The following is a 57671-nucleotide window of genomic DNA, read 5'->3' as shown; positions in this document are numbered from 1 at the left end:
TCGAAGTAGAGGACGCGCTCGATGTCCTTCAGGGTCATGTCGAGCAGCGTGCCGATGCGCGACGGCAGCGACTTCAGGAACCAGATGTGAGCGACAGGTGCCGCCAGCTCGATGTGGCCCATGCGCTCGCGGCGAACGCGCGACAGCGTGACTTCGACGCCGCACTTTTCGCAGATGACGCCCTTGTACTTCATGCGCTTGTACTTGCCGCACAGGCATTCATAGTCCTTGATCGGGCCAAAAATGCGCGCGCAGAACAGACCGTCACGCTCCGGCTTGAAGGTGCGGTAGTTGATGGTCTCCGGCTTCTTGATCTCGCCGAACGACCAGGACAGAATCTTCTCAGGGCTGGCGAGCGATATCCGGATGGAATCGAACACCTGCGCCGGCGCCTGCGGATTGAAGAGATTCATGACCTCTTGGTTCATGCCGTTCTCCTTTTCGGGGTCCTCGAAAACCCCTTGCATCTAACGCGGGCCAAATGCCCGCTGAGTGGTCGGCCCACTGGCCGTAGAATTTGTTGCATCCGGTCGCGGCGTTCCGCGACCGGATGTCTTGCTTACTCGGCCGCGCCCCTATTCGGCAGCATCTGGCAGCCGGACAGGGTTGTCGTCGAGCTTGGTGTTCTCCAGCTCGACATTGAGGCCGAGAGACCGCATTTCCTTGACGAGCACGTTGAAGCTCTCGGGAATGCCGGCCTCGAACGTGTCGTCGCCGCGCACGATCGCCTCGTAGACCTTGGTGCGGCCGGCGACATCGTCCGACTTCACCGTCAGCATTTCCTGCAGCGTGTAGGCGGCGCCATAGGCTTCCAGCGCCCAGACCTCCATTTCGCCGAAGCGCTGGCCACCGAACTGCGCCTTGCCGCCCAGCGGCTGCTGGGTAACGAGCGAGTACGGACCGATCGAACGCGCGTGGATCTTGTCGTCCACCAGGTGGTGAAGCTTGAGCATATAGATATAGCCCATCGTCACCTTGCGATCGAACGGCTCGCCTGTGCGTCCGTCATAGAGCTGCGACTGACCGCTGGTGTGCAGGCCCGCCTGCTCCAGCATGATGTTGATGTCGACTTCATGCGCGCCGTCGAACACCGGTGTCGCGATAGAGACGCCGCGGCGCATCTGCTCGCTGAGGCGAACGATGCTCTCGTCGTCATATTCGCGGACCGGCTCGTTGCGGTCGTTGGCTGGGATGAAGCTCTCGAGCGTCTTGCGCAACGGCTTGATGTCTCCAGCCGTCTTGTACGCGTCGATCAGCTCGCCGATCTTCTTGCCCATGCCCGCGCATGCCCAGCCCAGATGCGTTTCCAGGATCTGGCCGACATTCATGCGGCTCGGCACACCCAGCGGGTTGAGCACGATATCGGCATGCGTGCCGTCCTCGAGGAAAGGCATGTCCTCGACCGGAACGATCCGCGACACGACACCCTTGTTGCCGTGACGTCCGGCCATCTTGTCGCCCGGCTGCATCTTGCGCTTCACGGCCACGAAGACCTTGACCATCTTCATGACGCCCGGAGGCATTTCGTCGCCGCGCTGGACCTTCTCGACCTTGTCCATGAAGCGCTGCTCGAGCGCCTTCTTGGAATCGTCGTACTGGCCACGCAGGGCTTCCAGTTCGCTCTGGAGCTTTTCGTTCTCCACCGCAAACTGCCACCACTGCGAACGCGGATACTCGTCCAGCGTGTCCTTCGACAGCTTCGAGCCCTTCTTGAAGCCCTTCGGCCCGGCAATGGCTTCCTTGCCGACGAGAACGTCGGAAAGGCGCGAATAGACGTTGCGGTCGAGGATCGCCTGCTCGTCGTCGCGGTCCTTGGCGAGGCGTTCGATCTCCTCGCGTTCGATCGCCATGGCGCGCTCGTCCTTCTCGACGCCGTGGCGGTTGAAGACGCGCACTTCGACGACTGTGCCGAAGGTGCCCGGAGGCATGCGCATCGAGGTGTCGCGAACGTCGGACGCCTTTTCACCGAAGATGGCGCGCAGGAGCTTTTCTTCCGGCGTCATCGGGCTTTCGCCCTTCGGCGTGATCTTGCCGACCAGGATGTCGCCCGGCTGCACTTCCGCGCCGATATAGACGATGCCGGCTTCGTCGAGGTTCTTCAGCGCTTCTTCCGAAACGTTCGGAATGTCGCGCGTGATTTCCTCCGGTCCAAGCTTGGTGTCGCGGGCCATGACCTCGAATTCCTCGATGTGGATCGAGGTGAAGACGTCGTCGGCCACGATGCGCTCGGAGAGCAGGATCGAGTCCTCGTAGTTGTAGCCGTTCCACGGCATGAACGCGACCAGCACGTTGCGGCCGAGCGCCAGATCGCCGAGCTCGGTCGACGGACCGTCGGCGATGATGTCGCCCTTGTTGACGCGGTCGCCCATGCGCACCAGCGGACGCTGGTTGATGCAGGTGTTCTGGTTCGAACGCTGGAACTTCATCAGCCGGTAGATGTCGACGCCCGACTTGCCGGGATCGAGATCTTCCGTGGCGCGGATGACGATACGCGTCGCGTCCACCTGGTCGACGATGCCGCCGCGGCGGGCGCCGATGGCGGCACCCGAGTCACGGGCAACGATCGGCTCCATGCCGGTGCCTACGAACGGCGCTTCGGCGCGCACCAGCGGCACGGCCTGACGCTGCATGTTGGAGCCCATTAGCGCGCGGTTGGCGTCGTCGTTCTCGAGGAACGGGATCAGCGCCGCGGCCACGGACACCATCTGCTTGGGCGACACGTCCATGAGATCGACGTTTTCGCGCGGCGCCATCATCACTTCGCCGGCGCTGCGGCAAATGACGAATTCGTCGACGAAACCACCATTCTTGTCGAGCTCGGCATTGGCCTGCGCAACGTGGTGCTTGGACTCTTCCATAGCGGAGAGATAGACGACCTCATTGGTCAGCTTGCCGTTGACGATCTTGCGGTACGGGCTTTCGATGAAGCCGTACTTGTTGACGCGCGCGAAGGTCGCCAGCGAGTTGATCAGACCGATGTTCGGGCCTTCCGGCGTCTCGATCGGGCAGATGCGGCCGTAATGCGTCGGGTGCACGTCGCGCACTTCGAAGCCGGCGCGCTCGCGGGTCAGACCGCCCGGGCCAAGTGCCGACAGGCGGCGCTTGTGGGTGATCTCCGACAGCGGGTTGGTCTGATCCATGAACTGCGACAGCTGCGAGGAACCGAAGAACTCGCGCACGGCGGCAGCCGCCGGCTTGGCGTTGATCAGGTCCTGCGGCATCACCGTATCGATCTCGATCGAGGACATACGTTCCTTGATCGCGCGCTCCATGCGCAGCAGGCCAACGCGGTATTGGTTCTCCATCAGCTCGCCGACAGAACGCACGCGGCGGTTGCCGAGATTGTCGATGTCGTCGATCTCGCCCTTGCCGTCGCGCAGCTCGACCAGCGTCTTGACCACGGCCAGGATGTCGTCCTTGCGCAGCACGCGCACGGTATCCTCAGCCTTGAGCTCGAGGCGCATGTTCATCTTGACGCGGCCGACGGCCGACAGGTCGTAGCGCTCCGAGTCGAAGAACAGCGAGTTGAACATGGCTTCGGCGGTTTCAAGCGTCGGCGGCTCGCCCGGGCGCATGACACGGTAGATGTCGAACAGTGCGTCCTGGCGGCTCTCGTTCTTGTCGACGTTGAGCGTATTGCGGATGTAGGCGCCGACATTGACGTGGTCGATGTCGAGAACCTTGATCTCGCTTTCGCCCGTGCCGAGCAGCACCTTCAGCGTCTTTTCGTCGATCTCGTCGCCGGCTTCGAGGAAAATCTCCCCGGTGCCGTAGTTGACGATGTCCTCGGCCAGGTAATTGCCGAGCAGATCCTCGTCGGTCGCCTTGATCGCCTTCAGACCCTTTTCGCCAAGCCCTCTTGCCTGGCGGGCGGTGATCTTCTTGCCGGCCTCGACGACAACTTCGCCGGTGTCGGCATCGACGAGGTCGCCAACGGCCTTCAGGCCGCGGAAACGCTCGACGTTGAACGGGATGCGCCAGTGGTCGCCGGCGCGCTTGTAGGTGATCTTGTTGTAGAAGGTCGACAGGATTTCTTCGCCGTCCATGCCGAGCGCCATCAAGAGCGACGTCACCGGAATCTTGCGGCGGCGGTCGATGCGGGCGTGCACGACGTCCTTGGAATCGAACTCGATGTCGAGCCACGAACCGCGATAGGGAATGACGCGCGCCGCAAACAAAAGCTTGCCCGAGGAGTGCGACTTGCCCTTGTCATGGTCGAAGAAGACGCCCGGCGAACGGTGCATCTGCGAGACGATGACGCGCTCCGTGCCATTGACGATGAAGGTGCCGTTGAGCGTCATGAGCGGCATGTCGCCCATATAGACGTCCTGCTCCTTGATGTCCTTGATCGACTTTGCGCCGGTATCCTCGTCGATATCGAACACGATGAGGCGCAGCGTCACCTTGAGTGGCGCGGCATAGGTCAGGTCGCGCTGACGGCATTCGTCAACGTCGAATTTCGGTCCTTCGAACTCGTACTTCACGAACTCCAGCATCGAGGAGCCGGAGAAATCGGAGATCGGGAAAACCGACTTGAAAACGGCCTGCAGTCCCTCGTCCGGACGCCCACCCTTGGGCTCCGCCACCATCAGGAACTGGTCATAGGATGCTTTTTGAACCTCGATCAGGTTCGGCATCTCCGCAACTTCCGGAATCTTTCCGAAGAACTTGCGTACGCGTCTGCGGCCATTGAAAGTCTGGGTCTGGGCCATCGTCGCTCCTTAGCTATAAACTCGGGGCGAGCCTCGCCGCGGCTCACCTTGCATGCGCGGCCACCTCGGCGGCGGCCCCTGATCTGTTTCCCGCCGCCTGGCGGCGACGGCTAAAACGGGTGAAAACCCGTTTCCTGAAGGCCGGTTTCGGCCCTCAGGAAAGAGGTTCTCGTACATCTCGCGCTACGCATCCTCCCCTCTGATGAAGGGAGTGGCGGACGGCGCGAGGCCGCCCGCCGCTTTTACGCTTACTTCAGGTCGACCTTGGCGCCGGCTGCTTCCAGCTGGGCCTTGAACTTCTCAGCGTCAGCCTTGGAAACGGCTTCCTTGACCGGCTTCGGAGCTGCTTCGACCAGATCCTTGGCTTCCTTGAGGCCCAGGCCGGTGATGGCGCGGACTTCCTTGATGACGTTGATCTTCTGAGCGCCTGCCTCGGTGAGGACGACGTCGAATTCCGTCTTTTCCTCAGCCGGAGCAGCAGCAGCGGCAGCGCCGCCGGCAGCGGCAACCGCCACCGGAGCAGCAGCCGAAACGCCCCACTTTTCTTCCAGAAGCTTCGACAACTCGGCCGCCTCGAGGACGGTCAGCTTCGAAAGGTCGTCTACGATCTTTGCCAGATCAGCCATTGTTGTATTCCTTCATCAGGTTCGAACGTGTGTTTGTGATAGCGAGGAACGGCCTCATGCCGCCTCGTCCTTCCGGGCGTAAGCGCCGATGACGCGCGCGACCGAAGCCGCTGGCGCATTGACGATCTGGGCGATCCGGGTTGCCGGCGTGGCGATCATGCCAACCAGCCTGGCGCGCAGCTCATCGAGCGACGGAAGTGTGGCGAGTGCCTTCACACCGTCGGCGTTGAGCGAGGTGGTGCCCATTGCGCCGCCGAGAATGACCAACTTGTCATTTCCCTTGGCGAAATCGGACGCGACCTTCGGCGCCGCAATCGGATCCTCCGAATAAGCGATCAGCGTCTGTCCCTTGAACAGGTCGATGATCGATGCGGAGTCCGTGCCCTGAAGAGCGATTTTGGCGAGACGGTTCTTCGCGACTTTGACGGTGCCACCGGCAGCGCGCATTTTCGACCGAAGGTCGTTCATTTGCGCGACGGTGATACCGGCGTAGTGGGCCACGACGACTGAACCAGCGCCTGCAAAAGCACCATTCAGGCCCGTGACGAGTTCGCGTTTTTCCGCTCTGTCCACTGCCTATCTCCAGTTGACCCCTGCCCCGCTAGTGGGACAGGCGTCGGGTTGCCTTTTTGCCGGCCGGGCCATCCATTACAGATCTCCCGAACGACGCTCGAGGATCCTGCCCCCTTTCGCCACATCGACGGCAAGCCGGAGATGCGCAGACAAAAGGCAAACACGGTTCGAACCTTTCATTGGAGCTTGTCGCTCCGTTGTCCGGTTTTCACCCGTCTCATGCAGGCCCAATTCAATTAAGGCTTCTGGGCCGCCTGCAATCTCGGACAGGATGTCCGGAAGCCTCTCGACTTCCGGTACCGGGCCGCCGACAAGTCAGAGGCCCGGAATTCACTTGCGGATCAGCGCCTTGGCAGCCGATCCAGATGTTCGTATCAAGACGCTGCGAGCGTCGAGACGTCGAGCTTGAGGCCCGGGCCCATCGTCGAGGTGACCGACACCTTCTTGACGTAGTTGCCCTTGGCGCCAGCCGGCTTTGCCTTGGTCACGGCATCGGCGAAGGCGCGGACGTTTTCTTCCAGCGCCTTGACGTCGAACGAGACCTTGCCGACGCCGGCATGAACGATGCCGGCCTTCTCGACGCGGAACTCGACAGCGCCGCCCTTCGATGCCTTGACGGCGGCGGCGACGTCGGTGGTGACGGTGCCGACCTTCGGGTTCGGCATCATGCCGCGCGGGCCCAGCACCTTGCCCAGACGGCCGACCAGCGGCATCATGTCCGGCGTGGCGATGCAGCGATCGAAGTCGATCGTGCCCTTCTGGACGATGTCGACCAGATCCTCGGCACCGACGATGTCGGCGCCGGCGGCGCGAGCCTCATCGGCCTTGCCGCCACGTGCGAACACGGCGACGCGGACAGAGCGGCCGGTGCCGTTCGGCAGGTTGACCACGCCGCGGACCATCTGGTCGGCATGGCGCGGGTCGACGCCGAGGTTCATCGCAACTTCGATGGTCTCGTCGAACTTCACCGTCGAACGGTCCTTGAGCAGCTTCAGCGCCTCACCAAGGGCATAGGCCTTGTTGGGGTCGATGCCGTCACGGGACTTCGATACACGCTTTGCAATCTTTGCCATGATCTCAGCCCACCACTTCCAGACCCATCGAGCGGGCGGAGCCCTCGACCATGCGCATGGCCGCCTCGACGTCGTTTGCGTTCAGATCCTTCATCTTCTGTTCGGCAATGGCGCGCACCTTGTCGCGACCGATCGTGCCGGCCTTGATCTTGCCCGGCTCTTTCGAACCCGAAGTCAAGTTCGCCGCCTTTTTCAGGAAGTAGCTCACCGGCGGCGTCTTCATGACGAAGGTGAAGGACTTGTCCTGGTAATAGGTGATGACGACCGGGATCGGCGATCCCTTTTCCATTTCCTGGGTCTGCGCGTTGAACGCCTTGCAGAATTCCATGATGTTGATGCCGCGCTGACCAAGTGCCGGGCCGATCGGCGGAGACGGCGTAGCCGATCCCGCTTTGACCTGGAGCTTGAGCTGGCCTGCAATTTTCTTAGCCATCTCTTTCCTGCCTTTATCTCATGCCGGCCCCAGTATCGGGAACACCGGCGGTTGCAGTCTGGTGGTGCGGTCCGCGCGGCCGGCTAAAGCCGCATTCGCCTCCCACCCGTTCATGGCCGCGCGCTTTCCGCGCCGCCTCCCCTTGCCGGCGAACCGGCGCAGGGTTTTCGGATCAGCCCTTTTCGACCTGTCCGAATTCCAGATCGACCGGCACGGCGCGCCCGAAGATCGAAACTTCCACCTTGAGCCGCGCCCGCTCCTCGTCCACTTCCTGGACGAAACCGTTGAACGAGGCGAACGGACCATCCGAAACGCGGATCGCCTCGCCGATCTCGAAAGTGACCGAGGGCTTCGGCCGCTCGACGCCTTCCTGAACCTGGTTCAGGATGCGCTGCGCCTCGGCTTCGGTGATCGGCACCGGCTTGGAGTCACCGAGGAAGCCGGTGACCTTCGGCGTGTTCTTGACCAGCGAGAACACCGCATCGGTCAGATTGGCCTTGAGCAGCACATAGCCCGGAAAGAACTTGCGCTCGGCATCGACCTTGCGGCCGCGGCGGATTTCGACGACCTTCTCGGTCGGCACCACGATCTGCTCGATATCGGCGGACAGGCCCTTCTGCTTGGCCTTGTTCTCAATGTCCTCGGCGACCTTCTTTTCGAAGTTCGAATAGGCGTGGACGATGTACCAGCGCGCGGTCATTTCAAGACTTCTCCGTAATCGCCGGACTTAATGGCCGAGGCTCAGTAACCGCTCGATCGCGTAGCCCATGGCCACGTCGGCGGTGAAGAAAAAGATCATCGCGATGACCGCGAATACGAGCACCATCACCGTCGAGATCATCGTCTCCCGGCGCGACGGCCAAGTCACCTTGGCGGTCTCCGCGCGGACCTGCTGGAGAAAGACGAAAGGATTTGTGGTTTTCGAAGCCATATGCCGCTCTGTCTTCAAGACCCGTTGGCCGGGTCTCCTGGATGATCCCGCTGGCCGGGACGTGCCGCCTGGGTTCAACTCGGCGCCGAATCAGCGCCATTTCGCCCATGCAAATCGGACGCGTAAAGCCGGCTTCCCAGCTCCACGCGTCGCGTGTCTGTTGTGTCTACATAAAACCGATTCTTGATCCACGCAAGTGGCAAGTGTCCGCTTTATGACCAAACGCCGCCTCGGAACCATCCAGTCGTCCCGTCCCGGCTATCGGCGCCTTATGCCTCAGTTTGCCCAATATGGCAAGCCACCTGCCGTTTTTCAATGCCGGACCCGAATTCCGGAGGTGCATCCGGAAATCAGGCACGTGACTACAAGTTCGAGGAAATGGCGTTGAGGACGAACCTGCGACCTGCTGTTTTGGAAAGCAAATGAAGCACCCAAGGTTGGAATCCAGCTGCCCCTGGCGAGGCAGCTGGATCAACCCAGGGTTAGTTCAGGCACAGGCGAGTTCGACCCCGGCCACTGCGCCGATTCCGCGTGGTGGGCGTGGGCGCGGCGCGATCACTGCCGGGCACGAGGGCGGGTCGTCGTCATCGTCGGGGCCGAAAGAACGGCCACGACGCCGCCAAGCCTTGAGAGCGCTGCGGCGCGAGGAGGGTCGCCAAGGCAGCACTCGGCCTGAAGTCTCTTTCCCCAGCGTGGGTTTCTCATCGAGAGCCTTCAACGCCCTCAGAATCTGGTCGACAGGGATTACCGTGCCGTTGTCCAGGCGGCGCAAGGCAGGCTGGTTTTCCACCGCGCAGGCATCGGACGCCCACGAGGAAAGCAGTGCCCGCTTTTCTCCACGGCTGAGGCGTGGATGGTTGATGACGTCGTCTGGATTGTCGAGCAGGCACAAAGAAGTTTCAATTTTGCCCGAGCGTGCCGCAGAAAGTGTCGGTGTCTCGTAGAAGTTGTCCATCTCCATTCTCCGCAATCTGGGCCTCCCGGCCGAAGCCGGGAGGCGGACCGCAGGGATAACTGAATCGATACGATCAGGCCGCTTTGCGGGTGCGTTCCGTATCCTGGGCGATCTGCTTGCCGCCCACCTGAGCGTCGCCGGCCCCGATGCTGATGCGGCGCGGCTTCAGCTCTTCGGGAATCTCACGGACGATGTCGATGGTCAGGAGACCCTTCTCAAGGTTTGCTGCCTTGATCTTCATGTGGTCGGCAAGCTTGAACGTCTGCCTGAAACTGCGGTAGGCGATGCCCTGGTGCAGCAGCTGGCGTCCGCTCTGATCATCAGCCTTCTGGCCTACCACGACCAGTTCGGGTCCATGCTGGGTCAGCTCAACCTCATCCTGGCTGAAGCCTGCGATGGCCATCGAGATACGGTAGCCGTTCTCGTCGACCTTCTCGATGTTATAGGGCGGCCAGTCCGGACGCGTGCCGCTGTCGAGCATGTCGAAAANCGTTCTCGTCGACCTTCTCGATGTTATAGGGCGGCCAGTCCGGACGCGTGCCGCTGTCGAGCATGTCGAAAAGCCGGTCGAAACCGACGGTGGTCCGATAGAGAGTATCAAAGGTTCTCATAGCCACATCCTCCTTTGAAGCAACATGGGTACAAGGGCGCCGCCCAGCAGCGCCGTCTTTTGCCAAGCCAATCGGCCTCGGCGCGAAACGAATTAGGAAGGGCCGAAAACGGGTTCAAGAGCCCTGTTCAGAAAATTTCAGAAGCCAGGCCAGCATCCCGCTTCCAATAATTCGCAGCCGCTGAAAAGCAGCCGGCGGCAGCAAAATATGCCTATTCTGAATTGTGAACGCAAATGGCAATTGGCTCGCCAATGGCAGTTGGATCAAGGAAATCGGTTCGTGGAAATACGCCGACTTCGGCATTGCGCATCAGCGCTCTCGCTCTGCGATGCCTTCGGAACGTTGCTCGTCGAGTACGCCGCTTCAGCCCAACCAAACGAGGAGCCAAAACAAGGCGTTTCTAAAATGCCGGATTCCAACGAGGAAAATGGCACGGGCAGCAGGGCTCGAACCTACGACCTGCGGTTTTGGAGACCGCCGCTCTACCAACTGAGCTATGCCCGTACGCGCGTTTCAGCGCAGGCGCTTCCTAAAAGCTTCCGGGCGCGCTGTAAAGAGTTGTCTGACGCGCTTTCAGATCCTTTGCCGGAAATCCGGATAGGTGATGACCAGCCCGTCCCTGCCTATCTCGATTTTCGCCTGCCTGAAGCCGCATGCCGGCGCTCAGCCCCCGGCCGGCGGCTTGTACGGCCCGCCCGGCACGCCCCAGCCCCAGGCCGGCATCGGTTCGGTCTGCGGGTCGCAAGTCTCGCCGAGGGCAGAGTTCATCTTGGCCAGCCGCGATCCCCATTCGACATAGCCGATGAAGGCGGAGCGGAATTCGGGATCGTCCGGCAACCCGACCGCATCGGCGGCATCGGCAAGCAGGCTGATCCAGCGGCGGCGCTGTTCCTCCGTCAAATGCTTGCCGAGATGATGCATGACCATCTCGCGGTGACCGCCAAATTTCTCGCTGTAGGTCTTCGGCCCGCCAAAAACCTCGCCGATAAAGGCCGCGACATGCGCGGGATGATCCGGCGACATGTGTTTGAACATTGGGCCGACCACCGGGTCGCGGGACACCATGTCGTAAAAGGTTTCCGTCAGCCGATTGAGGGCTTCGATGCCGCCGGCCCATTCGTAGAGTGTCGGGATATCCTGGCTCATTCTCGATCCTCCCCCGGGCGACGCCTGCCACGACGATAGCGGAGAAATCGGGCATGGCTCAACCTGCCTCGATGGCCAGTTTCTGCGATGCCTACAGTTTGGCGGGCGACTCGGCCTTGGCTGTCGGCGGAAGCAAACAGTTGTCGGGCTTGGGTGAGGTTTTGCAAATAGCGGGGCCAGTTAGCGCCTCCACCGACTCCGGCCCGGTTGTCAGCCCGACTTTGAGCATCATGTCGGGCTCGAGCTGACGCTCGACCGAGCCTATCGCGGCGAACAGAGCTGGGTCCATCTCCATCTCCTCCAGGTAGGCTTTAACCAACTGCGTCTGTCCCCTCGAGGACATGCTGAGCCTCGCCTTGGGATCGACCAGCCTTTTGGCGCCGGCGGCAAGCATGAGCGCGCAGGCCGAATCGCACTCCACTCCAAAATCGCTAATCAGCCCGACATAGGCACCGTTATCGGCCAAGCAGCCTGCCTCGGGCGGGTCGCAGCCGACGATAGTGGTGCGAGCGACGGCGACGTCGAGCTTCCGTTCATGGATAAGCCTTCCCGCGGCCAGAGCGCTGAACAGGCTGCCCCCCTGTGAGCTGATCACCACCGGCAGCCGCCGGTTGCCAAGGGTGTCGAGCAACTGGCGCAACTTTTGCGGGGTCTGAGGCGTCATCGCGCCTTCCGCCGAGATCCATTCCGGGCTATCGGGATTGCAGAGCGAGTCTCTGCCGCGAACGACAACGAAGCGCATATCTGGCGTCGAATTCCCTGGCGCTGCCTGCAACGGCTTGGGAGCTGGAGCCTTGGCCGCCTGAGAAAGTGGGGGGCCGGTCTTTGCCTTGATCGCAGCCACCACGGCCGGCTTGGCCACGGGCGTTTGTCCGCCGGCTGGCTTGTTTCCCGGTATTTCCCGGCAGTTCGGAGCCGGCGGGTCGAACATGCACAAACTTGCTCTGGTAAACAGCTCAAGAGTGTCCGTGCTGGTCGCCAGTTTCATCGTCAGCATATCGTGGAGGCCGATCTGCCTGATGTCGCTCGCCGGCGTCGCCTTCATCAAGTCCAGCACGCCCTGCCCGATACCCATCTCTCGGAGATAGGCCGAGATCTTTCTCGCGTACCCCTTGCTCATCTCATAGGTCTTGTAGCTTTCACCTTGAGTGACCGTTTGCGTGGTGACCCGATATTTTTTGCCCCGTTTGACGCGATATGTGGTCCGGTAGTGCGTTGTGGAGGGGAACCAGGTGGTGGTGATCTGATGAACACCCAGATAGTTCCAGCCGCCGGCCACGCGGCGGACGCCACCGGCAAACATCAGCGGACAGGCGGAGTTGCAGCTGGCGCCATCAGACGCCCGGCCGAGATAGGCGGAACCTTTGCCGTAACTAAAACCACAACCATCCGTCCCGGGCCAACAGTCGGAAAACTCGGTCTTGCCTACGGCGATATCGAGCTTGTTCTTGCGGATTATCCGGCCAAGTTCGAGCGCTGCATTGACGTTGCCGCCAAAGGAATTGACGATGATGGGCAGTTTGCGGCTGCCAAGCTTCTTCAAGGTACGCTTGAGCAAGGCTGGCGTGCCGGCTGAGATGTCGCCTTCGGCGGAGATCCACTCCGGACAATTGGGCTCGCAGCCAGGTGCGCTGCTGCGCGTGACGACAAACTGCATCTCCGAGTGATCGTCGGTCCATATCGTCGGATCGGTCGGATAGAGCACTCCCTGCAGAGGGGGTACTGTCTGCCATGTCCCGGGGGAGGCATCCTCGGCCTTCGCGGCGAAGGCAGCCATCGCCATCGCGGCCACCGTCGACAGCCGGACCAGCCCGCGCCGCCACCGTCCCACAGTGTCTGAACGTTGTCCCAAAACCACGCCCGGCAAACCCCTCAATGCAATCCATAATAGTTGCGGCGACGGTGCTTGCAATAGCTTTGAAACAATCGTGCAATACTTGTGCCGCGCAACGCCGGAAACAAAAAGGCAGCCCCAAAGACCGCCCTTTTCCTGGTCCATCCGGCTGACACCGGCTCGACTATTTCTCGATGGTGATGACGACGCCGGCACGACGGTGCGGCCGCCTTCACGGAAGGCGAAGCAAGGCTTCTCTTCCATGACGATAGGCGCGATCAGCCATTGGACGACGGCACCACGCGGCAATTCTCAGGTTTCGGCGCCGATCTGCAGATGCTGGACCCCGTCAGCGCATCCACCGACTGGCGCCCGGTCGTCAGGCCGACCTCCAGCATCATGTCGGGTTCGAGCTGACGCTCGACCGAACTGCCCTGGAGCGCCCGGAACAAAGCGGGGCTGATCGCCATCTCGTCGAGGTAGGATTTGACCGCCTGCTTCTGCCCCATCAGATAGAGGCTGAGCCGCGCCTGGGAACCGACAAGCCGCCTGGCGCCACCGGCCAGCATGAGCGCGCAGGCCGAATCGCACTCGCCGTCGCCATCGACGCTCAGCCCGGCATAGGCGCCGTCCTTGGCCAGGCAATTCCACTCTGCCGGGTCGCAGCCGACGAAATCGGTGCGGGCAACGGCAACGTCGAGCTTCTTTTCATGGATGATCCGGCCCGCCGCCAGGGCGCCGGAGAGGTCTCCGCCTCGCGAGCTGATCACCACCGGCAGCCGCCGGTTGCCAAGCGTGGCGAGCAATTGGCTGAGTTTCTGCGGCGTCTGGGGCGTAATCGCGCCTTGCGCTGCAATCCATTCCGGGCAGTCGGGATTGCAGAGCGGGTTGCTGCCGCGAACCACGACAAAGCGCATGCCGTCATCGTGCGGCGCGCTCTCCGGCTTCACCGGCAGCGGCGCAGCCTTTGCCACGTCCGGCAGGCCGCCGGCTGGCTTGTTCTCCGGTATCTCCCGGCAATTCGGAGCCGGAAGGTTCAGCCTGCACAGGCTTGCGCTGGTCAGCAAATCTGCAGCGTCGTCGCTGGTGACCAGCTTCATTGTCAGCATGTCGCTGAGGTCGATCTGCTGGATGTCGCTGGCCGGCGTGCTCTTCATCGTCTCGATGATGCTGAGGTCGACACCCATCTCCTTGAAATAGGCGGACAGCTTGCGCTCCACCCCCTTGCTCATCTCGTAGGTCTTGTAGCTGCCGGTGTTCTTGCGGCTGACGACCTTCTTGCTGATGACCCGCTTCTTGCCTTTCACGATCCGGTAGCGGACCTGATACTGCACGTTCATCTGCACGATCGTGGTCGTGATCTGGTGGACGCCGAGATAGGCCAGCGGCCCGACCAGGCGCCTGGTGCCGCCGGCCAGCATCATTGGACAAGCGGACGCGCAATAGCTGCCGAGCACATAGGGGCTGCCGATATAGTGCGCGCCTCTGGCGTCGTTCTCCTTGCAGTTTTTCATCCCCGGCTCGCAGCCGACGAACCACGTCCTGCCGACCGCGATGTCGAGCTTGTTCTTGCGTATCATCCGGCCCATGGCGATGGCCGCATCGACATCGCCGCCCGGAGAGTTGATGACGATCGGCAATTTGCGGCCGCCGAGCGTTTTCAGGGCAGCCTTGAGCAGCGCCGGCGACTTGGCCGATATCGCACCCTCGGCCGATATCCATTCCGGACAGGTCGGCTCACAGCCCGCCGCGTCGCTACGCACGACGACGAACCGCATCGGCGGATCCGGATCCGGCTCTGAATTTTTTGTCTCGGCCGCCAAGGCGGCAGTGCCCATGGCAAACATCGACACCAGGCAGATCAGCCCCAGTGCCCACCATGACCGACTATGCAAACGGTGCTGTGGAACCATCCGACCAAGCCCTCAATCAATCTATACTGTAGAGGCTCACAGACTTGCAACAGAGATTGGGACCCCAAAACAGGCACATCTGGCCAACGAAAAAGGGCGGCCCGAGGGCCGCCCCTATCCGTTTCGATCCGGCGATGCCGGGCTCGATTACTCTTTGATGGTGACGACGATGCCGGCACCGACGGTGCGGCCGCCTTCACGGATGGCGAAGCGCAGCTTCTCTTCCATGGCGATCGGCACGATCAGCTCGACATCGACGGTGATGTTGTCGCCGGGCATAACCATTTCCGTGCCTTCCGGCAGCGACACGATGCCGGTCACGTCGGTCGTGCGGAAGTAGAACTGCGGACGGTAGTTGGTGAAGAACGGCGTGTGACGGCCACCTTCGTCCTTGGTCAGGATGTAGGCTTCGGCCACGAACTTCTTGTGCGGCTTCACCGTACCGGGCTTGGCCAGAACCTGGCCGCGCTCGACGCCTTCACGATCAACGCCGCGCAGCAGCGCGCCGATGTTGTCGCCGGCCTGGCCCTGATCGAGCAGCTTGCGGAACATCTCGACGCCCGTGCAGGTCGTCTTGGTCGTCGGACGGATGCCGATGATTTCCAGTTCCTCGCCGACCTTGACGATGCCGCGCTCGACGCGGCCGGTCACGACCGTGCCACGGCCCGAGATCGAGAACACGTCTTCGATCGGCATCAGGAACGGCTTGTCCAGCGGACGAACNGCATCGACCGCAGCCATCAACTCGCGGATCGCATCTTCGCCGATGGTCTTGTTGGAATCTTCCAGAGCAGCCAGCGCCGAACCCTTGACGATCGGAATGTCGTCGCCGGGGAACTCGTTCTTCGACAGAAGCTCGCGAACCTCGAGCTCGACCAGTTCGAGCAGCTCGGCATCGTCGACCTGGTCGACCTTGTTCAGGAACACCACGATCGACGGCACGCCGACCTGACGGGCAAGCAGGATGTGCTCGCGGGTCTGCGGCATCGGGCCGTCGGCGGCCGACACCACCAGGATCGCGCCGTCCATCTGCGCAGCGCCCGTGATCATGTTCTTCACATAGTCGGCGTGGCCGGGGCAGTCGACATGGGCGTAGTGGCGCGCTGCCGTCTCGTATTCGACGTGCGCCGTCGAAATCGTGATGCCGCGGGCCTTCTCTTCGGGCGCCGCATCGATCTGGTCGTAGCGCTTGTACTCGCCAAAATACTTCGTGATCGCCGCCGTCAGCGACGTCTTGCCATGATCGACATGGCCAATCGTGCCAATGTTCACATGAGGCTTGTTACGCTCGAATTTACCTTTTGCCATAGTCTCTTTCCTTGGACGGCCTTGACCTTCAGTTCAGTCGAATGCGGGGCGATTAGCGACTACGGCCGAAAAACACAAGTGCCTTGTGGCCGGGTGCGCTGTCCACTCGGTCTCAACCGATGATCCGATTGCGGGATGTGGCGCTGATATAGGAACGCGCGAGCGGAAATGAAATGGGGGCTGCGGGCTCCAGCACCTGTTTGCTATTCCCGCCCATGTCCTGTCCCGCCCATGTCCTGGCCTTTGCCTGCCGGATGTGCAGCCGGCGCCTGGCCCATTGCCGCTACGGCGGCGGTCTGATTTGGTTGCCCCATGCAATTCATACCGACCTCCATACGCGGCCCGCTGTTCATGATCGTTTCGACGGGGTCGTACCTCGTCAACGACACGATGATGAAACTCGCGACCGCGGGCTTGCCGTCCTATGAAGTGCTGTTCCTGCGCGGGGTCGCGGCCACGCTATGGGGCATGCCGCTGCTGTTCCTGCTGGGCTATGGCAGGCAGATTCCATTGATCTTCGACAAACGCGTGCTGCGCCGCAACCTGCTCGAGCTGGCGGCCATCCTTTGCTACGTCGTGGCGCTGGCCAACATGCAGATCGCCGATTCGACCGCGCTCGGGCAGATCACCCCGCTTTTGATGCTGGTCGGCTCCTCCATCCTGTTCGGCGAACGGATCGGCGGCGTGCGCATGGCGCTGATCGGGCTCGGCTTCATCGGTGCGCTTATGGTGGCCCAGCCGACCATGCAGGGCATCTCGGTCTATGCGTTGCTGGCGCTCGGCAACGCGGCATTGGCGGCGGCGCGCGATCTTGCCGGCAGGCGGGTCGCGGCCGAGGTGCCGGGCATGATCGTCGCCATTTCCGCCGTTGTGGTGGTGCTGATCGGCGCGGGCGCCGCGCATCTCGTTTCCGAGCGCTGGGTCATGCCGGAAGCCCGGCACCTGCTGCTCATGGCCGGCGCCGGATTCTTCCTGATCTTCGGCCATTTCTTCATCTTCATGGCCTATCGCGTCGGTCCGACCGGCGTGGTGGCGCCGTTCTACTACTGCTTCACCGTCTGGGCGGTCATCTCAGGCGTTCTGGTGTTCGGCCAGTTCCCGAATGCCCTGGCGGTCTGCGGCATCCTGCTGGTGGTCGCGAGCGGGCTGACCATCGTCTCGCTTGATGAACGCAAGCGCAGGCTGACCGTCGTCGCCTGACCTTCAAGTCAACGCGTCGAAGCAGGTTTGGCCGACCTGCGGTCGGCCAGTCGGCAGACTGGCGCCTAAAGCGTTCGCTTGCCGGAGAACTGGTGATAGGCCCACAGCACGACCACCGCGCCGATGATGGCGACGATCAGGCTCCAGATGTTGAGGCCGGTCACACCCGTGGCGCCAAAGGCGCTGAAGATCAGCCCTCCGACGATGGCGCCGACAATGCCGAGCACGATATCCATGATCAGGCCCTGGCCGGTCTTGTTGACGATCTTGCTGCCGATAAAGCCGGCGATGACGCCGAGGATGATCCAGCTGATAATGCCCATTTTTCCTCTCCATTCCCCGCCCGCCGATCATGGTCACATGATTGTCAAAAGCTCAAGCCAACTTGAAATTCCGCCCGCATGGTCCATTGTAGCCGGCGGGACGGGCTTGGTCGTTATGGAGGATTGACCTATGGGACTTTTTGACAACGCCGTGCCCGGCGGCAACATCACCAAACCGCTGATGATCGCGCTCGGCGCGCTGCTGGTGGGAAAGATGCTGAGCGGCAGAAGCGCCGAACAGACGAGTGCCGAAGAGACGGGCGAGCCCGCCCAGCCTCAAACGCCAGCCCCCACCGGAACCACGGCCTCAGGCGACGGCGGCCTGCTTGGCGGACTGGGCGGACTGCTCGACAAGCTCAAGAATGCCGGCCAAGGCAATGTTGCTGACTCATGGGTCGGCACCGGGCAGAACCAGCCGATCAACGCCAATGATCTGGGCAAGGCGATCGGCCCGCAGGTCATTCGAGAGATCGCGCAAAGGACCGGACTGGACGAGCAGGAGTTGCTCAAGCAATTGTCCACAGCCCTGCCCGGCATTGTCGACAGACTGACGCCGAACGGACAGGTGCCGCAGCAACACCAGGTCGCGTCCGCTTTCAACAGCTAGACTTCTGCGCCTGCATCACGCGCAAACACGCCCGGCACCGCCTTGCGGCTGTCGGGCGTTGCTCCGACCAGCGCGGCGAACCGCCTGGCAGTCGACGCATCGACCGGCGTGTAGACGGAAACCGAGAAATCACTGTCGCGGCCGCCCGGCTGCAGCGTGGCGAAATCGAAGGACATCGCGCCGGCGACAGGGTGCCGGATGGATTTCCGCCAGATCGGTGGCTCGGCGATGTCGCGGCTGTTCCAGCACGTGGCGAACGCTTCGCTTGCCGCTTCCAGTGACGAAACCAGCGCAGCCAGCACCGGATCGCGAGTCATGGCGACAGTGGCAAGCCGGAACTGCGCCGCCGCCGAGCGCGAAACCTCCGGCCAGTCGACAAAGCGCTGCCGCCATTCCAGGTCGAGAAACAGCCGGGCGAGCAGGCTGCCGGACCACTCATCATCCGTCTCGAAATCCCCAAGCAGCACCGCCGCCGGATGGTTACAGGCGACGACCTGCCAGTAGCGATTGACGACATATGCCGGGTGCGGCGCCAGCCCGTCGAGCAGGCTGAGCAACGACGCGCTGGGCAGGCCTTGCGCGCCGAGCCGGTTTCGCCAATCGAGATCGGGCCGCGCCAATTGGAAAAGATAGGCCTGCTCCGACCGGCTCAGTCTCAGCACCCGCGCCAGCGAGCGAAGCACCTGCGGCGACGCGTTCACCTCCCGTCCCTGCTCGAGCCAGGTGTACCAGGTGGTGCTGATCCCCGCCTCGGCGGCGACCTCTTCGCGCCTGAGGCCCGGCGCCCGGCGGCGGCCATTGGCGCCATCGATCCGCGGCAAGCGGTCCCGCCGCTCGCGCAGGAAGCGGGCAAGCTCATCGTGCCGTGGGCCGTCGTATGGCATGCAGTCACCTCCGATACCAGTATAAGCTATAGTCTTGTACTACTTTAAAGGAAAGCTAGGTTGCGGGCGATCGAACATCAGCCCACGGGACTTCGACAATGAATGCGCTCAATGAAATCCGTCAGATCGACTACACCGTCATCTTCGCCCGCGACATGGCCGCCATGCGGCACTTCTACGGGGATGTGATGGAATTTGATCTGCAGCGCGAACTCGGCGACAGGTGGATCGAATATCGGGTCGGCCCGAACACGCTGGCCTTGACCAGCCTCGGCATGATGTTCAACGACACGCCGCAGCAGCGGGATGCGCTGTCGCTTCAGCTGGCATTCCGGGTGGCGCCGGAGATGGTCGCTGCTTGCGCCGAGGCGCTTCAGGCCAAGGGCGTGCAGCCGGTCCTGCCGCTCACCGACCAGGAATGGGGCCACAGGACAGTGTTCTTCCGCGATCCGGACGGCAACGTTGTCGAGATATTCGCTGAGATCTGATGCGGAGTGGGGAGTTTGGAGCGGGTAGCGGGAATCGAACCCGCATATTCAGCTTGGAAGGCTGCTGCTCTACCACTGAGCTATACCCGCATCGTCCTCAAGGTTCGCGGGCTGGCAGTGGTGGAGAGGGTTGGATTCGAACCAACGTAAGCTAAGCTAACGGATTTACAGTCCGTCCCCTTTAACCACTCGGGCACCTCTCCAGCCTGCCGTCGAAGCCTTGCAACGAGGCATTCTCGCCGATCAGGTCGAAACCAGGGTTTTGTCCGAAATCAGCGAAGCGCCTTATGGCGGCAAGGCCAGTGGGTGTCAACCGCACCCCAAGGCAAAATGCGCTGATTTTGACAGCTCACCCGGCAAGCCGGCTTTCTGCCTGTATCCATGGCCCGGCGACGCGGCTATAGAAGCCGGCCATGAGCAATGACAACACGCCCAAGACCGCCAAAGACACCCACTACGCCAAGCTGCGCCGCGCCCATCGCGACGAGAAGGCCGGCGGCGCGCCTGCCTTCCGGCCGCGCCAGCCGGTGCCGCCGGGCGAGAACGCCGCCGACGGGCTGGTGCGGCTTTATGGCCTGCACACGGTGCGCGCGGCGCTCGACAATCCGCGGCGGAAGATCCGTAACATGCTGGTGACGCGCAATGCCGCCGAGCGGCTGGCGATCGCCGACCTCGCCGCTTTGCCGTTCAAGGCCGAACTCGTCGAGCCCAAGGAGATCGACAAGATCACCGGTTCGGATGCCGTGCATCAGGGCGTGCTGATCGAAGCCGAACCGTTGAAGCCGAAACGCCTCGACACGCTCGGCGACACGAAACTGGTGCTGGTACTCGACCAGGTCACCGACCCGCACAATGTCGGCGCCATATTGCGCTCGGCGGTCGCCTTCGGCGCCGGCGCACTGATCACCACGGCCCGCCACAGCCCGCAGGAATCCGGCGTGCTGGCCAAATCCGCCTCCGGCGCACTGGAGCATATCGACCAGATCGAGGTGAAGAACCTGGCCGACGCGCTGGGACAGCTGCACGATGCCGGCTTCCAGACCATCGGCCTCGATTCGGACGGGCCGGCCGAACTCGAAACGGGTTTTTCAGGCGAGAAGATCGCGCTGGTGCTTGGCGCCGAAGGCAAGGGCCTGCGCCAGAAGACGCGCGAGACGGTGACCACGCTCGCCCGCCTCGACATGCCCGGCGCCATCCGCTCGCTCAACGTGTCGAATGCGGCGGCGGTGAGCCTTTATGCGGCACGGAAATTCCTTGGAGGGTGAATGGTGAAATAGTGAATGGAAAAGCGTTCTTACCGCAACTATTCACCATTCACTATTCACCCACTTCATGCCCCGCCATCCGCTCCAGCGCACGAACCAGCGCTGAGTGATCCTCTTTTGCCCCGCCATTCGCCGAGCATGAGTTGAACAGCTGCTGCGTCGTCGACGTATTGGGCAGCGAGACACCGAGTGCCTTGGCGCCTTCCAGCGCCAGATTGAGATCCTTCTGGTGCAGTTCGATGCGGAAGCCCGGCGCGAAGGCGCGCTTTATCATGCGCTCGCCATGCACTTCGAGGATGCGCGATGCCGCCAGCCCGCCCATCAGCGCCTGCCGGACCTTGGCGGGGTCGGCGCCGGCTTTTGAGGCAAAGACCAGCGCCTCGGCGATCGCCTCGATGGTCAGGGCCACGACGATCTGGTTGGCAACCTTGGTGGTCTGGCCGACGCCGTTCGGGCCGACAAGCGTGATGTTCTTGCCCATCTTTTCGAACACGGGCTTGGCGCGCTCGAACGCCTTGTCCTCGCCGCCGACCATGATGGTCAGCGACGCCGCCTTTGCGCCGACCTCGCCGCCCGACACCGGCGCGTCAAGATAGTCGCAGCCGAGATCGTTGATTTTCTTGGCGAAAACCTTGGTCTCGATCGGCGAGATCGAGCTCATGTCGATGACCAGCTTGCCCTTGCTCAGGCCGGAAGCGACACCGTTCTCGCCGAACAGCACCTCGGCTACCTGCGGGGTGTCGGGAACCATGGTGATGATGATATCCGCGGCCTTCGCCACTGCCGCGTGGCCGGTGATGCTTCTCAAGCCCTTGGCGACGAGATCGGCCGGCGGCTTCGAGCGGTGGTCGCTGGCAATGACGGCGTAGCCGGCATCCAGGAGATGCCCCGCCATCGGCGCGCCCATAATGCCAAGGCCGATGAAGCCGATGGTTTCCATTGTTTTCTCCTTTGTTGAGGCTGAGTTCCTTCGCGCCCCCTCTGGCCTGCCGGCCATCTCCCCCACGAGGGGGGAGATTGGCAGTTTCGGCGCCTCGCTCACCCTGCAATGTTGGGGAGCGAAAGCCGGGATGACGTCCGATCTCCCCCCTCGTGGGGGAGATGTCCGGCAGGACAGAGGGGGCGCGAAGGAACGCGAGTTCGACTGCGCCTAAGCCGCGGCACTCCCCTGCCCGTTAAGCTCCCGAAACCACCCCAGCCCAGCCTCCGTCCCCGCCTTCGGTTTGTATTCCGCTCCAACCCAGCCGGCATAACCGATCCTGTCGATATGCTCGTAGAGGAAGGGATAATTGATCTCGCCCGTCCCCGGCTCGTGACGGCCGGGATTGTCCGCAAGCTGGATATGCGCGATGCGGCCGAGGTTGGCCTCGATGGTACGGGCGAGATCCCCCTCCATGATCTGCATGTGATAGATGTCGTATTGCAGGAACAGGTTCTTCGAACCGACGCGCTCGATCAGCGCCAGCGCCTGCTCCGAATAGTTCAGGAAAAAACCCGGTATGTCGCGCGTGTTGATCGGCTCGATCAAAAGCCGGATGCCGGCCTGCTCCAGTTTCTCGGCTGCAAACGCGAGGTTCTCGGCTAAAGTATTTTCCAGCACCGAACGATCCACGCCCTGCGGCGCGATGCCGGCGAGGCAATTGACCTGCTCGCAGCCGAGCGCATGGGCATAGCTGATCGCCTTGGCGATGCCTTGCCGGAATTCCGGCGCGCGGTCGGGCAAAACCGCGATGCCGCGCTCGCCCTTGCCCCAGTCGCCGGCCGGGAGGTTGAACAGCACCTGTGTCAGGCCGTTCTTCTTCAGCCGGGCCGCGACCACGTCAGGCGTATGATCATAGGGGCCGATATATTCGACGCCCTTGAAGCCGGCGCGGGCTGCGGCATCGAAGCGATCGAGGAACTCATGCTCGCCAAAGAGCATCGACAGATTGGCTGAAAAACGCGGCATTCTTTTTCTCCTTCTTCTGCTTGGCCCTAGGCGTGTTGAGATTCAGGTCAGGCAGAGTCGAAAACGGTGACTTTCGAGAACCGGAGCGGAACGTACTTTCTGTACGTGAGCACCGGAAGCGCAGGAAGGCGCCGTTTGCAGGCCTGTCTCACCTGAATATCGGCGCGCCTAATCGAGCAACACAATCGCCGTCGGCGCATCCTCCTGGCTTTCGGCAAGGTCCTCGAATTCGGTGATCTTGTCGATTTCCGTGCCCATGGAAATGTTGGTGACGCGCTCGAGGATGAATTCGAGCACCACCGGCACCTGGTATTCCTTCATCAGCCGCTGCGCTTCCTTGAACGCGCCGGCGAACTCTTCCGGTTTGCGCACCCGGACCGCCTTGCAGCCCATTGCTTCTGCGACCGCGACATGGTCGACGCCGTAGCCGGCCTCCGGATCGTTGGCGCGGTTGACGTTCTCGAAGGCCAGGCTCACCTCGAAATCCATCGCAAAACCGCGCTGCGCCTGGCGGATCAGGCCGAGATAGGCATTGTTCACGACGACATGGATATACGGCAGTTTGTGCTGTGCGCCGGCCGCCAGTTCCTCGATCATGAACTGGAAGTCGTAGTCGCCCGACAGCGCCACGATGGTGCGATCCGGATCGGCGGCGCGCACGCCAAGCGCTGCCGGCAGCGTCCAGCCGAGCGGGCCGGCCTGGCCGCAATTGATCCAGTTGCGCGGCTTGTAGACATGCAGGAACTGCGCCCCGGCGATCTGCGAGAGGCCGATCGTGGTGACGTAGGTGGTGTCACGGCCGAACGCCTTGTTCATCTCCTCATAGACGCGCTGCGGCTTCAGCGGCACCTGCTCGAAATGCGTCTTGCGCTTCATCGTCTTCTTGCGGGTCTGGCATTCCTTCGCCCAGCCCGACCAGTCGCGCAGCTTTCCTGCCGTCTTCCATTCGGTGGCGACGTCGAGCAGCATCTTCAGTGCCGCACCGGCGTCCGAGACGACGCCGAGATCCGGCGCGAACACCCGGCCGATCTGGGTCGGTTCGATGTCGACATGGATGAATTTCTTGCCCTTGGTGTAGACATCGACCGAACCGGTGTGGCGGTTGGCCCAGCGATTGCCGATGCCAAAGACGAAATCGGCTTCCAGCATGGTCGCATTGCCGTAGCGGTGCGAGGTCTGCAGCCCGCACATGCCGGCCATCAGCCGGTGATCGTCGGGGATCGTGCCCCAGCCCATCAATGTCGGTATGACCGGCACGCCCGTTATCTCGGCGAATTCGATCAACAGATCCGACGCATCGGCGTTGATGATGCCGCCGCCGGCGACGATCAGCGGCTTTTCCGCGGCATTGAGCATCGCCAAGGCCTTTTCGGCCTGGGCGCGCGACATTGCCGGCTTGAACGGGACAAGCGGCACGTAGGCATCGATATCGAATTCGATCTCGGCCAGTTGCACATCGACCGGCAGGTCGATCAGCACCGGACCAGGCCGCGACGAGCGCATCAGGTGAAACGCCTTCTGCAGCGCCATCGGCACGAGATAGGGCTCCATGACCGTGACCGCCCATTTGGCGACGGGTACGGCTATGGCGGCGATATCGACCGCCTGGAAATCCTCCTTGTTGAGCCGTGCCCGCGGCGCCTGACCGGTGATGCACAGGATCGGGATGGAGTCCGCCGCCGCCGAATAAAGCCCGGTGATCATGTCGGTACCGGCGGGGCCGGATGTGCCGATGCAAAGCCCGATATTGCCCGCCTTGGCCCTCGTATAACCTTCGGCCATGTGCGAGGCCGCCTCGACATGCCGCGCCAGGATGTGGCGGATCGAGCCCCTCGCCTTCAGCGCCGAATAGAACGGATTGATCGCCGCGCCCGGCACGCCGAAGCCGCAGGAAATGCCTTCCTTTTCAAGAACGAGAACCGCTGCATCGACAGCGCGCATCCTGGCCATGTCCAGCCTCCTCAAGATTGTTGGTTGGTTGACAATGCCAGTGTCGTTTTCATTTTTCAATTTTTTCAGAATAATTTTTCATTTCGAGAAAACCCCTTCTATACACTGATTCCACTGGCTTTTTCGTTTTCCATGAATCCGGCCATCAAAATCGATGAAAAAGTTTTTCATTGCGATTTCGGCGAAACCGGCGACAATGCCGCCATGGAAACCAGCGAAAAACGCCAGCGCGGCCGGCCGCGCGCTTTCAACGGTCCGTCCGAGGCCGGTTCTGTACAGTCGCTGGACCGGGCCTTGCGCATCCTGGCCATCGTCGCTGAAGGCAGTGGCCTGTCGCTGAGCGAGATTTCGGCGCGTAGCGAGCTCGCGGCGTCCACCGCCTACCGCATGCTGACGACGCTGCAGAACCACGGCATGGTCGAGTTCGATACATCGGACCAGCTGTGGTCGATCGGCGTCGAGACCTACCGCATGGGTGCCGCCTTCCTGCGCCGCCGCAAGCTTGTCGACAGGGCCCGCGTGGTCATGCAGGAATTGATGGAGAAGACCGGTGAAACCGCCAATCTCGGCGTCGCCGAGGACGATTGCGTCGTTTTCGTCAGCCAGGTCGAGACCCATCAGGCGATCCGCGCCTTCTTCCGTCCGGGCACGCGCAGCTCCTTCCATGCCTCGGGCATCGGCAAGGCGGTGCTGGCGCAGCTCGAGCCGGAACGCGTCGCCGCCATCCTGCGCAAGTCGGGCCTGCAGCGCTTCACCGACAAGACGCTGTCCGACATTTCGGCGCTGGCCCATGACCTGGCTGTCATCAAGCACCGCGGCTGGTCGGTCGACGACGAGGAGCGGCATCCCGGCATGCGCTGCGTGGCCGCCGCCATTTTCAACGAGTTCGGCGAGCCGATCGGCGGTGTCTCGGTCTCCGGACCGACGGTGCGGGTGACGATGGAGCGGCTGGACGAGATCGGGCCGCTGGTGCGCGACGCCGCCGCTGAGGTGACGAGGATGATCGGCGGGTTCCGATTATAATGCGGAGAACGCTTCAGCTTTTGCTCGCCGCTTCACTGTGCGGATGCGTGGCGACGGCGCCCGAGCCCGCCCCTGTCTCCCAGCAAGTCAGCGAGATTCCGATCTCGCTCGCTTTGGAGGAGACAATCACGATCGGCATTCGCCAGCATTTGCAGGATCCTGTATCCGCCAAATTCGGGACGATGCGTGCCGGCGAGCGAACGCTCGACGGCCGCCGCGAAATCCTGGTCTGCGGCCATGTCGCTGCAAAGACGTCGTCCGGTGGTCATACAACAGGCCAACCGTTCGCCGCCAAGATCTATCCGGATGAAGGAAGCAGCTTCGAACTCATCGCCATGGGCGATCAATCGCAGAATGCGAGTGTTGCCCGCATCTGCCGTGCAGCGGGATTGCCGATCTCCGAACCGTAGCCCGCACCGCGGCGCGCTCAAATCAGGAAGGAGGGGCTGCGTACAGCCCCTCCTTTCCGTGTGGGGGTGCCTCCTCTTAAAGGCGGCAATAGTGGCGGTAGCCGTCATAGCCGACATAGGTGTCGGAGTACGGATCGTAACTGGCGTAGCGGTTGGCGCAGCGGCGGACGTGCCAGGAGCCACCCTCGTCGTCGACATAGACGGTGCGGGGCTGCTGGTTGAGCAGGCTGCCGAGCACGAACCCGCCGACGCCGGCGGCGATGCCGATGCCGATTTCGCGGTTGTGGTGATGGCTGTGGGCGGCCGACGGCTGGACGGTGCCGACCAGCGAGGTGGCGGCGACGGTGCTGGCGATGAGGGCAGAAGCGATTTTGCGCGTGAACATGACGATCTCCTTGTTTCGTTGCGAGAGGCGATCCATCCGCCTCTTGATCATCTGTCGTTTCGGCGCGGAAAAAGGTTCGAAAGAAATTTTGGATTTTCTTGAAGGCTGGAATCAGCCGATGGAAACCATGATCTGATCGATCGAGAGCTCAACGCAAAAAAGGGCGGCTGAAGCCGCCCTTTCCGCGAGGCAGGTCGTCTCGCTCAAAGGAAGATGATCACCTTCCCGTGGTGATGATGATGCTTGTGGTGATGATGCTTGTGGTGATGATGCTTGTGGTGATGGTTCCACCACCACCAGGGCTTGTCGTGGTGCTTGTGATGGTGGTGATGATGGCCGTGAGCGGAGGACGACTGGACGGTACCGGCGAGCGCGCCGTTGGCGAGGAAGATGGCGACCAGGCCCGAAGTAAGAATGCGCTTCAACATGATGATCTCCTTGATCGAGGCGATCATTCGCCTCTGGAGATCAGTTGCGGTGACGTGGTGAAAGGTTCGAAGGCTTTGGGTGAATTGTGAATAGTCAATGGTCCGAAAGGCGTTTGCCCATTCACCATTCATCCCATCCCAGTCACATGCCGCAGCCAAAACGCCATCGCGATAAAACCGACGATGGCGGCGATGCCGGTCCAGTCGATATTGGCGGCCTTCACGTCCCTGATGAGCTTCACCGCAAGCAGCCAGGCAATGACGACAAGCGGCAGGATGATGACAAGTCTGATCATGCGACACCCCGTTCGATGCGTTTGCACCTGAGAGATATGTAGGGATCGCATTGGCGGTTTTCAGCATGGCGGCCCGCCCACCTCGGCGGCGTCCATCAGCGATCGAAAACGGAGTTTTGTCTTTACTGGCGCACCAAATATGCTAACCGGAGCGCCGTGCCCTTGTAGCTCAGTTGGTAGAGCAGCGGTTTTGTAAACCGAAGGTCGGCGGTTCGATTCCGTCCGGGGGCACCACCCCTTCGCTCTTCGAGCTTCGGGTGGCAGGCCACCCAAAGCTCGTTAGACGAAGGAGGACTGCCGACGGTTCTATTCGGCGGAGCTGGCAGCACGACATCAGGCCAACTCGCAGCCGTCGGACCTTCTAGGAAAATGTCGCGGCCTGTATGGCCGCCGTATCGCCGAACGTGTTTCTCACCCTGACCGACCTGTATACATAGGCGGCCCAGATCCCTGTGACTATGAAGGATGCCAAAGGTGTAACCAGAGCCCCTCCGGCAAGCAAACGGTTTACCGGGACACCAAGCACAATCGATATCCAAACTGCGTCCAGTATGAACAAGAGAGGGATCGCAAACCACAGACATATGAACAGCTGCGGGAAGCGGTGGCTTCGCCGCAGCATCGAAACAAGCACGACCAGCTGAAGCACCAGAAATGCCAGATTGAGGGCTGCCTCGCCATAGATGGCCAAGGCCCCGTTGGGCACTGTAACAAGCTGTTGGTAGGTTTTGACCAGACTGGCCATATCGACAAGTGTGCGCAACGGCGAAAGGGACAGACTGATCGCCAGCAGGATCAGCCAGCCGCCGAACCCCACGAGGTCATCTGGGCTCTGTGAGGATTTGCGCGACGACCGGACGGCGAAGAAAACCGGCACACCAATCAGCAACAGAAGTATCAGCCAATGCCACATCTACCCACCCTCGAATGCATCCTTAGGTTGTTTAAATCGCACCTCTGGATTGTGCAAGCATTTTTACAGAGATCAAGGCATCGTAGAGATTTTCGGGTTTAGGTTTGCAGAGGACGCTTTCCGTCGCTCGCAATGGCCGCATCTCACCCCAAGTCAAAATGCCGCGGAAAGGCCTGGTGCAGCAGGAGCAGCATGGTCTTGCGCAGCACGTCGGTGTCGCGGCTGGACGGGTTGAGATGGTCCCAATACCAGGCGCCGTGAACCAGATAATTCAGGCTCTCCGACAGCGTGTCTATGTCGACGCCGGTGTAACCGCCGCTGCGCGAAATCTCGATCAGCAGTTCGCGCGCTTCGGCCGTGTAGGCGAGATCGCTGGGCAGGCCTATCTCGTTGTAGAGCTGCATGCTCTTGCGGTCGCTGGAGAACACGACGAAGACCGACACCCAATTCGGATGCTGGCGGGCAAAGCGTTGCGCGCAATCGACCGCGCCCAAGACCCGCTCGACCGGCGACAGGCCGGGCGCCCGCACCAGCGTCAGCCACAGCGCGTCATATTGGTCGCTGAGATATTGCAGGACGGCCCGGAACAGGTTCTCCTTGCTGCGAAAATGAAAGACCACCAGTGCGTTGGACGAGCCGACATGCCCGGCAATGCGCTGCATGGTGACGCTGGCCAGCCCCTCCTCCGCGATGAGCTCGATGGTGGCGTCGATGATGCGCTGGACGCTCGCTTCGCCGCGCTCGCGCCGGCGGTCCTTGGGCGCGGCGTCGTTCGTCGCACCCTTGGCCGCCTTGCTTTTTCCCGCATCCGGAGTGGCTATGCGTTGCGCCATTGTCGTCAGGCCTTTCCCCGGCGGCCGAAACATCCCGCCGCTGCCTTGGCATGCCGGCGCCCTGCGGACTCACAGCGCCGGGCGTGTCCCGGCATTCGTGTACCACTGACCACGAGCCGTCTCATAGGCCATACCCGCCCGGAACACGTCAGCGTCGCTATAGGTGCGGCCGACAATCTGGATGCCTGTCGGCACGCCGTTGGCGGCGCGGCCCGACGGGATCGACAGAACCGGGCAGCGGCTCAGCATGTTGAACGGCGTCGTCATCACCCAGCCCAGCGACGGGTTCACCTCTCGTCCATTGATCTCGACCTTGCCTTTGGTCTGATCGAATTCCGCCGGCACTGCGGGAAGCGCATTGGTCGGGCAGATCAGCACATCGTATTTTTCCAGCAACGGCCCCAGCGTCTGGTACATCCTGGCCGCCACGTCCAACGTTGCGACAAAGTCCGTGGCCTTCGACTTCTGGCCGTCCTGCGCAAACTGCCTGGCATAGCTGGTCATGTCCTTGCCGTGCTTGGCGAGCAGCGGCGACAGCGAGGCGCCGAAGAGATGTTCGAGATAGGCCATGCCGGCCTTGAGCACCTCGTCGCCCCAGCCGAGGTCCACCTCCTCGACGGTGGCGCCGAGCGAGCGGAACACATCGCAGGCAGCGAGCGTGTTCTTGCGCACGTACGCATCCACCTCGAAGGACCCGAGATCCATGGAGAATGCGATCTTCCAACCCTTGATCGGCTTGTAGTCGAGCGGCAGGCGCAGTTTCGGGCGCAGCGTGGCGATGTCGAGCGGGCTCGGCCCGGCCATGACGTTCTGCAGCAGGATCGCATCCCCGACGTTTCGGGCCAAGGGCCCGGTGTGGCAGTAGAAATCGAGATTGAACGGCGGCTCATCGGGATTGCGGCCGTAAGGCGGCTTGAAACCGACCAGGCCGCAGGCCGAGGCAGGGATGCGGATTGAGCCCGCTATGTCCGAGCCGGTTGCGATCGACGACGTGCCGGAGGCCAGCGTTGCCGCCGAACCGCCCGACGAACCGCCCGGCGTGAAATCCGGGTTCCAGGGGTTGCGCGTGACGCCCCAGCGCTTCGACCAGGTATAACCGGCGCAACTGAATTCGGGCGTCGCGGTGCGGGCGTGGACGATGCCGCCGGCCTTCATGACACGCTCGTTCATGGTCGAGGTATGGCCGCCAATGGCGTCCCCGGACAGCAGCGAGCCATGCGAGGTCGGCTTGCCCTTGATGTAGCTCTCGTCCTTGATGCCGATCGGCAGGCCCTCGAGCGCGCCGGTTCTGGCGCCCTTGGTGTATTTCGCCTCGGCTTTTCCGGCGAGAGCCATCGCCTCGTCGAAATGCGTGAAGGTAAGGCAATTGATCGTCGCCTTGGTCGCCTCGGCGCGGCGGATGGTGGCCTGCATCAGTTCCACAGGCGACAGTTTCTTCGCCTTGAACAGCCGCAACGCCTCGCTGGCCGGCATGTAGCAAAGGTCGAGATCGGACATCGAAAATCTCCCGCGGCGGCTTTACGGCATCTGGCATTGGGGATGGCCGAGCCGCGATGCGCAGCCCGATGTTGGTCAGCTTCGGCCGGCGGCGCTGCTATTTCTGCAGATCGGTCCAGATCCTGGTGTAGAGCGCCTGGACGTCGGCGGGACAGGCCGGCATGAATTGGCCCTTGTCGGCAAATTCGGCCGGAACATCCACTTCGGGCGCGCCCTTCATATCGGCCGGCAGGAAGGGCTCGGAGCCCTTGATGCCATTGGCGTAGTACGCGAAGGCCGAGATCATCGCTGCATTCCTGGGGTCCATGATGAAATTCTGGAAGAGCTTGGCGTTCTCGACGTTCTTGGCATCCTTGAGCACCGCGACATTGTCCATCCAGATTGGAAAGCCCTCCTTGGGATAGCCGTAGACGATCTTGTCGTTCTCCAGCCGCTCGCGCAGCGATATGCCGTTCCAGTTGACGCCGGCGGCAATGTCGCCCCTGCCGAGACCGTCAACGGCAGCGTAATCGAGCGACAGCCATTTCGCTTTCGCCTCGATGAGCTTGTCATGCACCTTCTTCAAAAGCACCTTGTCGTCGGTGCAGTACTTGCCACCCTCATAGGCGATGGCGAGGAACATGATGTCTCCCATTTCGGGCACGACATTGATCTTGCCCACGAGTTCCGGCGGCGGATCGAGGAAAATCGCCGAGGTGTTCGGATAGCCCGCATAGACCGATTTGTTGACCGAGATGCCGGTCGTGCCCCATTGCCACGGCACCGAATATTTGCGGCCGGGGTCGAACGGCACGTCGACCCATCTCGGATCGACGTTTCTAAAGTTCTCCATCGTGTTGGGATCGGTTTCCAAGAGCAGGCCTTCGCTGATCCAGATCGGCATCACGCTGGCCGAGGGCACGACGATGTCATAGCCGGAAGCGCCCTGGCGGACCTTGGCCAGAGCCGTATCGTTGGAGTCGTAGTCGGTGACGGTAACCTTGACCTTGTAGGTCTCCTCGAACTTCTTGATCAGGTCCGGGCTGGTATAGTTGCCCCAATTGTAGATCTGGAGTTCGCCTTCGGCGCGGGCAATGCCGGTCATCGCCAGCAGCGACAGGCCGAGCGCCGTGGCGGTCGATTTCAACTGCATGCTTGTGTCTCCCATTGTTGGGACCGGCGGGATTGCGCTTCGAGTCCCTAAGTTCCCTTCGTCCTGGTGATCATTCACCGGCGAATGCCGGCTGACCAACTCGGTATCTCGGGCAACGGTATTAATTACTAAACATACAGTCAATATCTTTTAGCGACACAACTGCATCATCGGCACCGGCAGTGCGCCGGCGAAGCCGACATGATATGGTCAAGGTTGGGCCATTGATGAATTGGGGCAAGCCGTGGCGTGAGCGCCGCAGCCTGCAGGGCTTGGATCACGGTCATGCGCCTTTTTCTGGCGGTCGTGCTGCTGATGACCATGGCGCTCTTCTCCGCTGCGCGCGGCGAAGAGCGGATAGCGCTGGTTGTCGCCAATCCGGCCTCTGAGGGCTCACCGGCAATCGCCAACGCCGACCTCAGTGCCGAACTCGTTGCAGCGACACTACGATCGCTTGGCTTCACCGTCCGGCAGGTGTCGGATGGCGACCGCGCCGATGTCGCGCGCGCCATGCATGATTTCGCTCAATCCCTGGCCAATCCGGACTCCGTCGGCATCTTCTACTATGTCGGCCACACTGCGCAGGCCAACGGCAGGAACTATTTACTGACGCGCGGCACCCGGATCGATTCAACGACCAGACGGCATTGCCCCTCGATCTGTTCATGCAGGCGCTCGAGGCAACCCCGACATTGAAGGTGGTTCTGCTCGACAATCCCGGCGATGGCCACAACCCTACTTCCGGCGTGATGCAGGGTCTGGCGGCGGTCGATCCCCTCACCCACGCCATCGTCGCTCTGTCGGCCAAACCCGGAACCGTTGCACTGGACGAAGCCCGCCCCGTCACCGTATTTGCCGATGCGCTCACCGCTGCGCTGGTCAAGCGCGGCGCGGACATAGCCATCATCCTCGCCTCGGTCAGGCAAACCACTATCGACAAAACGTCAGGCGCCCAGTGGCCATGGATGGCATATGGCCGCTCGGCAGACGCTGCCTTTGTGCTGACGCCGGACCAGGTGGCCGGCGCGGCACCGGCGCTGCCGCTTGTGCCGGAACCGGCACCGCCGGCGATGGCGAGCGGCGGCTACATCTCCGGGAGTGGCGGTTGGGAGCCTGACGGCAGCGACTACGCCGATGGCAGCGGTCAGGAGCCCTACCCCATGGACGTTGCACCGGGCTCCGGCAGTCCCGATGCCGCGATGGGCGACAGCGCCAAGGAGGCGGCGCTCTACGAGGAATACAAACGCCAGGAACAGCAGCGCCAATTGCAGGAAGAGCAGGCTCGGCAACGATACGAAGAGGAAAAGCAACGTCTTGAAGACGCAGCTGCGGCCGCTGCCCAGAACAATCTCGGCGGGACCTATCCGCAGGATGGCGGAGCCACCGGCGCCGAACCGCCCCCCGATAAGGCAGGGATCCCCCCTGAGGACGGCATGACATCGGCCCCGCCACCCGCGACCGGCGCCGAAAGTCCGCCGGAGGCGCAGGCGCCACCGAAACCAGCGCCGCCGCCCATCGACCAGGCGCAAAGCCCTCCTTCCGGCGGCGCCCTGCCACAACCCGAGACGGGCGCTGTCGAGGTGGTGCGCCATCCAACCATCGATGCGCCGGATGAGATTGTCGCCGGCGAGACGGTGACCGTTTCGATCGCCCTTACCGAAGAGCAATTCACGCCCGAAGTGAAGGTGAAGGCAGCGCCGGGCTCGTCGGTGACGGAAGATGGCGCCCTGGCCATGGCGATGCCGGCGGGAACCGAGCAATGGCCGATCGATATCGATCTGTTCGCCTCCGGCTTCGATCTCGCTGACGGCGGCAAATGGAGCCGACGGACGACGCTCTACCGCCGGGGCGACAGCGACTTCGTCCGCTTCGACGTCAAGGCGCGGCCGATCGCCAAGGACAGCAAGCCGGCCCAGTTCATCGCGCGCATCTACAGCGCCGGGAGGTTCCTGGGATCGGCATCGCGGTCGGTTATCATTCGCCGCACCGCGCCTGTCGAGGCAGCCGCTCTGAGCGCCACAGCCGAACGCTCCGCAGCACCTGCCATGCTGATGCTGGCCGCAGCGGCGCCGCAGCCGGCGGTAACTGGCAATGTGACGCTCGGCGGCGCAGCCGGCGATGACGTCCCCGATCTCGACGTGACCATCCTCTATGACGATCCGAGCGGGCTGGGTTCGGGGCAGATCATCATCCATTCGCCGCATCTGGCCGGTCCGGTGACCGATACGTTCTCGACGCCACCTGAGATGGCGGCATGGCTGGACTCCGAATACCGCCGCCTGCTGCAGCTCGGATTGAGCCTGCGCGGCGCCGTTTCGCTGCAGCAGCCTGCCGCAAGCAGCGATACGGGGGCGCAAAAGCGCTTTGTCACGCTCGCCGCCGAAGGTTTTGGCGATGCGCTCTACCGCGACTATGTGCCGAAACCGTTCAAGGACGTGTTCTGGTCGCTGCGCGGCAAAGGCGAACTCCATTCGATCCAGATCACCTCGAACAGCCCGACGCTGCCTTGGGAATTGATCCGCCCGCGCAGCGCCGACGGCGCCGTCGCCGACGGTTTTCTCGGCATGGGCTATCGGCTGGCGCGCTGGGCTCCGCGCAGCAGTGCCTCACAGGTCGACAACCCGCTCGACCGCATGGCCTTCACCGGCATCGCGGCCGTCGCGCCCTCCTATGTCGACAAGCGCTCGCTGCGCTTCCAGCAGGACGAGATCGCGGCGCTGAGCAAGCTTTACGGCTACCGCCGCTTCGATGGCGATTTCATCTCCTTCGAAAAACTGGTCGGCGAAGTCTCGACCGGTTTCATTCATTTCTCCGGTCATGGCGAGGTCAACCAGCCGAACAGCGGCCGGCCGGTCTTTGCCATCGATCTCGTCGACCAGTCGCTCGACCCCGATACATGGGCCGCGCTGGTCGCGGCCGCGCATGGCAAGGGCAATCCGTTCTACTTTTTCAACGCCTGCGACACCGGCCGTTCGCAGATGCTCGGCGGCTTCGTGCAGGGCTGGGGTCCGGCAGTGCTGGCGGGCGGCGCTTCCGGCTTCATCGGCGGCATGTGGCCACTGACCGACCGCGCGGCAGCGGCCTTCTCGACCGATTTCTATGGCGGCATCAGCACGCGGATCAAGGACGGGCCGGTCTATCTGGCCGAGATCCTGCAGGATGTCCGCAGAGAATTCTACCAGACCGGCGATCCGACCTATCTCGCCTACACATTCTACGGCAACGCCAATCTGAGGATTGTCGCGCAGTAGGCGACGGATCGTCGTTGGCAGATTGGCTTCAGCCTACAACGCGTTTTGCGGGCATGGCACGCCGGCGCCGCCGCAGCGTGAGGCCATCGGCCTGGAGCTCATGTCTTCGGACTGCCGCACAAGCTCCGCAAAGAGAAGGGCGAAACTTCCCATCACAAGGAAGACGATAATCAGGCGTGTCACCGGCAATAGACAGGTCTCGACTGGCTAGCCCCCCAGCCACCCATCCTCTGTCGGCTAACATGATCGATCAGGCTTTACGAGTGCTTAAGCTCGCACTTAACCATCACATTCGCCGTTCCGGCGACATGAAGCGCGAGCCGCCGATTTCGTTTCGCCGCGGCCGCAACTGCGCCGGACGATGCCTCCCTTTGCAGATGCGCTTGCCCATGCTACCCCACGCAACCGCCGCCGACCGCCATCGGCCGACCGCCATCGGAATGTCATGAGCAAAGCCAATCTCGCCTTCGTCTCCTCCGACACTGCCGATGCCAAGGCGGCGATGGAGAGCCTGTCGGCCCGCTATGGCCAGGCATCCTTCGACGACGCCCAGGTGGTGGTGGCGCTGGGTGGCGACGGCTTCCTGCTGCAGACCTTGCGCGACACCATGAGCACGGGAAAGAAGGTCTACGGCATGAACCGTGGCACCATCGGCTTCCTGATGAACGAGTACCGCGTCGGGGGCCTCACCGAGCGCATCGCGGCCGCCGTCGCCGAAACGATCCGCCCGCTGGAAATGCTGGCGTTGACGCATGAGGGCGAGACGGTTTCGGCACTCGCCATCAACGAGGTGGCGCTGTGGCGTCAGTCCTACCAGACGGCAAAGATCCGCATCACCGTCGACGAGCAGGTCCGCATCGAGGAACTGAACTGCGACGGCGTGATGATCGCGACGCCGGCCGGCTCCACCGCGTACAATCTTTCGGCGCACGGGCCGATCCTGCCGCTGGATGCACCGTTGCTCGCGCTGACCCCGGTCAGCCCGTTCCGGCCACGCCGTTGGCGGGGTGCCCTGTTGTCCAACAAGGCGACCGTACGCTTCGATATTCTGGAGTCGGAAAAGCGCCCAGTGAACACCGCCGCCGACCATACCGAGGTCAAGGCGGTGGCTTCCGTGACGGTCCGGGAATCGCCGACTGCGACGGCGACGCTGCTGTTTGATCCCAACCATTCGTGGAACGAACGCATTCTCGCCGAGCAGTTTCGCTATTGAGCCGGCCCAAAGAGTGACTACCTAATTAAGCATCGCGATTAAGCTTACGTTTTCACAATCGTGCCAATCCCGCCCGTTTCTGTTGACAAATCGCGGGCTTGCGCCTAATCGCAATACCAATCTTGCAGGCACGCTGTGCTTGCCGCGACGGATGCCGTTGCGCTTCCCCGAACCAGCCAAAGACAGCAACTCTTGTCCTCAGACACCACGACCGCTCCAGAAGCGTTGACCTTTTCAGACCTCGGCCTGTCGCCGAAGGTCCTTTCCGCAGTCACCGATGCCGGCTACACCGTGCCGACGCCGATCCAGGCTGGCGCCATCCCGCATGCCTTGCTCGGCAAGGATATTCTGGGCATAGCACAGACCGGCACCGGCAAGACGGCCTCCTTCGTGCTGCCGATGCTGACCCGCCTCGAAAAAGGCCGGGCCCGTGCACGCATGCCGCGCACGCTGATCCTCGAGCCGACGCGCGAGCTCGCCGCGCAGGTCGAAGAGAATTTCATCAGATACGGCAAGAACCACAAGCTCAACATCGCGCTGCTGATCGGCGGCGTCTCTTTCGACGAGCAGGACAAGAAGCTCGAGCGCGGCGCCGACGTGCTGATCGCCACACCCGGCCGTCTGCTCGATCACCGCGAGCGCGGCAAGCTGTTGCTCAACGGCGTCGAGATCCTCGTCATCGACGAGGCCGACCGCATGCTGGACATGGGCTTCATCCCCGACATCGAGCGCATCTGCGAGATGATCCCGTTCACCAGGCAGACGCTGTTCTTCTCAGCGACCATGCCGCCGGAGATCACCAAGCTCACCGAGAAATTCCTGCATGCGCCGGTGCGCGTCGAGGTGTCCAAGGCGGCATCCGCTGCCACCAACATCATCCAGCGCCTGGTCAAGTCCGGCTCCAAGCCGTGGGACAAGCGCGAGACGCTACGCAATCTGATAAAGGCCGAAGACGCCGAGCTGAAGAACGCTATCATTTTCTGCAACCGCAAGGTCGAAGTCGCGGAGCTGTTCCGCTCGCTGCTGAAGTATGATTTCGACGCCGGCGCCCTGCATGGCGACATGGACCAGCGCGCCCGCATGCAGATGCTGGCCAATTTCCGCGATGGCAAATTGCGCTATCTCGTGGCGTCCGACGTCGCCGCGCGCGGCCTCGACATTCCCGACGTCAGCCACGTCTTCAACTACGACGTGCCGATCCACGCCGAAGACTATGTGCACCGCATCGGCCGCACCGGCCGCGCCGGACGCTCGGGCAAATCCTTCACCATCGCCACCAAGTCCGACACCAAATACATCGACGCCATCGAGCGGCTGATCGGCAACAAGATCGAGTGGCATGACGGCGACCTGTCGACCGTGGTCGCCAGCGAAGGCGGCGAGGACGAAGCGCCCCGCCGTGGCCGTGGCGCTCCGCGCCGCGCCGGCCGCAAGGACGAGGACCGCAAGCCCCATGATCGCAAGGACGGTGGCGAGCGCAAGCCGCGCGAACGCCATGCCAAGCGCAGCGACGACGCGCCGGCGGCAGATGCCGCGCGCGAGGAACAGCCGGTGGTAGCCGAGGCCGCGGTCGCCGACATCGGCGAACGGCATCAGCGCAAGGAAGCGATCCGCTCCGAAAACAGCGACCGCAAGGTCTCCGATCGCAACAACGAGAACCGCGCCCCGGAACGCGGCGACACAAGGCCGCAGCGCGCCAGCAACAGCCGCCCTGCCCGCGGCAACAACCGCGGTGAAGACAATGACGGCACCGTCGGCTTCGGCGACGACATGCCGGCCTTCATGAAGATCGTCGCCAAGGTCTGATCCCATGAGCCGCGGCGTCCCGAGGACGCGCGGCTTGCCTGGACGCGACGGGGATGTGAGATCTGGAGCCCGCTCCAGGATCAGTCGGCGCCATGCGCGGTAATCGCAAGACAGGCTCGATCTACCCGATCGCTTCCGGCCTGGAGGGCTTAAATAGCCCGTCGATGCTACAGGCTTTTCAGTTCCAGGCGGGATGCCAATAAATCCAAAAATGCCCGAACCTTGGCCGAAGATGACCGGCCTTCCTGCCACAAGGCATGGATCGGCACCGGTGCCGGCTCGAATTCCGTCAAAACCAGTTCGACGAGACCGTCGTCGACCAAATGTCTTATCTGCCACAGAGGCGAGAAGCCCAAACCCAGTCCGTGGATTGCGGCGGCATAGACCGAGGTCATCAGATTGGAGCGAAAAGCGCCTGCGACCTTCACGGTCCGGGGTTTCCCGTCGATCTGAAACGTCCATTCACCTGGACGCTCGTTAGCTGTTCTGATGATGCAACTGTGCTCACTCAGCTGGAAGGGATGGGCCGGCCGGCCACACCGCGCGAAATAGGAAGGCGCGCCGAACACAACGCGCCGCAACGCCCCCAGGCGTTTGGCTTTCAAGTTGGAATCCGGCAAATCGCCGATGCGTATTGCCAGGTCGAGACCTTCGGCGCCAAGATCGGCAAATCCATCGGAAAGTTGAAGATCGACCTCGACCCGGGGAAATGTCCGCATGTATTCCGCGATGACAGGCATCAGGACGTTCGGGCCAAACAGAACCGGCGCCCCGATGCGCAGGACGCCTGCCGGCTCCGATCGTTGATTGATCGCCTGAAGTCTTGCGTCGTTTATGTCGTCGACCGCGGGTTTGATCCGGTTGAAAAAGGCTGCTCCGACTTCACTCGGTGTCGAGCGACGCGTTGTCCTGTGGATCAGCTCGACGCCGACTGATTCCTCCAGTGCCGCCAGGGACCGGCTGACCGACTGCAGCGAGCGGTTCAGCCGATGTGCGGCAGTCGTCAGACTTCCATGCTCGACGATCGCGATGAAAGCCTCGAAATCGTCCATCCGGCTCATGTATTCTCCCGATCTTCGACATAATATATCGCAAAAACGGGTAATTGTAACGACAATTGCGACGTCGTACCTCTCTGCAAGTTGTCCCGCGAGGACAGGCTTGATGGAAGGGAATCGTCATGCAAGTAGCCAATCCAACTGTTCTGGTCGTTGGTGCCACAGGCCGAGTTGCGGGACTTGTCGTGCCTGAACTTGTCCGACGCAATGCCAATGTTCGAGCGCTCGTTCGCGACCCTGCGAATGCCGAAAAGGCCCGGAAGCTAGGGGCATCCGAGGTTGCAACAGGAGATTTGCGAAATCGTCAGAGCCTCGAAAGGGCGGTCGAGGGCGTCGACGGCGTCTTTCACATTGGGCCGGCTTTTGCTCCCGATGAAGCAGCCATGGGCGTTGCCATGGTTGAGGCCGCCACGCGAGCAGGAGTTCGAAAGTTCGTCTTCTCGTCGGTGATCCAGCCTACCAATACGCGACTGAAGAACCATGCCAGCAAGGTGCCTGTCGAGACTGCTCTCTACTCGACAACGATGGAATATACGATTCTGCACCCTGCCAATTTCATGCAGAACCTCGCAGCGGCCTGGCCGTCCGTCGTTGAACATGGTGTTTTCTCGGAACCGTTTCCAAAGACGGCGAAGCTGGCCCGCGTCGACTACCGCGATGTCGCTGAGGTGGCGGCGATCGCCCTAACCGAAGCGCGATTGTCCTACGCGACCCTCGATCTGTGCGCTGACGGCATGCACAGCCGGGAAGACATCGTTGCGATGATGAGTGAGGAACTTGGCCGACCCATCTCTTCTGGTGAGCCGACATTTGGCGAGTGGGCGGCCGAGGCACGCCTTCCCTACAATGAGCGCCAAATGCAGGTGCTGGCCAAAATATACGCCCACTACGCCCACTATGGCCTTGGTGGGAACAGTCTGACATTGCGCGCCGCCCTGGGCCGCGAACCGCGTTCGTTGCGCGGCTTTATTCGAAACCTTGCCCAGCAAATGGCGCAGGCCGCCTGACTGCGCCCAGCCGCGCATACTTCCACTTTTCGAGAAGGAGATATTTGATGCGACCGTCATCCCACAAGGTTTTGAAATCGAGGAAGCTACCGGCCTCTTACAATGTGCTGGTAATGCCATTCGTACTTTCCATCCTGATGTCGTGCATTGTTTCCGCGGTAGCGACGCTGATCAATGCGGGCTGGACAACCGGTTTCGTGGCGACCTGGCCGTATGCATGGGGAGCATCATGGCTAGTGGGCTTTCCAAGTCTGCTGCTGGTCTTGCCGATCGTGCGCCGTATCGTTGCGGCAATTGTCGATCAGCCGACCTCGTAGGCCTTGATTACAGAGTCCGACATGCCAAACAAAAACGGCCCTTGCGGGCCGCTTTTACCTTCGACTGACGGCTCGCAGCGCCATTGTCGGCTTCCGCGACCAGATACCCGTCTTCAAGCGGGCAGCCTTCATGCGTGCCGGCCCTCATGCCGATCGTCGTCCGAGCCCGATCCCGAGCGCTCTCAAATGCAGCCGGCCAGCTTGCACTCTTGGCACGCTCCTATCCTGGCCCGTCCGTCACATCGGGCCGGGCATCATCTTGGTCGGTTTTTCCAGCATCGGAAACTCTGCCTTGCTGCATTTCACGTTCGGGTTGGTCGGACTGAACATGCCGTTCGGATTGTCTCTGAACAGCCAGGCATGAAGGTCGTAGTGGACGAACTCCCTCGGAATGAGCGGATAGTGCCCTTCCATCGGTCCCATGAAGGTCTGGCCAAATAGTTTTGGAGGTTCCTTGGTGTCTGGCGTCAGGGGCACCAGCCATTCCACGCCAACCAATTTCAAGCCTTTCTTGGTCGGCTCGTAGATCAGCACATTGGGGCGCATCGGATCGAGTTTCTGACCGACACTCGGGACGTTGACGAAATGGATGCCCATAGCGCCCTTCGGATAGTCCATTGCGCCCTCGATCCTGTCCCCGCTGTAATAGACGCACCCGACAGTCGACAGATAAAGGTCGCGGACGGCGACCGTGTAGTCTTCATATTTGGCGAGCGATTTCTTCAACGCTTCGATGTCGGCTTTGTTGGCGTCCTCGGCTCGAGCCGTGGCCGCTGCGCACCAAGCAGAGACCAGACCTGTCAAAATGAGGACGCCGCAACGCCCAAGACGAGCTGTTCTTGTCATGCATTCCTCCCAGATTTCCTATCTGGCCGTGCAGGACCGGGGCCGACTAAGTGACTGCGCGGCCGTTTGTATCGCCCCATCCCCTCTGGAACCGCACCAATGCTAATCCCTTCCAAGGCCTCCGGAAAGGAATTATTAGAAATCTCTAATGCGTTAGACCTTTTGACGGACCACAGGAGCCCAAAAAGAAAGCGGCCCCTTGCGGGGGCCGCCTTCGCATTTCGATGCCGAACAATTCAGGTCAGCGGCGAAAGCTGGATCTCGACGCGCCGGTTCTGCGCACGGCCGGCCGCCGTTCCATTGGACGCGATCGGACGGGTCTTGCCGAATCCGGTGACGGCGAAGCGGCGCGAATCGACACCTTGGCCTGAGAGATAGTTGGCGACCGCCAATGCGCGGCGCTGCGACAGATCGAAATTGTGTTCGTCGCCACCGGTCGAATCGGTGTGGCCGAACACGTCCACCGTGGTCTGCTTGAACTTCTTCAGCACCAGCGCAACCGAGTTCAGCACCTGGTAGAAGCCAGGCTTCACCGCATCCTGGTCGACGTTGAAAGTAATGTCGGACGGCATGTTGAGGATGATCTGGTCGCCGGTGCGGGTGACGCTGACGCCGGTGCCTTCGAGCTGGCGGCGCAGTTCAGCCTCGTTCTGGTCCATGGTCGCGCCGATGGCGCCGCCGGCCAGCGCGCCGATACCGGCGCCGATCAGCGCGTTGCGGCGGTCATTGCCGCCGGCAAGCAGGCCGAGGCCCGCGCCCGCCAGGGCACCAAGGCCGGCGCCGGCTGCGGTGTTCGAAACCTTCTGCTCGCCGGTGTACGGATCGGTCGTGGTGCAGGCACTCACCAGCACAGCCGTCGCAACGGCGACGAGCACAGTCTTTTTCATAGAATCGTCCCTCTCCAAAGCGCGGCCTTTGCGGCTCGCGCATATAAGCCCTTCTCCGGTCTTGTAACATGAAATGCGGCGAAAAACCGAGCGGCGAAAGCGGCTTTTCCCCGCTCGCGCCACTCTTCCGCATCGGTGGCTGGTGCTGGCCTACCAGAGGTTCTTGCCGTCAATGACGACCACCTCGACCTTATCGAGGTCGAAATCGTCGAACAGCCGCGAATTGACTGATATCTTGGGATTGTCGAAGTCCGGTTTGCCGGTTGACCAGTCCGGCGTTTCGGTGAAGGTGCCGCAGCCGCAAATGGCGCAAAACCCGTGTTTGACGGTCTTCGATCCCCATTGATAGAAGGAAACGTTTTCCGGCGAGCTGGTGAGCTTGAATTGCGACGGAACGTAGTAAGCCCACAGCGAACCGCGCTTGGAGCAGAACGAGCAGGTGCATTGTGTTACCGTCTCGGGCGCCTGCGAGACCTCGAACGTCGTCGCCTTGCAATGACAGCTGGCCTTGATGGTCATGAAAAGCTTTCCTCTCCGTTGCTCGCCACCCATGCGGCAAGGCACCATAAAGGAAGGCTCCTGACAACTGTCTGTCAGCAGGCTCCGGTCGATCGAGCCGAGCGGCGATCTGGCTGAAGCAGGCCCCGTCGTCACCTCCCAATCGTCGTCACCTGCCGATATAGGCGGCCAGTTCGTCCGGCGTCCCGTTTGGGAAAGCCTGTTTCAGAAAATCCAGGAACGCCGACACGCGCGCGCTGAGCAGCCGCCGCGACGGGTAGAGCGTCCATAGAGAGATCTCCGGGCCGTCGATATCCCCCCAATTCACCAGTGTGCCGTCAGCCAGGTCGTGGGCCACCAACGAAATGGGAAGCCGTCCTGCGCCGATGCCGGCTCGCACCGCATCCCGGACCATGATGAGCGTCGACAAGGCGAGGACCGGCTCGATTCTAAGTGTTGCCCGGCCACCTGGTGTCTTCACCTGCCATGTTTGCCGCTCGCCCGTCCCGCGCGCAACGCCAGGAGCGGCGAGCCCGTCGGCCGGGCGAGGAAGGTCCGGGCTCGCGACGACGACCAGGCGGTCGCGGAGAAACGCCCGTCCGACCAGGCTTTCATCGGGATCCGGATTGACCCGGATTACCAGATCGTAGCCTTCCTCGATCATGTCGACATGCCGGTCTTCGGTGGTCACTTCAAGCCTCACCTCAGGATACCTCAGGGCAAATCCCGCAGCGATCCTCCCCATTGCAGTCTGCGAAAAATGCAAAGGCGCGCTGATCCGCAATCTGCCCTTGGGTCTCTGACCGCCCGAGGCAATCGCCGATGCCGTCTCGTCCAGCTCGGCAAGCAACGCCCCCGTCCGCTCGAAGAGCGCCCGTCCTTCTTCGGTCAGCTTCAGGTTACGCGCACCCCGTTCGAACAGACGCAGATCGAGACTGCTTTCCAATTCGCCAACGCGCCGGGACAACGTTGCCTTGGGCCGGCCGGTGGACCTTGCCGCTTTGCCGAAGCCGCCATGGCGAGCCACGAGGTTAAAATCGGCAAGGGCTAAAAGATCCATGACTGTCCCACCAGTGAGACGACGTGTCTAAAATTGCCGTCTACTGGGCTCTTTGTGAGCCACACATATTGGGACTGTCAAGCAACCCAACAGGAGAAATTCCATGACCATTCTCGTTACCGGCGCCACCGGCAATATCGGCCGCCAAGTCGTCGAACAGCTCGCCAAGCGCGGTGCCGATGTGCGTGCTCTCGTGCGCGATCCGTCGAAAGCCAGTTTTCCGGCAGGCGTATCGGTCGTGCAAGGCGACTTTCTCGATGTCGATTCGCTGCGCAAAGCCATGTCTGGCGTTTCCACGCTGTTTCTCTTGAACGCCGTGGTGCCGGACGAATTCACCCAGGCTTTGATCGCCTTGAACGTCGCCCGATCGGCCGGCATCGAGCGGATCGTCTATCTCTCGGTAATCCACGCTGACGTCTATGTGAACGTGCCGCATTTCGCGGGCAAGTTCGGCGTCGAGCGAATGATCGAGCAGATGGACTTCAAAGCTACGATCTTGCGCCCGGCCTACTTCATCCAGAACGATCTGACGGTCGAAGACGTCATCACCGGCTACGGTACCTACCCAATGCCGATCGGCCCCAAGGGTCTCGCCATGATCGATGCCCGTGATATAGCCGAGGTCGCCGCTCTTGAGCTGCTGCGTCGCGAACGGTCCAAGGAGCCGCTTGCGTTCGAGAGGATCAACCTCGTCGGTCCGCAGACATTGACCGGGACGGATATTGCCGCAATCTGGTCAGACGTACTCGCCCGCCCGATCAGCTACAGCGGCGACAATACGGAGGGTTTTGAGCAAAATCTCAAGCAGTTCCTGCCCGCCTGGATGGCCTACGACATGCGCCTGATGGGCGAGCGCTTCTTCACCGACGGGATGCTGCCCGAGGCCGGCGACGTCGAGCGCCTGACGGCACTTCTGGGTCGCCCACTGCGCCCGTATCGCGACTTCGCCTCAGCACTCGCTGCTTCCGTCTGACGCAAGCGCCTTCAGCACCAAGGCCGGCCTTCCGATGAGAACTGCCAACAGAACTCAGTAGGAACGCGGTGGCACGAACAGGCAGATCGTCTTGCCTGCGTCGAGGCCGGCCTGGTGCGCGCACCAGTGGAAATCGCCGTCGGGTGAGTCCTTGACCCGCTTGTCGCTCATCGGAACGACCTCCCCCGTTCCGGCGATGACATAGCCCTCCGGCTTTTCCAGCACCTCGCCGGTATGGGTGGTGCGGCAGTCGTAGTTTGCACAGCAGGCGAAGGGATAACTCCAGCCTTGCGGCTTCGCCGCCGTGGGCTTGGCGTCATGGGCGAAGGCGGGTGCGGTCAGCACCGCCATCGCAAGCATCGCGATGGCAAAGATCGGGGTCACGAACATTGAAAACAGGAGTCGGCCAGCCGGTTGAACGGCTCTGGCCGATCGGAGAGTGGCAGCAGACATGGAAGCGTTCCTTTCAAACGAGCATCAAGCGTTTCGCTTGCCCGTTCCCGGAACGTGTCTTCCCAGTGGCCGGATCGTCAGGTCGCAGATATGCCGCGTCCGGCCATAAATGCTTTTTCTCTTCCAGCCCTCGGATGCTGGGCTGATTCCTTGGCCGGCGCAAGAAGTTGCTGCGCGAGGCCGCACATCTACGCCGCTATCGGCAACCGCTGACGAGATCCAAGGCCAGGCTCAACTCCCGGCAGACGGGCATCGAAACAACGGGATTGGCCGAATGTGGTTCCAGCCTATACTTCGCCTGGACCGGCGACCACATGCCCTTCATATTGCGGCAAGTCGTCGGCGATGGTGAACCATGGCGCTTTGGAGCCGACGAAGATGTGCGCGGTCGGCCGGATCGTCGGATCGTCGACCAGCGTGCCCATGGCGACATCGACATAGGCGCCGTCGCGGACCAGCGAATACAGCAACGAGCCGCAGCGGCTGCAATGCGCATCGTGGCCGCTGTCATCGCCGAAATGGATGAGCCCGTGATGCCCTTCGGCAAGGGCAAGTTTCTCGCGCTCGATGCCGGCGAAAGGCTTGAAGGCGGAACCTGTGGTGCGCCGGCAGTTTGAACAATGGCAGTTGGCGGCATAGACGAACTCGTCCGCCACTTCATACTGGACCGCGCCGCAAAAGCATTTGCCGGTGAGCCTGCGACTCATGGTTCCTCCTTCGCTCCCCCGCCCAGGGATGTTCTTATTCAAGTCAGCCGAGTCGAAAGTGGCGGAAGCGCAGGAATCAGCCATTCGCAGCCCGGCCTCACCTGAATATGGACATATCCTAGTCGAGGTCGGCCACGGCTTCACCGGCACCGCCCTCGATGCGCTGCGACAACGAGGCTTCCATGAAGTCGTCGAGGTCGCCGTCGAGCACGCTCGACGGGCTGGTGCTCTCGACGCCGGTGCGCAGGTCCTTCACCAACTGGTAGGGCTGCAGCACATAGGAACGGATCTGGTGACCCCAGCCGATGTCGCTCTTTGACGCTTCTGTGGCATTGGCCACCGCTTCACGCTTCTTCAGCTCTTCCTCGTAAAGGCGCGAGCGCAGCATTTCCCAGGCCTTCGCCTTGTTCTTGTGCTGCGAGCGTTCGGCCTGGCAGGCAACCGCGATGCCGGTGGCGATATGGGTGATGCGAACCGCCGAGTCCGTGGTGTTGACGTGCTGGCCGCCCGAACCGGATGAGCGGTAGGTGTCGATGCGTACATCCGATTCCGAGACGTCGATCTCGATCCTGTCATCGACGACCGGGTAGACCCAGACGCTGGAGAAGGACGTGTGGCGGCGCGCGTTGCTGTCATAGGGTGAAATGCGGACCAGGCGATGAACGCCCGACTCGGTCTTCAGCCAGCCATAGGCATTGTGGCCCTTGATCAGGAGCGTGGCGGACTTGATGCCGGCTTCTTCGCCGTCATGGACTTCCAGCACCTCGACTTTGAAACGACGACGCTCGGCCCAGCGCGTATACATGCGCAGTAGCATCGAGGCCCAGTCCTGGCTCTCGGTGCCGCCGGCGCCGGCATGGACTTCGAGATAGGTGTCGTTGGCGTCTGCCTCGCCCGACAGCAGCGTCTCGACCTGGCGGGCCTTGGCCTCGCCCTGCATCGACCGGAGGGCTGCTTCCGCCTCAGCGATCACGCTCTGGTCGCCCTCTTCCTCACCCAGTTCGATCAGGCCGATATTGTCTTCCAGCGCCTGCGTCAGGCTTTTGACGCCGGCGATCCCGTCTTCGAGGCCCTGGCGCTCGCGCATCAGCTTCTGCGCTTCCAGCGGATCATTCCAGAGGCTGGAATCCTCGGCGCGCACGTTCAGGTATTCAAGCCGCTTTATGGCCTGATCCCAGTCAAAGATGCCTCCTCAGCAGGGTGATTGCCTGCCTGATCTCGTCGACAATGTTCTGCGTCTCCGCGCGCATGGCTGGTTGTTCTGTCCTGTTTTTAAAGTGGCGCTTGGGTCGGCGCGATACATAGGCACGGCATTGCTGCCTGTAAAGCGAAATGGGCCGGCTCAACAAGCCAGCCCATTCGACGTAAAAAATCAGGTCGTCAGTAGAGACCGCCGCCGGGTGCCTGGATAGCTTCCGTAGCCTGCGGCGATAGCGGTCCGCCGGCGCCGTTGGACCCGTCGGCGCCCATGCCGATCACCCAATAGCTGTCGGCGGGGCCGGTGCCGGGCTTGAAGGCTTCGATGATGGTGCCGGGATCGCCCGACGCGGCACGCATGCCGGTCTTGCGGTTGATGGCGACCAGGTTCATGCCTTCCGGCACCTTGAAGTCGACATTGGGCGTGCCGTCCAGCGCAACGCGCATGAAGTCCTTGAAGATAGGCGCCGCCAGACCGCCGCCGGTGGCGCCATGGCCGAGACCGCGCGGCGTGTCGTAACCCATGTAGAGGCCGACGACCAGGTTCGGCGTATAGCCGATGAACCAGGCGTCCTTCTCGTCATTGGTCGTTCCGGTCTTGCCGGCGATGTGGCGGCCAAGCTCGGCGATGGTGGCGCCGGTGCCGCGCTGGACCACGCCTTCCATCATCGAGGTGATCTGGTAGGCCGTCATCGGATCGAGCACCTGCTCGGAATTGTCGACCAGTTCCGGTTCGGGCTGGTTGTTCCATTCGGGCGCGTTGCAGCCTTCGCAGCCGCGCTCGTCCTGCTTGAACACGGTCTTGCCATAGCGGTCCTGGATGCGGTCGATGAGCGAGGGTTTGATCGACTTGCCGCCATTGGCCATGATCGAATAGGCCGACACCATGCGCATCACCGTCGTCTCGCCGGAGCCCAGCGCCATCGGCAGATACGGCGCCAGATGGTCGTAGACGCCGAACCTCTCGGCATATTCCACCACCAGCTTCATGCCCATGTCGTTGGCGAGTCGCACCGTCATCAAATTGCGCGACTTTTCGATGCCGGAACGCAAGGTCGCGGGGCCTGCCACCGTGCCGTCATAGTTCTTCGGCGTCCAGGTCGTAGTGCCGCTCTGGATGGTGATCGGTCCGTCCATGATCACCGAGGCCGGCGTATAGCCATTGTCGAGCGCGGCCGAATAGACGATCGGCTTGAAGGACGATCCCGGCTGGCGCATCGCCTGCGTGGCACGGTTGAACTCCGACTGCGCATAGGAGAAGCCGCCGACCATGGCCAGCACGCGGCCGGTATGTGGATCCATGGCGATCAAGCCGCCCTCCACTTCCGGCACCTGGCGCAGCGTGTAGGCGCCTTCCGACCCTTCGTTCTTCTGCACGAAGATGACGTCGCCGGGCTGCAGTACATCGGCCGGAGACTTGGCCTTCACCGTCTTGCCATCGACCACATGGCGCATGGCAAAGCTCATGTCTTCCTTGCTGACGGCGCCTTCGATGCGTTCCTTGACGATATCGCCCGAAATCTGCCGCGTCGGCTGCAGGCCGATGGAAAGGCCGGTCGCCGAGCTGTCGAGCACGACGGCAAGCGACCATTCCGGCACGTCTTCCAGCCCCTTGACGTTGCCCAGCGCCACGCCCCAGTCGCCGGAGGCATCGATGTGCGTCACCGGTCCGCGATAGCCGCGCAGCGTGTCGTATTTGAGCAAGCCGTTCTGCATCGACTTGCGGGCGATGAGCTGGATCTTCGGATCGAGCGTCGTGCGCACCGAAAGGCCGCCCTCATAGAGCGCGTTCTCGCCATAGCGCGAGATGATCTGGCGGCGCACTTCCTCGGTGAAATATTCACCCGCAAACAGATAGGAGCCGTTGCGACGCGGCGTCACGCCGAGCGGCTCGGCCTTGGCCTTGTCGCCTTCCTCGCGCGTCACGTACCCGTTCTCGACCATCTGGTCGATGACCCAGTTGCGGCGCTCGATGGCGCGGTCGGCATGCTTGAAGGGATGGTAGTTGTTGGGCCCCTTCGGCAGCGACGCCAGATAAGCGGCTTCCGCGACGGTGAGTTCGTTGACCGACTTGTCGAAATAGGTCAGTGCCGCGCCCGCAACGCCATAGGCGCCGAAACCGAAGAAGATTTCGTTGAGATAGAGCTCAAGGATGCGGTCCTTCGAATAAGCCTGCTCGATGCGGAAGGCCAGGATCATCTCCTTGATCTTGCGCTCGTAGGTCTGGTCCGAGGACAAGAGGAAGTTCTTCGCCACCTGCTGGGTGATGGTCGAGGCGCCGACCTGGCGCCTGCCCGAACCCAGATTCTGCAGGTTGACGTAGATGGCGCGGCCAAGCCCGGTGATGTCGATGCCGGGATGGTTGTAGAAATTCTTGTCCTCGGCCGACAGGAACGCCGCCTTGACCCGGTCCGGAACCGCCTGGATCGGCAGATAGAGCCGCCGTTCGCGCGCATATTCGGCCATCAGCGAGCCGTCGGAAGCATGGATGCGGGTCGTCACCGGCGGCTCGTACTTGGCCAGAACCTCGTAGTCGGGCAGGTCTTTCGATAGATGGCTGATGTATATCGCCACGCCCGCGGCGACGATAAGCGCCAGCGTCGTGCCGATACCAAAGAAATAGCCGATAAGACGAATCATGCCCGCTCCAGTCCGAGGTTCGGGAATTTCCTAGACGAAGCCGCCTTTCGCGCAAGCCTTCGCAACTGTCCCGATCCGTGATGGAAACCCATGTCGCCACCATGTGGGCAAAATACGGCAGTGCCCGGTTTAGGCATCCCCCACCTGAAATAAAAGCGCCTGGTGTTGTCGTCGTGCAACGCTGCCTCCGGTCGTGGGCGGCGGCGACCATCTCAGCCTCCGGTTCCCGTTCCCATCTTGGCGGAGGCAAACAGGGCGACGGCGTTGGTGATGCTCTGCGCCGCCTTGCCGCGCCAGTCGGCGTCGAGCAGTTGCGCTTCATCCTTGGCGTTGGAGAGATAGCCGAGTTCCACCAGCACCGACGGCACATCGGGCGCTTTCAGCACTTTGAAGCCGGCCGAACGCTGCGGATTGTTGATCAGGCCGACGCTGGTGGACAACTGGCCGACCAGAGTGTGGGCAAAGCTCATCGAGAAATTATGCGTCTCGCGGCGGATCAGGTCGATCAGTATGTCGGTGACTTCCTTGTTGTCGTCCTTGATCACCATGCCGGCGAACTGGTCGGAGAGGTTTTCACGGTCGGCAAGCGCCTGCGCTTGCGGATCGGACGCCTTGTCGGAGACGGTATAGACGGTGGCGCCTCTGATACCCTTGACGCTGATCGTGTCGGCATGGATCGAGATCAAAAGGTCGGCCTCGTGCTGACGGGCGATGCGCACGCGGTCATCGAGCCGCAGGAACTCGTCGGAATCGCGCGTCATGAACACGTCGTAGTTGCCGACGGCGGCGAGCTTGTCGCGCAATTCGGTGGCGAAGGCCAGCGTCACGTTCTTCTCGATGGTGCCGTTGAGGCCTTCGGCGCCACCGTCGATGCCGCCATGGCCGGGATCGATGACGATGGTGAAGCGATGCCCGGGATTGGAGATCGGCCCTGTGCCGACCCTGGAGCCCTTGTCGGTGGAGACGGTCGAGCCAGTGGTCAGCGCCTGGTTGGCAAGGGCTTCGTCGAACTCGCGGTCGGAGGCTGCCGACATGTCGATGGCGATGCGATAGCCTGCGCCGTCCTCGTTCTTGAGCACCTCGAGCTTGTCGACCGAGAACGGTCCCTTGCCGGTCAGGATCAGCCGCGATCCCTCGCCCTGATCGCCATAACGCACCGCCTTGACCAGGCCGCGGGCCTTGGCGTCCTTCGCGCTAATGGCGAATCGGGTGCGCGGGAGGTCCACGACCAGCCGGTTGGGGCCGCGCAGCAGGAACCATTTGATGTCGGGCTCGCGGTCGAAATCGATGACGATGCGCATCTTGGTTGCGTCGCCGGCCATCTTGTAGGCGGTGGCGCCGAGTGGCGCATCGGCGGCGCGTGAAACCGGCGCAAAAGCAAGGCAAAGCGCCAGCAGCAACAGCACACCGGCAGCGCGCAGGAAACGGCCTGCACGGCCATGGCCCTTGTCTGTGGTGCCCGCCAGTCCCATTTCTTTGCAGTCGCTCCCGGTTTGGCGCCTTGCGCCCGCGTGGTTGGTCGAAATGCCGGTCAGGCCGCAGACTCGATTAACGATTGGTATCCAGAGAAGGTTAACCAAGCCTTTTCATTGAGGATTAAGGCCTGTGCTTCCGTTACGGCACTGCTTTTTGCCGGCATCCGAAATCGGGGTTGCCTTCCACCCCGTCAAATCATAAAAGCGATGGTGGATCACTGCAATCCTGGAACCGCTTCTCCCGCAGCTTCCTGCTACAGGTCAGATGAAAGGCGGCTCCTTTCGCTCCAGCGAAAAGGCTTCAGGTGATCGCGACGAATTTCGCAGGTGTGCGCCCGTGGCGGGGGAATCGCCTGCGTGAGGAAAACGGCCGGGTTTGTTCCCGTGCCGGCTCTGTATGAGCAAACAAGCTGGTCCGGTTCGTCCGGGCTTTGGTTCAAAAGGTTCTGCTGGTGACGATGGCTTCAAGCGCAATCATGGAAAGGTCCGCATCAAACCGCGCCATTGTGGCTGCGGGCGGCACCGCCATGGCGCTCAAGCGGCGTCCGGCGGACATTCAGACATCCGGCACCCACATCCCAGACACGCAGCAGCGGGCTTTGCCTCGCAAGCTGCGGCTGACGGCTGCCGGGAGGAAACGAAATAATGCCCAACAAAATGCTGATAGACGCCTCCCACCCGGAGGAAACACGCGTTGTCGTTATCCGCGGTAACCGTATTGAAGAATTCGACTTTGAATCTCAGGACAAGAAGCAGCTCAAAGGAAACATCTATCTCGCCCGCGTAACGCGTGTCGAACCTTCCCTCCAGGCAGCCTTTGTCGAATATGGCGGCAACCGTCACGGTTTCCTCGCCTTCAGTGAAATTCACCCCGACTATTACCAGATCCCGGTCGCCGATCGTCAGGCTTTGCTGCGCGCCGAAGCGCAGGAAGCCGAGGACGAGGAGAACGAGGACAATGACGGCGACGACCGCCAGAGTCGCGATCGCGGCCGGCGCGGCCGCCGGCGCGGCGGCAAGGGTCGTGAGCGCGGCGAACACAAGCGCGACGCCGGCGCCGATGATGAAAACGGCGAACATGGCGATGCCGGCAGCGATGCCGTCTCCGAAGCGCCTGCTTCCGAGCATGCCGCGGCCAATACCGCCGGGCATGACGATCATGCCGGGCATGGCGACAGCGAAGCCTCCGACGCCGAGACATCCGGGACCGAACCGTCGGAAGGCGGCCCGACATCGATCGCGGCAAGCGTCGAAGCGGATGTGATCTCCGAAGCTGTCCCTGCGGCGGAGCCGGGTGACGAAAGGTCGTCCAGCGAGGCAAGTGGCGAAGCCACCTCCGAGGACAATGATCGCGGCATGCTGGAAGAGGTGCAGTCCTCGCATCCGGACGACCACGAGATCGAATCCGTAGGCGCCGAGGATGCGCTGGAAGAGGTGCGCAGCCGCCGCAAGCCGGTGCGCCGCCAGTACAAGATTCAGGAAGTCATCAAGCGCCGGCAGATCCTGCTGGTGCAGGTGGTCAAGGAAGAGCGCGGCAACAAGGGCGCTGCACTCACCACCTATCTGTCGCTTGCCGGCCGCTATTCCGTGCTGATGCCCAACACCGCACGCGGCGGCGGCATTTCGCGCAAGATCACCAGTGCGGTCGACCGCAAGCGCCTCAAGGAGGTCGTTGCCGATCTCGAAGTGCCGCAGGGCATGGGCGTCATCCTGCGCACCGCCGGCGAAAGCCGCACCAAGGCGGAAATCAAGCGCGACTACGAATATCTGATGCGGCTTTGGGAAAACGTCCGCAATCTGACGCTGCAATCCACCGCCCCTGCCCTCGTCTATGAGGAAGGCAGCCTGATCAAGCGCTCGGTGCGCGACCTCTACAACAAGGATATCGACGAGATTCTTGTCTCCGGCGAGGAAGGCTACCGCGAGGCCAAGGATTTCATGCGCATGCTGATGCCGAGCCACGCCAAGGTGGTTCAGCCGTTCCGCGACACGACGCCGATCTTCGTGCGCAACGGGATCGAGGCGCAGCTCGACCGCATGCTGCAGCCGCAGGTGACGCTGAAGAGCGGCGGCTACATCATCATCAACCAGACCGAGGCGCTGGTCGCCATCGACGTCAATTCGGGCCGCTCCACCAAGGAGCACTCGATCGAGGACACCGCTCTCCACACCAACCTTGAAGCGGCGGAAGAAGTCGCCAGGCAATTAAGGCTGCGCGATCTCGCCGGCCTGATCGTCATCGACTTCATCGACATGGAGGAGAACCGCAACAACCGCTCCGTCGAGAAGCGGCTGAAGGATCACCTCAAGAACGACCGAGCCCGCATCCAAGTCGGCCGCATCTCGCATTTCGGCCTGATGGAGATGTCGCGCCAGCGCATCCGCGCCAGCGTGCTGGAATCAACCATGAAGCCGTGCCCTCATTGCGGCGGCACTGGCCATGTGCGCTCCGATTCGTCGGTGGCGCTGATGGTGGTGCGGGCGATCGAGGAATTCCTGCTCAAGGATTCGCGCAGCCACATCACGGTGCGGACCCCGGCGGCGACCGCTCTCTATGTGCTCAACCACAAGCGCGGCACGCTGGTGGAACTCGAAAGCCGCTTTGGCCTGACCATCACCGTCGAGGCCGATGATACGGTCGGTGTGCAGCACTACGCGATCTTCCGCGGCGCCATTGCCGAAAAGCCGGAAGGCTTTGTCGAAGCGCGAACCTTCCCGGCCTATGTCGAGCCGGAAGAGCCCGAGGACGAGATCGTCATCGAGGAGGAAGACGACGAGGTTGTGGTACAGGCCGAGCAGCCGCGCCAGGCGCAGCCGCAATCGCAGCAGCAGCAGCCGAGATCGGCTGAGGACGGCGAAGGCCGCGACCGCAAGCGTCGCAAGCGCCGCAGGCGGCGCGGCGGCAAGGATCGCGAACGCGAACATGGCGATCGCGAGCATGGCGCCGAAGGTGCTTCGGTTTCGGCGGCAAGCGACGACTTTGCCGCTGAACCAGGCGATGACGATGCAACACAGCAAGACGAAGCCCAGGTTGGCGCCGTCGAAACGGTGGAAGCATCAGATGACGCCCAGGGCAAGAAGCGCCGTCGCGGCAAGCGCGGCGGCAAGCGCAATCGTCGCGAAGACGGCACGGAGACCGAAGCCGGCGAAACCGCCTCGGTGGCCGAGGCCGCTGAAGTCGGAACGGCCGCAAGCGAGCCCGTAGCAGCCGTAGCGGTTGAAGAAGCGGCGGCTCCCGCCGCGGCGAACGACGACGCTCCAGCCGAAAAGCCGAAGAAGAAGCGCGCTTCAAGGGCAAAGAAGGCTGTGGTGGAAGTCGCCGATGAGACGGCGGCCGAGGCTGCACCGGAAGCTGCCGTCGAAGCTGCCGCCCCCGCTGCGGCCGATGCCGCCACGGAAACGACCGTCGACGACGAGCCCGCCAAGGCTCGCCCGTCACGGCGCAAAGCCGTGGCCGCGGATACCTCCGCGGTGCCGGTGGTTTCCTCCAGCGTTGCCGACGAGGCAAAGGCCGAGGAAAAGCCGAAGCGCGCCGGCTGGTGGCAGCGGAAGGGCTTTTTCTAAGCTATTCAGCCGATTAAGATAGGTTCCTGACAAAAATCCCGCGCCATTCAAACCACGGCGCGGGATTTTTTCATGCGCGAATGATGGAAGGCGTCAGGGGGCGAAAATCGACCAGTTCATCATCCTGGCCAGTTTTTCCAAGGCGATCGACCCCAACTTGGAATTGCCGTTGGCGTTCAAGCCCGGCGACCATACGGCGAGTGAAGCCACACCCGGCACGATCCCCAATATGCCCCCGCCGACGCCGCTTTTTCCCGGAATGCCGACACGGAAGGCGAAATCGCCGGAGCCGTCATAGTGGCCGCAGGTCAGCATCATGGCGCCGATGCGCCGCGCCCGCTCGGCAGACACCACGGAGTGCCCGGTTGCCGGGTTTCTGCCGCCATTGGCGAGGAAGCGGCCGGCCAGCGCCAATTGCCGGCAGCTCATGGCGATCGCGCAATGGTGGAAGTACACGCCCAGCGACAGCTCGGGTGCATGGTTGAGATTGCCGAAGGATTTCATGTAGTTGGCAAGCGCGAAGTTGCGATAGCCGGTGGCGCGTTCGGATGCCGCGACCTCGCGGTCGATGATGATGGTTTCGTCATCGGCAAGGAACTGGATGAAGCGCAGGATTTCGCCGATCGCCTCGCGCGGCTGGTGGCCGGCAAGCAGTATGTCGGACACGACGATGGCGCCGGCATTGATGAACGGATTGCGCGGAATGCCGTTCTCATGCTCGAGTTGCACGATCGAGTTGAACGGATTGCCCGACGGCTCGCGTCCGACACGCTGCCACAGCGCGTCACCGACATTGCCGAGCGCCAACGTAAGCGTAAACACCTTGGAGATGGACTGGATCGAAAACGCCTGGTCGGCGTCGCCGGCGACCAGCACGCGGCCGTCATTGGTCACGGCGGCAATGCCGAATTTCTTCGGATCGACCTTGCCGAGCTGCGGAATGTAGGTGGCGACGTCACCGCGATCGGTGCGCTCGGCCATCTCGGCGGCGACGTCGGCCAGCGCTTGTTTAAGATCCGGCATGCTCGTCCCCGCTATTTCAGCCAGCGCTCGATGCGCGCCATCGCCTCGACCATGTCGTCATGGCTGCCGGCATAGGAAAAGCGCATCGTGCGGTGTCCTGCCAGCGGATCGAAATCGCGACCGGGCGTCGCCGCCACATGCGCTTCGGCCAGCATTTTGCGCGCAAAGGCCATGCTGTCATTGGTATGCCGGGTGACATCGCAGAAAGCGTAGAAGGCGCCGTCCATCGGCGCCGCCAAGGGAAATCCGAGTTCCGGCAGGCGCCGCATCAACAGCTCGCGGTTCCAGGCATAGCGCGCCTTCACCGCTTCCAGCTCTTGGGTCGCCTTGAAGGCCTCGATCGCGGCGATCTGCGACAGTTCCGGCGGCGAGATGTAGAGGCTCTGGGCGATGCGCTCGATCGGCCTCACCAGAGCTTCCGGCAGCACCATCCAGCCGATGCGCCATCCGGTCATGCAATAATATTTCGAGAAGGAATTGATCACCGTCACGCCTGAGCCATGGGCCAGCGCCGTGGTGTCGGGCGCGGCATAGGCCAGCCGGTGATAAATTTCGTCCGATATCACCGCGATGCCGAGTTCTTCGGCTGTCCTCACCAGTGCCGACAACTTGTCGACGGGAATGACCGCACCTGTCGGATTGGCCGGGCTGGCGAACAACACACCCTTCAGCGGTTTTTCCCGGTGCGCCGATTTCAAATGTTCGGCATGAAGATAGGCGTCGCTGCCGAGCTCGATCTCGACGATCTGGATACCGAGCGCGGCCATGATGTTGCGGTAGGCCGGATAGCCGGGTGCTGCGATGGCGACGCGGTCGCCGGGATCGAACATCGCCAGGAATGCCAGATTGAAGGCGGCCGACGATCCCGTGGTCACGGCGATCCGGTTCGGCGCGACATCGATCCCGTAATGGTCGCCATAATGCGTGGCGATCGCCTTGCGCAGATCCGCCAGACCGAGCGTGTCGGTATAGCCGATGCGTCCGATCCTCAGCGCATTTGCGGCTGCTTCCCTCACGCCCACGGGCGCCGGATCGGATGGCTGGCCGACGGCCATGGAGACGACAGGCACGCCCGTCGCCTTCAGCCGGTTGGCTTCGGCCAGAATGTCCATGGCGTGAAACGGCTCGACTTCACCGCGGCGCGACAGCGAAACTACCATTTGACCTCAATCTTTCCGTCCAGCCCGCCGCTCAAAGCCATCAACCGGCGGCAGCGCCGCACAAATGCCCGATTGATGTGAGGATCACAAGTTCGCCTAGTTTCGGTGCCGTGACTTTTCATCGTTCGCGCGCTCGTTTACCAGTGGACCTCATGCTGAGCCGACCCAAATCAACGATGTCCAAATCTTCCATCGGGAAGACAGCGCGCGGCTTCGCGACGCTTTTGCTTGCCGCCGCCGTCGCTGTCACCGGCTCGGTGACGGCCTTCGCCCAGGCGGTGCCGGTCGTGCGCGATGCCGAGATCGAGGCGCTGGTGCGCGACTATGCGCGGCCGATCTTCAAGGCGGCCGGTCTTGCCAATGACGGTGTCGATATCGTTCTGGTCAACGATCAGAGCTTCAACGCCTTCGTCACCGGGCGCCGGCTGTTCATCAACACCGGCGCGCTGATGCAGGCCGAAACGCCCAATGAGATCATCGGCGTCATCGCCCACGAGGCCGGCCACATCGCCGGCGGCCATCAGCAGAAATTGCGCGACCAGCTCGAGCGCGCCAAGACCATGGCCATCATCGCCACGCTGCTTGGCGCCGGCGCCATCGTTGCCGGCGCCACCACCAACAGCCGCGGCCTTGCCGGCGCCGGCATGGGTGTCGCCGCGGGCGGCGGCGAGATGGCGCAGCGCAGCATTCTTGCCTACCAGCGCACCGAAGAGTCGACCGCCGACCGCTCTGCCATCACCTATCTCAATGCCACCGGCCAGTCCGGCATGGGCATGCTGAAGACCTTCGCCCGCTTCCAGAGCGCGCTGTCGCTTTCCGGCACGCAGGTCGATCCCTAC

At 62.3% G+C, this 57671-nt stretch carries 52 protein-coding genes, 4 tRNA genes and 1 pseudogene (2 of these 57 running past the window's edge); 16 read left to right on the top strand and 41 right to left on the bottom strand.

Annotation, left to right across the window (positions count from 1 at the left end; all coding sequences use genetic code 11):
• The 15 genes and pseudogenes from rpoC to tuf all read right to left on the bottom strand — a co-directional run.
• Positions 1-428 carry the 5' portion of a DNA-directed RNA polymerase subunit beta' gene (rpoC, locus tag X750_RS136615; RefSeq protein ID WP_023667434.1) on the bottom strand. The gene continues 3769 nt to the left of window position 1, outside the view, so only the first 428 of its 4197 coding nucleotides appear in the window; the start codon lies at positions 426-428; the stop codon falls past the left edge of the window.
• A 147-nt stretch (positions 429-575) separates the two neighbouring features.
• Positions 576-4712, bottom strand: coding sequence for a DNA-directed RNA polymerase subunit beta (rpoB, locus tag X750_RS136620; RefSeq protein WP_023748781.1), 4137 nt, complete (start codon positions 4710-4712; stop codon positions 576-578).
• A 248-nt stretch (positions 4713-4960) separates the two neighbouring features.
• Positions 4961-5338 (bottom strand): 50S ribosomal protein L7/L12, encoded by a 378-nt coding sequence (gene rplL, locus X750_RS136625; RefSeq protein WP_023667436.1) that lies wholly within the window; start codon positions 5336-5338, stop codon positions 4961-4963.
• A 54-nt stretch (positions 5339-5392) separates the two neighbouring features.
• Positions 5393-5911 (bottom strand): 50S ribosomal protein L10, encoded by a 519-nt coding sequence (gene rplJ / locus X750_RS136630; RefSeq protein WP_023667437.1) that lies wholly within the window; start codon positions 5909-5911, stop codon positions 5393-5395.
• Positions 5912-6285: 374 nt separating this feature from the next.
• Entirely contained in the window at positions 6286-6984 is a 699-nt protein-coding gene (gene rplA / locus X750_RS136635) for a 50S ribosomal protein L1 (RefSeq protein WP_023667438.1), read from the bottom strand.
• Between the two features lie 4 nt (positions 6985-6988).
• Positions 6989-7417 (bottom strand): 50S ribosomal protein L11, encoded by a 429-nt coding sequence (rplK, locus tag X750_RS136640; RefSeq protein ID WP_006333334.1) that lies wholly within the window; start codon positions 7415-7417, stop codon positions 6989-6991.
• 172 nt (positions 7418-7589) lie between these two features.
• Positions 7590-8117: a transcription termination/antitermination protein NusG gene (nusG, locus tag X750_RS136645; protein WP_006333333.1), complete on the bottom strand. Its 528-nt coding sequence runs from the start codon at positions 8115-8117 to the stop codon at positions 7590-7592.
• A 27-nt stretch (positions 8118-8144) separates the two neighbouring features.
• Complete coding sequence (gene secE / locus X750_RS136650) at positions 8145-8348, bottom strand: preprotein translocase subunit SecE (RefSeq protein WP_023667439.1); 204 nt, start codon at positions 8346-8348, stop codon at positions 8145-8147.
• 487 nt (positions 8349-8835) lie between these two features.
• The gene (locus tag X750_RS1000000166120) at positions 8836-9303 is read right to left on the bottom strand and encodes a hypothetical protein (RefSeq protein WP_023707179.1); all 468 of its coding nucleotides are present in this window, start codon (positions 9301-9303) and stop codon (positions 8836-8838) included.
• 73 nt (positions 9304-9376) lie between these two features.
• Positions 9377-9914, bottom strand: a pseudogene (locus tag X750_RS0133855) (Hsp20 family protein).
• Between the two features lie 428 nt (positions 9915-10342).
• A tRNA-Trp gene (locus X750_RS136655) sits at positions 10343-10418 on the bottom strand.
• Between the two features lie 159 nt (positions 10419-10577).
• Complete coding sequence (locus X750_RS136660) at positions 10578-11060, bottom strand: group II truncated hemoglobin (protein WP_023707182.1); 483 nt, start codon at positions 11058-11060, stop codon at positions 10578-10580.
• Positions 11061-11151: 91 nt separating this feature from the next.
• The gene (locus X750_RS136665) at positions 11152-13203 is read right to left on the bottom strand and encodes a hypothetical protein (protein ID WP_348524494.1); all 2052 of its coding nucleotides are present in this window, start codon (positions 13201-13203) and stop codon (positions 11152-11154) included.
• Entirely contained in the window at positions 13173-14807 is a 1635-nt protein-coding gene (locus tag X750_RS136670; protein WP_023686029.1) for a hypothetical protein, read from the bottom strand. The genes X750_RS136665 and X750_RS136670 overlap by 31 nt, the downstream gene beginning before the upstream one ends.
• A gap of 147 nt (positions 14808-14954) precedes the next feature.
• Positions 14955-16115: an elongation factor Tu gene (tuf, locus tag X750_RS136675; protein ID WP_023748779.1), complete on the bottom strand. Its 1161-nt coding sequence runs from the start codon at positions 16113-16115 to the stop codon at positions 14955-14957.
• Positions 16116-16427: 312 nt separating this feature from the next.
• Between tuf and X750_RS136680 the strand changes: the two genes are divergently transcribed.
• Positions 16428-17315: a DMT family transporter gene (locus tag X750_RS136680; RefSeq protein ID WP_023681464.1), complete on the top strand. Its 888-nt coding sequence runs from the start codon at positions 16428-16430 to the stop codon at positions 17313-17315.
• Between the two features lie 65 nt (positions 17316-17380).
• On the opposite strand, the gene X750_RS136685 is transcribed toward X750_RS136680, so the two are convergent.
• Positions 17381-17638, bottom strand: a complete 258-nt coding sequence (locus X750_RS136685; RefSeq protein WP_023688411.1) for a GlsB/YeaQ/YmgE family stress response membrane protein — start codon at positions 17636-17638, stop codon at positions 17381-17383.
• Between the two features lie 130 nt (positions 17639-17768).
• Here X750_RS136685 and X750_RS136690 point away from each other — a divergent pair, with 130 nt between their 5' ends.
• On the top strand, positions 17769-18245 hold the full coding sequence (locus tag X750_RS136690; RefSeq protein ID WP_023667447.1) for a YidB family protein: 477 nt from the start codon (positions 17769-17771) through the stop codon (positions 18243-18245).
• Here X750_RS136690 and X750_RS136695 read toward each other — a convergent pair.
• Positions 18242-19129, bottom strand: a complete 888-nt coding sequence (locus X750_RS136695) for a helix-turn-helix transcriptional regulator (RefSeq protein WP_023748778.1) — start codon at positions 19127-19129, stop codon at positions 18242-18244. The genes X750_RS136690 and X750_RS136695 overlap by 4 nt on opposite strands.
• A 98-nt stretch (positions 19130-19227) precedes the next feature.
• On the opposite strand from X750_RS136695, the gene X750_RS136700 reads away from it, so the two are divergent.
• A complete protein-coding gene (locus X750_RS136700) occupies positions 19228-19617 on the top strand; it encodes a VOC family protein (RefSeq protein ID WP_023688409.1) in 390 nt (129 codons plus the stop codon).
• A gap of 16 nt (positions 19618-19633) precedes the next feature.
• Here X750_RS136700 and X750_RS136705 read toward each other — a convergent pair.
• Together X750_RS136705 and X750_RS136710 are read right to left on the bottom strand one after the other, a co-directional pair.
• Positions 19634-19707: transfer RNA gene (locus tag X750_RS136705), tRNA-Gly, on the bottom strand.
• 28 nt (positions 19708-19735) lie between these two features.
• Positions 19736-19820, bottom strand: a tRNA-Tyr gene (locus tag X750_RS136710).
• A gap of 210 nt (positions 19821-20030) precedes the next feature.
• Between X750_RS136710 and X750_RS136715 the strand changes: the two genes are divergently transcribed.
• Entirely contained in the window at positions 20031-20882 is an 852-nt protein-coding gene (locus tag X750_RS136715; RefSeq protein WP_023691240.1) for an RNA methyltransferase, read from the top strand.
• 52 nt (positions 20883-20934) lie between these two features.
• On the opposite strand, the gene X750_RS136720 is transcribed toward X750_RS136715, so the two are convergent.
• The 3 genes from X750_RS136720 to gcl form a co-directional block, all read right to left on the bottom strand.
• Positions 20935-21822, bottom strand: a complete 888-nt coding sequence (locus X750_RS136720; RefSeq protein WP_023691239.1) for a 2-hydroxy-3-oxopropionate reductase — start codon at positions 21820-21822, stop codon at positions 20935-20937.
• A 210-nt stretch (positions 21823-22032) separates the two neighbouring features.
• Positions 22033-22830 carry a hydroxypyruvate isomerase gene (hyi, locus tag X750_RS136725; RefSeq protein WP_023706964.1) on the bottom strand — a complete coding sequence of 266 codons (798 nt, stop codon included), beginning with the start codon at positions 22828-22830 and terminating at the stop codon, positions 22033-22035.
• Positions 22831-22998: 168 nt separating this feature from the next.
• Positions 22999-24780: a glyoxylate carboligase gene (gene gcl, locus X750_RS136730; RefSeq protein WP_023748777.1), complete on the bottom strand. Its 1782-nt coding sequence runs from the start codon at positions 24778-24780 to the stop codon at positions 22999-23001.
• A gap of 204 nt (positions 24781-24984) precedes the next feature.
• Here gcl and bhcR point away from each other — a divergent pair, with 204 nt between their 5' ends.
• A complete protein-coding gene (gene bhcR / locus X750_RS136735; protein ID WP_023681470.1) occupies positions 24985-25803 on the top strand; it encodes an HTH-type transcriptional regulator BhcR in 819 nt (272 codons plus the stop codon).
• Positions 25804-25850: 47 nt separating this feature from the next.
• Positions 25851-26213 carry a hypothetical protein gene (locus X750_RS136740; RefSeq protein ID WP_245260572.1) on the top strand — a complete coding sequence of 121 codons (363 nt, stop codon included), beginning with the start codon at positions 25851-25853 and terminating at the stop codon, positions 26211-26213.
• Between the two features lie 76 nt (positions 26214-26289).
• Here X750_RS136740 and X750_RS136745 read toward each other — a convergent pair whose 3' ends face one another.
• From X750_RS136745 to X750_RS1000000165210, 3 genes are all read right to left on the bottom strand, one after another.
• Positions 26290-26598, bottom strand: a complete 309-nt coding sequence (locus tag X750_RS136745; RefSeq protein ID WP_023667455.1) for a BA14K family protein — start codon at positions 26596-26598, stop codon at positions 26290-26292.
• Positions 26599-26801: 203 nt separating this feature from the next.
• Positions 26802-27026, bottom strand: a complete 225-nt coding sequence (locus X750_RS136750) for a hypothetical protein (protein WP_023706969.1) — start codon at positions 27024-27026, stop codon at positions 26802-26804.
• Between the two features lie 128 nt (positions 27027-27154).
• Positions 27155-27322 carry a hypothetical protein gene (locus tag X750_RS1000000165210; RefSeq protein ID WP_023706970.1) on the bottom strand — a complete coding sequence of 56 codons (168 nt, stop codon included), beginning with the start codon at positions 27320-27322 and terminating at the stop codon, positions 27155-27157.
• Positions 27323-27480: 158 nt separating this feature from the next.
• Here X750_RS1000000165210 and X750_RS136755 point away from each other — a divergent pair.
• Positions 27481-27556, top strand: a tRNA-Thr gene (locus X750_RS136755).
• Between the two features lie 127 nt (positions 27557-27683).
• Here X750_RS136755 and X750_RS136760 read toward each other — a convergent pair.
• The 4 genes from X750_RS136760 to X750_RS136775 all read right to left on the bottom strand — a co-directional run bounded on the left by X750_RS136760 (position 27684) and on the right by X750_RS136775 (position 31697).
• Positions 27684-28235 (bottom strand): DUF2569 family protein, encoded by a 552-nt coding sequence (locus tag X750_RS136760; RefSeq protein ID WP_023706997.1) that lies wholly within the window; start codon positions 28233-28235, stop codon positions 27684-27686.
• A 143-nt stretch (positions 28236-28378) separates the two neighbouring features.
• Positions 28379-29068, bottom strand: coding sequence for a TetR/AcrR family transcriptional regulator (locus X750_RS136765; RefSeq protein WP_023706998.1), 690 nt, complete (start codon positions 29066-29068; stop codon positions 28379-28381).
• A 69-nt stretch (positions 29069-29137) separates the two neighbouring features.
• Complete coding sequence (locus tag X750_RS136770) at positions 29138-30565, bottom strand: amidase (RefSeq protein WP_023706999.1); 1428 nt, start codon at positions 30563-30565, stop codon at positions 29138-29140.
• Between the two features lie 97 nt (positions 30566-30662).
• On the bottom strand, positions 30663-31697 hold the full coding sequence (locus X750_RS136775) for an extracellular solute-binding protein (RefSeq protein ID WP_023748776.1): 1035 nt from the start codon (positions 31695-31697) through the stop codon (positions 30663-30665).
• A 285-nt stretch (positions 31698-31982) separates the two neighbouring features.
• Between X750_RS136775 and X750_RS136780 the strand changes: the two genes are divergently transcribed.
• The 4 genes from X750_RS136780 to X750_RS136795 all read left to right on the top strand — a co-directional run bounded on the left by X750_RS136780 (position 31983) and on the right by X750_RS136795 (position 37967).
• Positions 31983-32393, top strand: a complete 411-nt coding sequence (locus X750_RS136780; protein WP_156932471.1) for a caspase family protein — start codon at positions 31983-31985, stop codon at positions 32391-32393.
• Entirely contained in the window at positions 32345-34948 is a 2604-nt protein-coding gene (locus X750_RS136785; RefSeq protein WP_198021019.1) for a CHAT domain-containing protein, read from the top strand. Before X750_RS136780 ends, X750_RS136785 begins: the two co-directional genes overlap by 49 nt.
• Positions 34949-35393: 445 nt before the next feature.
• Entirely contained in the window at positions 35394-36161 is a 768-nt protein-coding gene (locus tag X750_RS136790) for an NAD kinase (RefSeq protein WP_023681482.1), read from the top strand.
• Between the two features lie 192 nt (positions 36162-36353).
• Positions 36354-37967, top strand: coding sequence for a DEAD/DEAH box helicase (locus X750_RS136795; protein WP_031243648.1), 1614 nt, complete (start codon positions 36354-36356; stop codon positions 37965-37967).
• 167 nt (positions 37968-38134) lie between these two features.
• Here X750_RS136795 and X750_RS136800 read toward each other — a convergent pair whose 3' ends face one another.
• On the bottom strand, positions 38135-39028 hold the full coding sequence (locus X750_RS136800) for a LysR family transcriptional regulator (RefSeq protein ID WP_023748773.1): 894 nt from the start codon (positions 39026-39028) through the stop codon (positions 38135-38137).
• Between the two features lie 119 nt (positions 39029-39147).
• Between X750_RS136800 and X750_RS136805 the strand changes: the two genes are divergently transcribed.
• Together X750_RS136805 and X750_RS136810 are read left to right on the top strand one after the other, a co-directional pair.
• Entirely contained in the window at positions 39148-40032 is an 885-nt protein-coding gene (locus tag X750_RS136805; RefSeq protein WP_023748772.1) for an NmrA/HSCARG family protein, read from the top strand.
• Between the two features lie 47 nt (positions 40033-40079).
• On the top strand, positions 40080-40349 hold the full coding sequence (locus tag X750_RS136810; protein ID WP_023729801.1) for a DUF2798 domain-containing protein: 270 nt from the start codon (positions 40080-40082) through the stop codon (positions 40347-40349).
• A gap of 237 nt (positions 40350-40586) precedes the next feature.
• Here X750_RS136810 and X750_RS136815 read toward each other — a convergent pair whose 3' ends face one another.
• The 4 genes from X750_RS136815 to X750_RS136830 form a co-directional block, all read right to left on the bottom strand.
• Positions 40587-41195, bottom strand: a complete 609-nt coding sequence (locus X750_RS136815) for a hypothetical protein (RefSeq protein WP_023681486.1) — start codon at positions 41193-41195, stop codon at positions 40587-40589.
• A gap of 236 nt (positions 41196-41431) precedes the next feature.
• Positions 41432-42082 carry an OmpA family lipoprotein gene (locus X750_RS136820; RefSeq protein WP_023667470.1) on the bottom strand — a complete coding sequence of 217 codons (651 nt, stop codon included), beginning with the start codon at positions 42080-42082 and terminating at the stop codon, positions 41432-41434.
• 150 nt (positions 42083-42232) lie between these two features.
• On the bottom strand, positions 42233-42601 hold the full coding sequence (locus X750_RS136825) for a GFA family protein (RefSeq protein ID WP_023667471.1): 369 nt from the start codon (positions 42599-42601) through the stop codon (positions 42233-42235).
• 148 nt (positions 42602-42749) lie between these two features.
• On the bottom strand, positions 42750-43640 hold the full coding sequence (locus X750_RS136830; RefSeq protein ID WP_023681487.1) for a LysR family transcriptional regulator: 891 nt from the start codon (positions 43638-43640) through the stop codon (positions 42750-42752).
• 103 nt (positions 43641-43743) lie between these two features.
• Here X750_RS136830 and X750_RS136835 point away from each other — a divergent pair, with 103 nt between their 5' ends.
• Entirely contained in the window at positions 43744-44613 is an 870-nt protein-coding gene (locus X750_RS136835) for an NmrA/HSCARG family protein (protein ID WP_023741412.1), read from the top strand.
• A 54-nt stretch (positions 44614-44667) separates the two neighbouring features.
• Here X750_RS136835 and X750_RS136840 read toward each other — a convergent pair whose 3' ends face one another.
• The 5 genes from X750_RS136840 to X750_RS136860 all read right to left on the bottom strand — a co-directional run bounded on the left by X750_RS136840 (position 44668) and on the right by X750_RS136860 (position 51082).
• Positions 44668-45066, bottom strand: coding sequence for a hypothetical protein (locus X750_RS136840; RefSeq protein WP_023729805.1), 399 nt, complete (start codon positions 45064-45066; stop codon positions 44668-44670).
• A gap of 287 nt (positions 45067-45353) precedes the next feature.
• On the bottom strand, positions 45354-45773 hold the full coding sequence (locus X750_RS136845; RefSeq protein WP_023748771.1) for a GFA family protein: 420 nt from the start codon (positions 45771-45773) through the stop codon (positions 45354-45356).
• 118 nt (positions 45774-45891) lie between these two features.
• Positions 45892-47023 (bottom strand): peptide chain release factor 2 gene (prfB, locus tag X750_RS136850; RefSeq protein WP_155922402.1). Its coding sequence is split into 2 segments (ribosomal slippage): positions 45892-46956 and positions 46958-47023, totalling 1131 coding nucleotides; the frame shifts between segments, so codons are not numbered across the junction.
• Between the two features lie 130 nt (positions 47024-47153).
• A complete protein-coding gene (locus X750_RS136855) occupies positions 47154-49610 on the bottom strand; it encodes a penicillin-binding protein 1A (protein ID WP_023738931.1) in 2457 nt (818 codons plus the stop codon).
• 212 nt (positions 49611-49822) lie between these two features.
• Positions 49823-51082 (bottom strand): N-acetylmuramoyl-L-alanine amidase, encoded by a 1260-nt coding sequence (locus X750_RS136860; RefSeq protein WP_023748770.1) that lies wholly within the window; start codon positions 51080-51082, stop codon positions 49823-49825.
• A 648-nt stretch (positions 51083-51730) separates the two neighbouring features.
• Between X750_RS136860 and X750_RS136865 the strand changes: the two genes are divergently transcribed.
• On the top strand, positions 51731-54649 hold the full coding sequence (locus tag X750_RS136865) for a ribonuclease E/G (RefSeq protein ID WP_023691224.1): 2919 nt from the start codon (positions 51731-51733) through the stop codon (positions 54647-54649).
• 93 nt (positions 54650-54742) lie between these two features.
• On the opposite strand, the gene X750_RS136870 is transcribed toward X750_RS136865, so the two are convergent.
• Positions 54743-55672 (bottom strand): glutaminase, encoded by a 930-nt coding sequence (locus X750_RS136870; protein ID WP_023748769.1) that lies wholly within the window; start codon positions 55670-55672, stop codon positions 54743-54745.
• Between the two features lie 11 nt (positions 55673-55683).
• A complete protein-coding gene (locus X750_RS136875; protein ID WP_023748768.1) occupies positions 55684-56832 on the bottom strand; it encodes an aminotransferase class I/II-fold pyridoxal phosphate-dependent enzyme in 1149 nt (382 codons plus the stop codon).
• A 152-nt stretch (positions 56833-56984) separates the two neighbouring features.
• Here X750_RS136875 and X750_RS136880 point away from each other — a divergent pair, with 152 nt between their 5' ends.
• On the top strand, positions 56985-57671 hold the 5' portion of the coding sequence (locus X750_RS136880) for a M48 family metalloprotease (protein WP_023748767.1). The gene runs 726 nt beyond the window's last position; 687 of the gene's 1413 nt are visible here — the first part of the coding sequence; the start codon lies at positions 56985-56987; the stop codon falls past the right edge of the window.

Source organism: Mesorhizobium sp. LNJC391B00 (assembly GCF_000502535.1).
GTDB lineage: Bacteria > Pseudomonadota > Alphaproteobacteria > Rhizobiales > Rhizobiaceae > Mesorhizobium.
The sequence above is the reverse complement of the archived record's forward strand: the minus strand, read 5'-3'. Positions and strand labels throughout refer to the sequence as shown.

Bases quoted from the DNA above. Each gene is read 5' to 3' on its own strand.
- rpoB (WP_023748781.1), bottom strand. From the start codon at position 4,712: ATGGCCCAGACCCAGACTTTCAATGGCCGCAGACGCGTACGCAAGTTC.
- rplL (WP_023667436.1), bottom strand. From the start codon at position 5,338: ATGGCTGATCTGGCAAAGATCGTAGACGACCTTTCGAAGCTGACCGTC.
- rplA (WP_023667438.1), bottom strand. From the start codon at position 6,984: ATGGCAAAGATTGCAAAGCGTGTATCGAAGTCCCGTGACGGCATCGAC.
- rplK (WP_006333334.1), bottom strand. From the start codon at position 7,417: ATGGCTAAGAAAATTGCAGGCCAGCTCAAGCTCCAGGTCAAAGCGGGA.
- nusG (WP_006333333.1), bottom strand. From the start codon at position 8,117: ATGACCGCGCGCTGGTACATCGTCCACGCCTATTCGAACTTCGAAAAG.
- secE (WP_023667439.1), bottom strand. From the start codon at position 8,348: ATGGCTTCGAAAACCACAAATCCTTTCGTCTTTCTCCAGCAGGTCCGC.
- X750_RS1000000166120 (WP_023707179.1), bottom strand. From the start codon at position 9,303: ATGGACAACTTCTACGAGACACCGACACTTTCTGCGGCACGCTCGGGC.
- X750_RS136660 (WP_023707182.1), bottom strand. From the start codon at position 11,060: ATGAGCCAGGATATCCCGACACTCTACGAATGGGCCGGCGGCATCGAA.
- X750_RS136670 (WP_023686029.1), bottom strand. From the start codon at position 14,807: ATGGTTCCACAGCACCGTTTGCATAGTCGGTCATGGTGGGCACTGGGG.
- X750_RS136680 (WP_023681464.1), top strand. From the start codon at position 16,428: ATGCAATTCATACCGACCTCCATACGCGGCCCGCTGTTCATGATCGTT.
- X750_RS136685 (WP_023688411.1), bottom strand. From the start codon at position 17,638: ATGGGCATTATCAGCTGGATCATCCTCGGCGTCATCGCCGGCTTTATC.
- X750_RS136690 (WP_023667447.1), top strand. From the start codon at position 17,769: ATGGGACTTTTTGACAACGCCGTGCCCGGCGGCAACATCACCAAACCG.
- X750_RS136695 (WP_023748778.1), bottom strand. From the start codon at position 19,129: ATGCCATACGACGGCCCACGGCACGATGAGCTTGCCCGCTTCCTGCGC.
- X750_RS136700 (WP_023688409.1), top strand. From the start codon at position 19,228: ATGAATGCGCTCAATGAAATCCGTCAGATCGACTACACCGTCATCTTC.
- X750_RS136715 (WP_023691240.1), top strand. From the start codon at position 20,031: ATGAGCAATGACAACACGCCCAAGACCGCCAAAGACACCCACTACGCC.
- X750_RS136720 (WP_023691239.1), bottom strand. From the start codon at position 21,822: ATGGAAACCATCGGCTTCATCGGCCTTGGCATTATGGGCGCGCCGATG.
- hyi (WP_023706964.1), bottom strand. From the start codon at position 22,830: ATGCCGCGTTTTTCAGCCAATCTGTCGATGCTCTTTGGCGAGCATGAG.
- gcl (WP_023748777.1), bottom strand. From the start codon at position 24,780: ATGGCCAGGATGCGCGCTGTCGATGCAGCGGTTCTCGTTCTTGAAAAG.
- bhcR (WP_023681470.1), top strand. From the start codon at position 24,985: ATGGAAACCAGCGAAAAACGCCAGCGCGGCCGGCCGCGCGCTTTCAAC.
- X750_RS136745 (WP_023667455.1), bottom strand. From the start codon at position 26,598: ATGTTCACGCGCAAAATCGCTTCTGCCCTCATCGCCAGCACCGTCGCC.
- X750_RS136750 (WP_023706969.1), bottom strand. From the start codon at position 27,026: ATGTTGAAGCGCATTCTTACTTCGGGCCTGGTCGCCATCTTCCTCGCC.
- X750_RS1000000165210 (WP_023706970.1), bottom strand. From the start codon at position 27,322: ATGATCAGACTTGTCATCATCCTGCCGCTTGTCGTCATTGCCTGGCTG.
- X750_RS136760 (WP_023706997.1), bottom strand. From the start codon at position 28,235: ATGTGGCATTGGCTGATACTTCTGTTGCTGATTGGTGTGCCGGTTTTC.
- X750_RS136765 (WP_023706998.1), bottom strand. From the start codon at position 29,068: ATGGCGCAACGCATAGCCACTCCGGATGCGGGAAAAAGCAAGGCGGCC.
- X750_RS136770 (WP_023706999.1), bottom strand. From the start codon at position 30,565: ATGTCCGATCTCGACCTTTGCTACATGCCGGCCAGCGAGGCGTTGCGG.
- X750_RS136775 (WP_023748776.1), bottom strand. From the start codon at position 31,697: ATGCAGTTGAAATCGACCGCCACGGCGCTCGGCCTGTCGCTGCTGGCG.
- X750_RS136780 (WP_156932471.1), top strand. From the start codon at position 31,983: ATGCGCCTTTTTCTGGCGGTCGTGCTGCTGATGACCATGGCGCTCTTC.
- X750_RS136790 (WP_023681482.1), top strand. From the start codon at position 35,394: ATGAGCAAAGCCAATCTCGCCTTCGTCTCCTCCGACACTGCCGATGCC.
- X750_RS136800 (WP_023748773.1), bottom strand. From the start codon at position 39,028: ATGAGCCGGATGGACGATTTCGAGGCTTTCATCGCGATCGTCGAGCAT.
- X750_RS136805 (WP_023748772.1), top strand. From the start codon at position 39,148: ATGCAAGTAGCCAATCCAACTGTTCTGGTCGTTGGTGCCACAGGCCGA.
- X750_RS136810 (WP_023729801.1), top strand. From the start codon at position 40,080: ATGCGACCGTCATCCCACAAGGTTTTGAAATCGAGGAAGCTACCGGCC.
- X750_RS136815 (WP_023681486.1), bottom strand. From the start codon at position 41,195: ATGACAAGAACAGCTCGTCTTGGGCGTTGCGGCGTCCTCATTTTGACA.
- X750_RS136820 (WP_023667470.1), bottom strand. From the start codon at position 42,082: ATGAAAAAGACTGTGCTCGTCGCCGTTGCGACGGCTGTGCTGGTGAGT.
- X750_RS136825 (WP_023667471.1), bottom strand. From the start codon at position 42,601: ATGACCATCAAGGCCAGCTGTCATTGCAAGGCGACGACGTTCGAGGTC.
- X750_RS136830 (WP_023681487.1), bottom strand. From the start codon at position 43,640: ATGGATCTTTTAGCCCTTGCCGATTTTAACCTCGTGGCTCGCCATGGC.
- X750_RS136835 (WP_023741412.1), top strand. From the start codon at position 43,744: ATGACCATTCTCGTTACCGGCGCCACCGGCAATATCGGCCGCCAAGTC.
- X750_RS136840 (WP_023729805.1), bottom strand. From the start codon at position 45,066: ATGTCTGCTGCCACTCTCCGATCGGCCAGAGCCGTTCAACCGGCTGGC.
- X750_RS136845 (WP_023748771.1), bottom strand. From the start codon at position 45,773: ATGAGTCGCAGGCTCACCGGCAAATGCTTTTGCGGCGCGGTCCAGTAT.
- X750_RS136855 (WP_023738931.1), bottom strand. From the start codon at position 49,610: ATGATTCGTCTTATCGGCTATTTCTTTGGTATCGGCACGACGCTGGCG.
- X750_RS136860 (WP_023748770.1), bottom strand. From the start codon at position 51,082: ATGGGACTGGCGGGCACCACAGACAAGGGCCATGGCCGTGCAGGCCGT.
- X750_RS136865 (WP_023691224.1), top strand. From the start codon at position 51,731: ATGCCCAACAAAATGCTGATAGACGCCTCCCACCCGGAGGAAACACGC.
- X750_RS136870 (WP_023748769.1), bottom strand. From the start codon at position 55,672: ATGCCGGATCTTAAACAAGCGCTGGCCGACGTCGCCGCCGAGATGGCC.
- X750_RS136875 (WP_023748768.1), bottom strand. From the start codon at position 56,832: ATGGTAGTTTCGCTGTCGCGCCGCGGTGAAGTCGAGCCGTTTCACGCC.